At 39.5% G+C, this 51301-nt stretch carries 48 protein-coding genes, 1 tRNA gene and 1 riboswitch (1 of these 50 only partly in view); of the genes, 45 read left to right on the forward strand and 4 right to left on the reverse strand.

The window, feature by feature from the left end; genetic code table 11:
* The 6 genes from nosZ to V7121_RS15505 form a co-directional block, all read left to right on the forward strand.
* A protein-coding gene (nosZ, locus tag V7121_RS15480) for a Sec-dependent nitrous-oxide reductase (protein WP_335499021.1) crosses the window boundary here: on the forward strand, window positions 1-1646 show its 3' portion. The gene continues 220 nt to the left of window position 1, outside the view; 1646 of the gene's 1866 nt are visible here — the last part of the coding sequence; the start codon falls outside the window, past its left edge; the stop codon is at window positions 1644-1646.
* Between the two features lie 56 nt (window positions 1647-1702).
* Window positions 1703-2266 (forward strand): hypothetical protein, encoded by a 564-nt coding sequence (locus tag V7121_RS15485; protein ID WP_335499023.1) that lies wholly within the window; start codon window positions 1703-1705, stop codon window positions 2264-2266.
* Window positions 2263-3591, forward strand: coding sequence for a nitrous oxide reductase family maturation protein NosD (gene nosD / locus V7121_RS15490; protein ID WP_335547132.1), 1329 nt, complete (start codon window positions 2263-2265; stop codon window positions 3589-3591). The genes V7121_RS15485 and nosD overlap by 4 nt, the downstream gene beginning before the upstream one ends.
* On the forward strand, window positions 3588-4385 hold the full coding sequence (locus V7121_RS15495) for an ABC transporter permease subunit (RefSeq protein WP_335499026.1): 798 nt from the start codon (window positions 3588-3590) through the stop codon (window positions 4383-4385). Before nosD ends, V7121_RS15495 begins: the two co-directional genes overlap by 4 nt.
* Window positions 4382-5050: an ABC transporter ATP-binding protein gene (locus tag V7121_RS15500; RefSeq protein ID WP_335499028.1), complete on the forward strand. Its 669-nt coding sequence runs from the start codon at window positions 4382-4384 to the stop codon at window positions 5048-5050. Before V7121_RS15495 ends, V7121_RS15500 begins: the two co-directional genes overlap by 4 nt.
* Window positions 5051-5156: 106 nt before the next feature.
* A complete protein-coding gene (locus V7121_RS15505; RefSeq protein ID WP_335499030.1) occupies window positions 5157-5717 on the forward strand; it encodes a YhcN/YlaJ family sporulation lipoprotein in 561 nt (186 codons plus the stop codon).
* A gap of 63 nt (window positions 5718-5780) precedes the next feature.
* Here the strand turns inward: V7121_RS15505 and rnhC are convergent, their stop codons facing one another.
* Window positions 5781-6725, reverse strand: a complete 945-nt coding sequence (gene rnhC, locus V7121_RS15510) for a ribonuclease HIII (RefSeq protein ID WP_335499032.1) — start codon at window positions 6723-6725, stop codon at window positions 5781-5783.
* Window positions 6726-6832: 107 nt separating this feature from the next.
* On the opposite strand from rnhC, the gene zapA reads away from it, so the two are divergent.
* From zapA to V7121_RS15575, 13 genes are all read left to right on the forward strand, one after another.
* On the forward strand, window positions 6833-7093 hold the full coding sequence (gene zapA, locus V7121_RS15515) for a cell division protein ZapA (protein ID WP_335499034.1): 261 nt from the start codon (window positions 6833-6835) through the stop codon (window positions 7091-7093).
* 5 nt (window positions 7094-7098) lie between these two features.
* Entirely contained in the window at window positions 7099-7653 is a 555-nt protein-coding gene (locus V7121_RS15520; RefSeq protein WP_335499036.1) for a CvpA family protein, read from the forward strand.
* A 74-nt stretch (window positions 7654-7727) separates the two neighbouring features.
* Entirely contained in the window at window positions 7728-9446 is a 1719-nt protein-coding gene (gene polX, locus V7121_RS15525) for a DNA polymerase/3'-5' exonuclease PolX (RefSeq protein ID WP_335499037.1), read from the forward strand.
* 12 nt (window positions 9447-9458) lie between these two features.
* Complete coding sequence (locus tag V7121_RS15530) at window positions 9459-11816, forward strand: endonuclease MutS2 (protein WP_335547134.1); 2358 nt, start codon at window positions 9459-9461, stop codon at window positions 11814-11816.
* 19 nt (window positions 11817-11835) lie between these two features.
* Window positions 11836-12243, forward strand: a complete 408-nt coding sequence (locus tag V7121_RS15535; protein ID WP_335499044.1) for a DUF350 domain-containing protein — start codon at window positions 11836-11838, stop codon at window positions 12241-12243.
* 232 nt (window positions 12244-12475) lie between these two features.
* Complete coding sequence (locus tag V7121_RS15540; protein ID WP_335499045.1) at window positions 12476-14182, forward strand: AMP-binding protein; 1707 nt, start codon at window positions 12476-12478, stop codon at window positions 14180-14182.
* 206 nt (window positions 14183-14388) lie between these two features.
* Window positions 14389-14973 carry a TetR/AcrR family transcriptional regulator gene (locus V7121_RS15545; protein WP_335499047.1) on the forward strand — a complete coding sequence of 195 codons (585 nt, stop codon included), beginning with the start codon at window positions 14389-14391 and terminating at the stop codon, window positions 14971-14973.
* A 24-nt stretch (window positions 14974-14997) separates the two neighbouring features.
* Window positions 14998-15771, forward strand: coding sequence for an enoyl-CoA hydratase (locus tag V7121_RS15550; RefSeq protein ID WP_335499049.1), 774 nt, complete (start codon window positions 14998-15000; stop codon window positions 15769-15771).
* A gap of 104 nt (window positions 15772-15875) precedes the next feature.
* The gene (locus V7121_RS15555) at window positions 15876-16649 is read left to right on the forward strand and encodes an electron transfer flavoprotein subunit beta/FixA family protein (protein ID WP_335499051.1); all 774 of its coding nucleotides are present in this window, start codon (window positions 15876-15878) and stop codon (window positions 16647-16649) included.
* A 39-nt stretch (window positions 16650-16688) separates the two neighbouring features.
* Window positions 16689-17666, forward strand: coding sequence for an electron transfer flavoprotein subunit alpha/FixB family protein (locus V7121_RS15560; RefSeq protein ID WP_335547136.1), 978 nt, complete (start codon window positions 16689-16691; stop codon window positions 17664-17666).
* A gap of 198 nt (window positions 17667-17864) precedes the next feature.
* On the forward strand, window positions 17865-18179 hold the full coding sequence (trxA, locus tag V7121_RS15565) for a thioredoxin (protein ID WP_335499055.1): 315 nt from the start codon (window positions 17865-17867) through the stop codon (window positions 18177-18179).
* A gap of 137 nt (window positions 18180-18316) precedes the next feature.
* Complete coding sequence (gene uvrC / locus V7121_RS15570; protein WP_335499056.1) at window positions 18317-20089, forward strand: excinuclease ABC subunit UvrC; 1773 nt, start codon at window positions 18317-18319, stop codon at window positions 20087-20089.
* A gap of 70 nt (window positions 20090-20159) precedes the next feature.
* Window positions 20160-20337, forward strand: a riboswitch (Lysine riboswitch).
* A 114-nt stretch (window positions 20338-20451) separates the two neighbouring features.
* Window positions 20452-21669, forward strand: coding sequence for an aspartate kinase (locus V7121_RS15575; RefSeq protein WP_335547138.1), 1218 nt, complete (start codon window positions 20452-20454; stop codon window positions 21667-21669).
* A gap of 45 nt (window positions 21670-21714) precedes the next feature.
* Here V7121_RS15575 and V7121_RS15580 read toward each other — a convergent pair whose 3' ends face one another.
* Complete coding sequence (locus V7121_RS15580) at window positions 21715-22158, reverse strand: YslB family protein (RefSeq protein ID WP_420490722.1); 444 nt, start codon at window positions 22156-22158, stop codon at window positions 21715-21717.
* Window positions 22159-22599: 441 nt separating this feature from the next.
* On the opposite strand from V7121_RS15580, the gene V7121_RS15585 reads away from it, so the two are divergent.
* The 7 genes from V7121_RS15585 to V7121_RS15615 all read left to right on the forward strand — a co-directional run bounded on the left by V7121_RS15585 (window position 22600) and on the right by V7121_RS15615 (window position 29065).
* Window positions 22600-23208 carry a succinate dehydrogenase cytochrome b558 subunit gene (locus tag V7121_RS15585; protein ID WP_335499060.1) on the forward strand — a complete coding sequence of 203 codons (609 nt, stop codon included), beginning with the start codon at window positions 22600-22602 and terminating at the stop codon, window positions 23206-23208.
* 59 nt (window positions 23209-23267) lie between these two features.
* Window positions 23268-25016: a succinate dehydrogenase flavoprotein subunit gene (gene sdhA / locus V7121_RS15590; RefSeq protein WP_335499062.1), complete on the forward strand. Its 1749-nt coding sequence runs from the start codon at window positions 23268-23270 to the stop codon at window positions 25014-25016.
* 14 nt (window positions 25017-25030) lie between these two features.
* A complete protein-coding gene (gene sdhB, locus V7121_RS15595) occupies window positions 25031-25792 on the forward strand; it encodes a succinate dehydrogenase iron-sulfur subunit (RefSeq protein WP_335499064.1) in 762 nt (253 codons plus the stop codon).
* A gap of 142 nt (window positions 25793-25934) precedes the next feature.
* The gene (locus V7121_RS15600) at window positions 25935-26516 is read left to right on the forward strand and encodes a class D sortase (protein WP_335499066.1); all 582 of its coding nucleotides are present in this window, start codon (window positions 25935-25937) and stop codon (window positions 26514-26516) included.
* Between the two features lie 142 nt (window positions 26517-26658).
* Window positions 26659-26883 carry a spore germination transcription factor GerE gene (gene gerE, locus V7121_RS15605; RefSeq protein WP_026563391.1) on the forward strand — a complete coding sequence of 75 codons (225 nt, stop codon included), beginning with the start codon at window positions 26659-26661 and terminating at the stop codon, window positions 26881-26883.
* A gap of 259 nt (window positions 26884-27142) precedes the next feature.
* Window positions 27143-27874 (forward strand): Na-translocating system protein MpsC family protein, encoded by a 732-nt coding sequence (locus V7121_RS15610; RefSeq protein WP_335547139.1) that lies wholly within the window; start codon window positions 27143-27145, stop codon window positions 27872-27874.
* A 105-nt stretch (window positions 27875-27979) separates the two neighbouring features.
* Window positions 27980-29065, forward strand: coding sequence for an ATP-binding protein (locus tag V7121_RS15615; protein ID WP_335499069.1), 1086 nt, complete (start codon window positions 27980-27982; stop codon window positions 29063-29065).
* A 116-nt stretch (window positions 29066-29181) separates the two neighbouring features.
* On the opposite strand, the gene V7121_RS15620 is transcribed toward V7121_RS15615, so the two are convergent.
* On the reverse strand, window positions 29182-29484 hold the full coding sequence (locus V7121_RS15620; RefSeq protein ID WP_335547141.1) for a HesB/YadR/YfhF family protein: 303 nt from the start codon (window positions 29482-29484) through the stop codon (window positions 29182-29184).
* 212 nt (window positions 29485-29696) lie between these two features.
* Here V7121_RS15620 and V7121_RS15625 point away from each other — a divergent pair, with 212 nt between their 5' ends.
* The 13 genes from V7121_RS15625 (at window position 29697) to yihA (ending at window position 43631) form a co-directional block, all read left to right on the forward strand.
* Window positions 29697-30146, forward strand: coding sequence for a MarR family winged helix-turn-helix transcriptional regulator (locus V7121_RS15625; protein ID WP_335499073.1), 450 nt, complete (start codon window positions 29697-29699; stop codon window positions 30144-30146).
* A 15-nt stretch (window positions 30147-30161) separates the two neighbouring features.
* The gene (gene racE, locus V7121_RS15630; RefSeq protein ID WP_335499075.1) at window positions 30162-30956 is read left to right on the forward strand and encodes a glutamate racemase; all 795 of its coding nucleotides are present in this window, start codon (window positions 30162-30164) and stop codon (window positions 30954-30956) included.
* A gap of 198 nt (window positions 30957-31154) precedes the next feature.
* Complete coding sequence (locus tag V7121_RS15635) at window positions 31155-32213, forward strand: GerMN domain-containing protein (protein ID WP_335499077.1); 1059 nt, start codon at window positions 31155-31157, stop codon at window positions 32211-32213.
* Window positions 32214-32348: 135 nt separating this feature from the next.
* Complete coding sequence (rph, locus tag V7121_RS15640; protein ID WP_335499079.1) at window positions 32349-33104, forward strand: ribonuclease PH; 756 nt, start codon at window positions 32349-32351, stop codon at window positions 33102-33104.
* Window positions 33105-33116: 12 nt separating this feature from the next.
* Complete coding sequence (locus tag V7121_RS15645) at window positions 33117-33725, forward strand: XTP/dITP diphosphatase (protein ID WP_335547143.1); 609 nt, start codon at window positions 33117-33119, stop codon at window positions 33723-33725.
* Window positions 33725-34240 (forward strand): metallophosphoesterase family protein, encoded by a 516-nt coding sequence (locus tag V7121_RS15650; protein WP_335547145.1) that lies wholly within the window; start codon window positions 33725-33727, stop codon window positions 34238-34240. The genes V7121_RS15645 and V7121_RS15650 overlap by 1 nt, the downstream gene beginning before the upstream one ends.
* 112 nt (window positions 34241-34352) lie before the next feature.
* A tRNA-Arg gene (locus tag V7121_RS15655) sits at window positions 34353-34426 on the forward strand.
* Window positions 34427-34581: 155 nt separating this feature from the next.
* Window positions 34582-35607, forward strand: a complete 1026-nt coding sequence (locus tag V7121_RS15660; protein WP_335547147.1) for a tetratricopeptide repeat protein — start codon at window positions 34582-34584, stop codon at window positions 35605-35607.
* A gap of 169 nt (window positions 35608-35776) precedes the next feature.
* Window positions 35777-37054, forward strand: a complete 1278-nt coding sequence (tig, locus tag V7121_RS15665) for a trigger factor (protein ID WP_335547149.1) — start codon at window positions 35777-35779, stop codon at window positions 37052-37054.
* A 386-nt stretch (window positions 37055-37440) separates the two neighbouring features.
* Window positions 37441-38697, forward strand: a complete 1257-nt coding sequence (clpX, locus tag V7121_RS15670) for an ATP-dependent protease ATP-binding subunit ClpX (protein ID WP_335499089.1) — start codon at window positions 37441-37443, stop codon at window positions 38695-38697.
* 121 nt (window positions 38698-38818) lie between these two features.
* Window positions 38819-40486: an ATP-dependent protease LonB gene (gene lonB, locus V7121_RS15675; RefSeq protein ID WP_335499091.1), complete on the forward strand. Its 1668-nt coding sequence runs from the start codon at window positions 38819-38821 to the stop codon at window positions 40484-40486.
* Between the two features lie 239 nt (window positions 40487-40725).
* Window positions 40726-43053, forward strand: a complete 2328-nt coding sequence (gene lon / locus V7121_RS15680) for an endopeptidase La (protein ID WP_335547151.1) — start codon at window positions 40726-40728, stop codon at window positions 43051-43053.
* Window positions 43050-43631, forward strand: coding sequence for a ribosome biogenesis GTP-binding protein YihA/YsxC (yihA, locus tag V7121_RS15685; protein ID WP_335499096.1), 582 nt, complete (start codon window positions 43050-43052; stop codon window positions 43629-43631). The genes lon and yihA overlap by 4 nt, the downstream gene beginning before the upstream one ends.
* 28 nt (window positions 43632-43659) lie before the next feature.
* Here the strand turns inward: yihA and V7121_RS15690 are convergent, their stop codons facing one another.
* Window positions 43660-44148, reverse strand: coding sequence for a LiaI-LiaF-like domain-containing protein (locus V7121_RS15690; protein ID WP_335547153.1), 489 nt, complete (start codon window positions 44146-44148; stop codon window positions 43660-43662).
* Window positions 44149-44426: 278 nt separating this feature from the next.
* Between V7121_RS15690 and hemA the strand changes: the two genes are divergently transcribed.
* The 6 genes from hemA to hemL are packed head-to-tail and all read left to right on the forward strand — an operon-like array spanning window position 44427 to window position 50645.
* Window positions 44427-45770, forward strand: a complete 1344-nt coding sequence (gene hemA / locus V7121_RS15695; protein ID WP_335499101.1) for a glutamyl-tRNA reductase — start codon at window positions 44427-44429, stop codon at window positions 45768-45770.
* Window positions 45771-45782: 12 nt separating this feature from the next.
* Window positions 45783-46616 carry a cytochrome C assembly family protein gene (locus V7121_RS15700; RefSeq protein ID WP_335499103.1) on the forward strand — a complete coding sequence of 278 codons (834 nt, stop codon included), beginning with the start codon at window positions 45783-45785 and terminating at the stop codon, window positions 46614-46616.
* 24 nt (window positions 46617-46640) lie between these two features.
* Window positions 46641-47576 (forward strand): hydroxymethylbilane synthase, encoded by a 936-nt coding sequence (gene hemC / locus V7121_RS15705; protein WP_335499104.1) that lies wholly within the window; start codon window positions 46641-46643, stop codon window positions 47574-47576.
* Window positions 47573-48355, forward strand: coding sequence for a uroporphyrinogen-III synthase (locus tag V7121_RS15710; RefSeq protein WP_335499107.1), 783 nt, complete (start codon window positions 47573-47575; stop codon window positions 48353-48355). The genes hemC and V7121_RS15710 overlap by 4 nt, the downstream gene beginning before the upstream one ends.
* Window positions 48356-48358: 3 nt before the next feature.
* On the forward strand, window positions 48359-49339 hold the full coding sequence (hemB, locus tag V7121_RS15715; protein WP_335547155.1) for a porphobilinogen synthase: 981 nt from the start codon (window positions 48359-48361) through the stop codon (window positions 49337-49339).
* A gap of 19 nt (window positions 49340-49358) precedes the next feature.
* Complete coding sequence (gene hemL / locus V7121_RS15720; RefSeq protein WP_335547157.1) at window positions 49359-50645, forward strand: glutamate-1-semialdehyde 2,1-aminomutase; 1287 nt, start codon at window positions 49359-49361, stop codon at window positions 50643-50645.
* The last annotated feature ends 656 nt before the right edge of the window (window positions 50646-51301 follow it).

Here is a 51301-nt window from a genome sequence, read left to right on the forward strand (position 1 = left end):
GCCATATTCGTACGATACCGGTATTTTCACGTGATTCAGCAACGGGATATGGTTGGGATAAGCATTCAAAGAAAATGATGGGAGAATACAATTGGGGCGACCTCCATCATCCAGCCTTATCAGAAACGGGAGGAGATTATGACGGCAAGTATTTATTTGCTACTGACGTAGGGAATAATCGAGCGGCAGTTATGGATTTAAAGACGTTTACTGTGAAGGATATTTTGGAGGTGCCCAATACTGGAGGCCCCCATTGTGCAGCTTTTGTGACAGAGAATACAGAATATATGTTTTTGCCGACTAGGTTTGCAGTTCCATTTGGACATGGCTATGCCGCCTTGGATGAGTTTCAAACAAAGTATAAAGGAGTTATGTCTGCCGTTACTTTTGATGAGAGTAAACAAAAGTTAAAGGTTGCATATCAGGTGGCACTACCGCCATGGTCATTTGATTTATCCGATGCAGGGAAAAAAATCTCAAAAGACTGGGCAGTCATGACAACCTATAATACAGAAATGGCTACAACAGAAATGGAAATTAATGCATCACAAAAAGATCGTGATTATATTGTCCTCTTTAATTGGAAAGAACTTGAGAAGATGGTTGCAGCTGGGCAGTATGATACTGTCAACGGGATGAAAATGATTGATCCGGCCAAGCATAAGGGAGCTATCTATCTTGTGCCAACTGCGAAGTCTCCTCATGGTGTCGATGTCACTCCGGATGGCACTCGTTTCATTGCCTCTGGAAAACTGGCACCTGCGATGACAGTCTTTTCTTTTGATAAAGCATTTCAAGCCATTAAAGATAAAAAATTTGCAGGTGAGCAACGAGGTATTCCTGTTTTAGATTACGAGTCCGTCATGGAAAGAGAAGTAAACCCGGAAAATGCACTCGGGCCGCTGCATACACAATTCGATAATAAAGGGTTTGCATATACAACAATGTTTATTTCGTCAGAGATTGTCAAGTGGAATATCAAGACCGGTGAAACGGTTGACCGCGTCCCTGTTCAATATTCCCCTGGGCATGCTGCAGCTGCCGAAGGTGATACGGTCAGTCCAGACGGTAAATATATCATTGCTCTTAATAAAATTGCTAAAGATACTTACCTTTCTGTAGGACCATCCCATCCGGAATCCATGCAGCTCATTGATTTAAGTGGAAAAAAGATGGAGATTATTCAATCAGCTCCTGTCGATCCTGAACCCCACTATGCCCAAATTGTTAAGGCGGATAAAATTAAGCCAATCGTTGTCTACGATAAGGATGAAAAGCGCCCTGACAGTGTTTGGACTCAAAAGGATACGAGCATAGTTAGAAAAGGGAATGTAGTAGAAGTCCATGGGGTGGCGTTAAGGTCAAAGTTTATTTTTGACGGGAAGGCGAAAAGAAAAGATGTAATTTCAGTCAAAGAAGGGGATAAAGTTGTGATTCATTTGACAAATATCGATCTTGACCAAGATATTACCCATGGATTCGGAATAAACTCCTACGATTTGAATATGGAAATTCAGCCTGGTCAAACTCAAACGATTGAATTTACAGCAGATAAAGCAGGCACCTATCCCTTATACTGCACAAATTTCTGCTCTGCCTTGCATCAGGAAATGAGTGGATACCTGTTGGTTGAACCAAAAGGATGAAAGAAAAAAGGGCTTTCACTGCCCTTTTTTCTTGTTAGTTGAAAGGAGTCAAGCACATGTCTAATTCTCTTTCCATTTCTTCTGTTATTTCCTTATGTTTAGCATCTATTTTACTTATAGCGTCCATTTTTTTCCCTTGGTGGGGGATGAGATTCTTTGCTCCTCAATATCCTGAAGGATTGGATATCATCGTGTATCCATATAAAATGACAGGTGATATTGATATCGTGAACGGCCTGAATCACTATATTGGGATGAAGGGTTTTGGTGAAGATAACTTTCCCGAGCTTAAATATTTGCCATATTTGATAGGTGGACTGGCACTCTTAACGCTTGTGACAGCGCTATTACGGCAGAAAAGTGTGCTTTACGGTTTGATTGGTCTTTTTGTAATAGGTGGTGCACTGGGGATTTATGATATTTATCGCTGGCTGCGTAATTATGGGACGAAGCTTGACCCAAGGGCACCAATTAAAGTCGACCCCTTTATACCGCCAATTTTAGGAGAGAATAAGCTTGCAAATTTTGTGACAGAAAGCTATTTCACCTATGGATCATTTATCCTTGGCGCAGCTTTCTTATGTACGCTTTTTCCACTGTGGAGGGATCGGAAGAAATGAGGAGAAAATGGTATTGGATGGCAGGTTTTACGTTATACTTTTTACTCCAAAACCCTATTTGTCTAATGGCAGAAGACCCTTCCTTGCAAGACCTAGTAGATCAAACCCCTAAAAATGGAATTCTTCATCTCCAAAATAAAACTTATAACGGCAATGTAGTAATTACCAAACCGATTACCGTCAAAGGCAGAAGCAGGACCTCTATTAAAGGGGATGGGACAGGGAATGTCATCTTATTAAAAAAAACTGCTGATGGTACACGATTGGAAAGTTTACGAATCTCTCATAGCAGTCAAAACAGAAATTCGGAAGAAGAGTATTCTGCGATTAAGGTTCTATCTGACCGAAATGTGCTTAAAAACTTAAAAATTAGTGACTCCTTTCACGGTATTTACTTGAGCTCTTCAGATGATAATGAACTATCTCAAGTACAAATTACAGGAATAGGCGGGGGCGAAATTGCCGGCCAAGGGAACGGGGTCCAACTGATCCGATCTCACCGTAATCAATTGAAGGATACGGTCATACGAGATTCACGCGATGGAATCTATTTTTCATATTCAAATGATAATGTGGTGAAAGATGTAGATATTAGCCATACACGCTATGGATTACACTATATGTATTCTGATAATAATCATTTTTTCCATAACCGATTTCACCAAAATATAGGTGGAGCTGCAATTATGAATTCTAAGAGGATTGAGTTAATCGGAAATGAATTTTCTTACCAACAAGGCAGCCGATCGTTTGGTTTAATGCTCCAAGCTAGTGACGAAAATAACGTGAAGGACAATCATTTTTATCACAATCAGCGCGGGCTTTATATTGATTTATCACAGAAAAACAGAATCATCAGCAATGATTTTCATCAAAATAGGGTTGGAGTAGAGCTTTGGGCAAGTTCAAGCAACCAAGTATTTTCCTTGAATCGGTTTTTTCGCAATATACTTCCTGTTATTACCATCGGAGGGCGAGCAAAAAATAAATGGAGTGAAGGTCATAAAGGGAATGAATGGGGTGACACATTTGCCTTAGTTGATTTAAATGAAGACAAGATAGGCGATATACCTGTTCAATATCAGTCTTCCCTAGCGAAACTAATGGAGGATCAAGAGCTTGTTTATCTGTTTTTGCCAAGTCCGTCTATTAAAATATTCGAAAAGATAAATCAATTTTTACATAGACAAGAAACTGTTTTTAAAGATCCTTATCCGTTACTTAGTGAACAACAAGGCGGCTTTCAAGCAGGTTGGTTTCTTCTAATCCTGTTTTTTATTATGTTAGGAATGATTTATGTCCAAAGGAGGAGAAAAGTTCGTTGACGTATATCTGGAAAGAATGGAAGGAATTATCACGCGGCAAAGGCCTGTGGCTGGCCCTAAGTACGGCGATGATTATTTCTGTTTTTATCTTGTGGCAGTCGAAATCATTACCTTCAAATCAAGGATTTGAAGTCTATTTGGTTTCCCTATATGAAATGAATGTGTTTCTAATTCCGCTCTTAAGCCTATTTATCTCATCGTTTGCTGTCATACAGGAAAAGGAGCAAAAAACATTAATGATCATACTGACAAAAAAAGAATCCTATCGCAGTTTTTTTCTGAAAAAGACGATTGGGGTGCAATTAATTACCGTTTTAATGTTTTTATGTTGGTATTTTGCCCTCGCCCTGCCGATGAAATTCGTATTTTTCTTCCATGTTTCTTCGTTTTGGGTCTTTTTGCTTACCTTTCTCACGTTGTTAATCATTTTTAATCAAATCGGATTATTTTTGGGAAGTATTTGCGATAATCGAATGCAACTAATTGGGGCCAATATTTTGACGTGGTTCTTCTTTATTTTCATCTTGGATTTACTGTTTCTTTATTTCTTGCCACGGGTGAATGAGGAGAATATTACCGCTTTTTCTGTTGTTTATTTTCTAGACCCTCTTCATACGCTCCATTTTTATTTGGAGACGGCTTTGGGTCTTTATCCGCTCGATCATATGTCAAGACTTATGAAGAAAATGGTATGGCTTCCGCCAAAGTATTTATTGCCGATTACTTTACTAGTGTGGTTGACCTTATCTTTTGAATTGTCGATTAGGCTGAGGAGAAGAGGAGGGATTTCATGATCGAGATTAAAGAACTAACCCAATCTTATCAGAACAAGGTGGTCTTAAAGGAGATAGACTTAATCATTGAGCAAAATGAAATTTGTGCCCTTGTCGGAAGTAATGGAGCGGGAAAGTCTACTTTAATTCACTCAATGCTAAATTTGATTCCTGTTAAAAAAGGGTTGATAAAGCTTTCAGGGATACCACATACCAAAGAGGAGTGGAAAAAAAACGTCGCCTACCTGCCAGAAAAATTCCTCCTTTATCCTCATATGACGGGAGAGGAGAATATGAAATTTTTTGCTTCACTAGGAACAGGACCCACTAATGAAAAAAAAGTGGAGGAAATACTGCTAAAGGTGAACCTATGGGACAAGCGGGGCGAGTTAATCAAAGGTTATTCAAAAGGGATGCTGCAACGGTTGGGGTTAGGAATTATGCTGTATTATGATTCCCCCATTCTCGTCCTGGATGAACCAACTAGCGGGTTGGATCCGAAGGGCAGAATTGAGATTCTGACGATATTGAAATCGTTGGAGAATAAAACTATTTTATTTTCTTCGCATCATATGGATGAAATTCGCCAGGTTTGTTCACATGTTGCTTTTTTAGAAGATGGGAAGATCAGTAAATTTACTCTAAATGATTTTTACGAAAAGTACATAGTAGGTGGTCTTTTATGAACCATACTAAGAGTAGACTATTACATCGAGATCAAGTAAGGATTCACACTCAAACATGCATACCTTTTTTTCGGAAGAGCAAAATAGGAAAAAAGGAGTGTGTTTGATGAGGACAAAACTAATGATCTGTAGTTTACTCGCACTAACAGGTCTTGCTGGGTGTAATAATAATCAAAATGAAGGAGCTCAGCCTCGAATCGGGGTAAATACAGGACAAGTCAATAATACCGGTAATAGAATAACCACAACCCAGGTTGGAAAACAATATGATCATCCGTATAACCATAATTACAGCGGGGATTATTCTGGAACCAAGCACACCTCAACTAGAAATGAGATACGCTCCGCGCAGCAAGTGGCATCAAGGGCCTCTGAAGCAGCTGAAAAAGTTCCGGGTGTTCACAATGCCACTTCAATTGTTCAAGGAATGGATATCGTAGTAGGTTTTGATACGGACAATCAAAGTAATTCGAAAGCCTTAGAAAATAAAGTGAAAATGGCAATATCTAAAAATGAACAAGGCTATAATGTCTATGTAACAGCAGATGAAAATATTTATAGTCGGATCCGTACTCTTTTCACAAATATGAATAATGTTAAGACAAGCAATGTCACCACAGGCATCGGCCAAATTATTTATGATATTGGAAAAGCAAACGGCAAATGAGAACATGGAATAAAGAACACCTTATCCAGGAGGTGTTCTTTATTTTTCTATTCCTAATTAAAATTAGTACCGCTTTTTATTAACTAGGGCGTTTGCTTTGTCGGTGTTGGCAAAGTGGAGTTTAACAAAAGACGGGAGGATGTCTCGGCCTTTGCTCATAATCAGCTTGGCTGCCGCGACATCGACCTGCGCACCGGCACCTTTCGGGATTCTAAAGCCAGCGGCATCACTTAATTTATCAATATATTGGATAAACGCATATCGAGCGAGAATACTAGCGGCAGCGACCGCGAGATGAATGCCTTCTGCTTTGGTACTAAAATAAACATTCTCTTTGGCCACCGCTTTTTGACCTTTTAAATGCTGATAATAAGTACTTCCTTGAACAAATTGATCGATAAGTATTGCTTCAGGCTTTTCTGGTGAAATCTTATCTAACACATTTAAGATAGCTTGATTATGTAAGATCGCCTTCATTTTTCCTTGCGACATTCCTGATTGCTGGACTTGATTATATTTTTCATTTTTTAATGTCATTAAACTAAACGGGATGATATCTTTTATTACCTTCGCAATTGCAATAATTTTTTCATCATTAAGGTCCTTCGAATCACGGACACCTAATTCTTTCAGTAAAGGAATCTGCTCCTTTTTGACATAAGCGGAAACGACGGTTATTGGGCCGAAGAAGTCTCCCGTTCCAACTTCATCTGAACCAATAACCGACATTTGACTGATACCAACCGGCAAGTCGCCTTTAGCAGCGGATTTCGTTATACCAGCTGACGTCTTTGAAGAGGGAGAGGCAGTCCCCCATCGGCTGGCTTCTTTTTCACTATCGTTTCCCTGAAATAAAACTTTGCCAGACTTATAGGCAGTGACCATGCAGCCTCCCGTTTTCGCGGCAAACACACTACCAGGAATGTTTTTATCTAATAAATTCTTTCCGTAATAGTTCCTCATTTCGATAATCTTATTCATGTCAAGGTTCAATACAACATTACCCAACTTACAAACACCACATTTCTACTAAATATAAAATACTGTTTGACTTTTCCATAGATAACGAATCATGTTATGATATAGTGTAGGATTCTCTGAATGGAGGCAGGACGTTGTCGAATAATCAAAAAAATAGAACAACCGTAGATATTTACGGGCAAGCATACATTATTATGGGATCGGAAAGTCCGAGTCACATCCGGCATGTGGCGTCATTAGTGGACAAGAAAATGCGCGAAATAAGTTCTAAGAATCCAAATTTAGACGCAAATAAACTCGCCGTTTTAACAGCTGTAAATGCAGTCAATGATTATCTTATCATGAAAGACCAATTAGATCGCCTTCAAACAGAACTACTAAAAGAAAAGGACTAAAAATCATGTTGGATTTAGCAATTATCATTTTTTTAATTATTGGATTTTTTGTAGGCCTTAAAAGAGGCTTTATTCTGCAGCTTGTTCATTTAATAGGTTTTATTATTGCATATGTGGTTGCAAATTCATACTACGAACAGTTAGCACCAAAGTTAACTCTTTGGATTCCCTATCCAAATTTCGGGAACTTGGCCACCTTAAAACTCCTTACCGATAGCAATAATATGGAATCCGCTTTTTACCGTGCAATTGCATTTGTGATTATCTTTTTTGCGGTAAAAGTGTTATTACAAATTATTGGTTCTATGCTTGATTTTGTTGCCCATCTCCCTATTTTAAGGCAGCTTAATGTTTGGGCAGGAGGAATACTTGGATTCATTGAAGTATATTTGGTTATCTTTATTTTATTATATATTTCTGCCCTAGTACCAATTGAATTTGTGCAAAATGCATTGGATCACTCGATCATGTCAAATGCGATTGTGAATCACACGCCGATTTTTTCACAGCAAATAAAAAGCCTGTGGATTGAATATACAGCTGCTTTAACTTCTCTGTAGCAGAGAAGTTTTTCTATTCATGCGATAAAGTAGGATAAAATGAAAATGCTAAACAGTAGGCAGGTGACTATTATATGGAAGTAACTAAAAAAGAGATCTTACGCTTATTAGAAATGATTGCTATTTATATGGAGTTAAAGGGTGAAAATCCTTTTAAAGTATCAGCTTTTCGAAAAGCTGCTAATGCGTTGGAAAACGACGAACGTGACCTTACTGAAATTGAAGACTTTACAGCGTTATCAGGAATCGGTAAAGGCACGGCGGCTGTAATTCATGAATACATAGAAGAAGGTTCTTCCTCGGTGTTAAAAGAGTTGAAAGAGGAAGTTCCAAAAGGACTAATCCCATTACTACAGCTCCCAGGTCTTGGTGGAAAGAAAATAGCTAAACTGTATAAAGAGTTAGGGGTCATTGATGTTACCAGTTTAAAAGAAGCGTGTGAAGCAGGAAAAGTTCAAGCACTTGCTGGCTTTGGTAAGAAAACAGAGGAAAAAATCCTTAGTGCCATTGCTAATGTAGGAACTAGACCAGAGCGACTCCCGTTAGCGTATATGCTACCAATTGCAGAGCAGATTGAAGCAACACTTGGAAATTTCTCTGATATTGAGCAGTATTCACGAGCGGGTAGCTTACGCCGTATGAGAGAGACAATCAAGGACCTTGATTTTATCATCGCCACCAATCAGCCGGAGCAAGTGCGCGAGCAGTTATTACAATTACCAAACATAAAAGAAGTCATTGGTGCTGGTGAGACGAAGGTTTCCTTAGTTTTTACCTATGATTATGATATTTCCGTCGACTTCCGCCTCGTCAGACCAGAAGAATTTATAACAACCTTGCATCATTTTACTGGTTCAAAGGAACATAATGTTCGAATGAGGCAGCTTGCCAAAGAACGCGGTGAGAAAATCAGTGAGTATGGTGTGGAAAACTTAGAGACAGGTGAAATTCGCACCTTCGCATCGGAAGAAGAGTTCTTCAAGCATTTCGATCTTCCGTTCATTCCACCGGAAATCAGAGAGGACGGGAAGGAAGTAGAGACATTCTCGGCTGCTGAGGAATTGATTGAGTTAAACGATATTAAAGGCGATCTTCATATGCATTCCACTTGGAGTGACGGTGCCCATTCAATTGAACAAATGGCAGAAGTCTGCCGGTCTAGAGGATACCAATATATGGCGATCACTGACCATTCCCAGTATTTAAAAGTGGCCAATGGTCTAACGCGCGAAAGGCTTTTAAAACAAAGAGAAGAAATTAACAAGCTAAATGAAAGATATGATGACTTTCTCATTTTAGCAGGGGTGGAGATGGATATCCTCCCTGATGGCAGTCTCGACTATGATGATGAGCTTCTCGCAGACATGGATTTCGTAATTGCCTCCATCCATTCTGCCTTTTCCCAACCACGGGAAAAAATTATGGAGCGTTTAAAAAACGCGCTAACGAATGCCCATGTTGATTTAATTGCCCATCCGACCGGCAGAAAAATTGGCCGACGCGAAGGTTACGATGTGGACATTGATATACTAATTCAACTTGCCAAAGAAACCAATACGGCATTAGAACTAAATGCAAATCCAAACAGGCTTGATCTAGCTGCAGAATATTTAAGAAAAGCACAGGATGCGGATGTGAAAATTCTCATCAATACGGATGCACATAAAATCGATACATTAAAGCATATGGAAATCGGTGTTTCCGCAGCCAAAAAGGGCTGGATTAGAAAATCTTCTGTGTTAAATGCTCTTAATAAAAATGACCTGCTAGAATATTTACATAATCGAGAATAGGAGGTTATCTCCATGCAAGAAAAAGTTTTAAAAGTATTAGAATTCATGAAAGTTAAAGAACAGCTATTAGAGCATGCGGCATCTTCGCTTGGAAGAAGAAAAATACAGGACTTAGTGCCATCTACTGATTTTGATGAAGTTGTTAGACTTCAAGCTGAAACCGATGAAGCAGCAACGGTGTTTCGGGTAAAAGGAAATGTTCCACTGTCTGGAGTTCATGATATCACTCCTCACATCAAACGTTCGGTTATAGGCGGGGTGTTGAGCCCGCATGAACTAATCCAAATTGCTAGTACCATCTATGCAAGTCGGCAAATGAAACGATTTATTGAGGAGTTTGCCGATGAAAGAACTGAAATTCCAATTTTGTCTGAACAAGCTGAGCGAATTATCCCGCTCACCAACCTTGAGCATTCAATTAAACATGCCATCGATGATAATGGTGAGGTATTAGACAGTGCCAGCGACCTGCTCCGGTCATTAAGGCACCAGCTTCGGTCCAATGAATCACGGGTTCGCGAAAAACTTGAAAGCATGATTCGTTCCTCGAATGCCAGCAAAATGCTTTCCGATGCGATTGTCACGATACGAAATGACCGGTTTGTTATTCCAGTGAAACAAGAATATCGCGGACACTACGGCGGGATTATTCATGACCAAAGCGCATCAGGTCAAACCCTGTTTATAGAACCGCAGGTTATTGTCCAATTAAACAATCAACTGCAGGATATTCGTGTTAAGGAACAACTCGAAATTGACAGGATTTTAACAGAGTTATCCGCCGCTGTAGCTGAGCATGACAGCGAACTCAAAGTTATTGTCGAGGTCCTCGCCAATTTAGATTTTATTTTTGCAAAAGCAAGATATGGAAAACGAATAAAAGCATCGATGCCTGTCATGAACAATGAAGGAAGAATTGCATTATATAAGGCAAGACACCCTCTTATTCCAATTGATGAGGTAGTCGCTAACGATATTCTGCTTGGAAAAGAGTTTACAACAATAGTTATCACGGGTCCGAATACAGGTGGTAAAACGGTCACCTTAAAAACCCTTGGATTGTGTACATTGATGGCCCAAGCGGGTTTGCAGATTCCGGCTTATGACGGCTCAGAGTTGGCCGTTTTTGATGCAGTTTATGCCGATATTGGCGATGAGCAGTCCATCGAACAAAGCTTAAGTACCTTTTCATCCCATATGGTTAATATTGTTGATATCTTAAATCGAGTCGATTTTAACAGCCTTGTCTTATTTGATGAACTTGGCGCGGGAACCGATCCACAGGAAGGTGCAGCCTTAGCTATTTCGATTTTGGATGAAGTACACAAACGAGGCGCACGAGTTATTGCGACAACACATTATCCTGAGTTAAAAGCATACGGTTATAACCGTGAGGGTGTGCTGAACGCTAGTGTCGAGTTTGATGTCGAGTCATTAAGCCCAACCTATAAATTGTTATTAGGAGTACCTGGCCGTAGTAATGCTTTTGAAATCTCCAAGCGTCTCGGCTTAAATGAACGGGTCATCGAGGCTGCACGTTCCCACGTAAGTGAAGACACGAATCAGATTGATAAAATGATTTCTTCCTTGGAAGATAGTAAACGTTTAGCGGAAAGAGAACAAGAGGAAGCACGTGATTATTTAAAATCAGCAGAGAAACTTCATCAGGACTTGCAAAAACAACTGATGGAATTTTACGAGAAAAAAGATTCTATGCTTGAACAGGCGGCAGAAAAAGCAGGAGAAATCGTTGACGAAGCGAAGAGTGAGGCCGAAAAGGTCATCCGTGATCTTCGCAAAATGCGGACGGAAAAACATGCTGATATTAAAGAGCATGAATTAATTGATGCCAAACGACGCCTTGAAGAGGCTGCCCCAGAAATACCAAAATCCGCTAAGCTTGCAAATAAAAAGGTAAAGAAGCATTCGTATATGCCTGGCGATGAGGTAAAGGTGCTTACCTTTGACCAAAAAGGCACGCTGGTAGAACAAGTTTCTTCAAATGAATGGCAGGTTCAAATCGGGATTCTCAAAATGAAAGTCAAAGAAAAAGATATGGAATATATGAGTACCCCGAAACAAGTGGAAACTAAGCCAATGGCGATTGTAAGAGGCCGGGATTCATATGTTAAATTAGAGTTGGACCTTCGCGGGGAGCGGTACGAAGATGCTCTCCTAAAGGTAGAAAAATACATTGATGATGCGCTTCTATCTAGTTATCCACGGGTCTCGATTATCCATGGAAAAGGGACGGGCGCATTACGGCAGGGAGTTCAGGAATACTTAAAAAACCATCGCTCTGTCAAAAAAATTCGCTTTGGAGAAGCTGGGGAAGGCGGATCAGGTGTAACCATCGTTGAGTTTAAATAATGTCCGGGGAGTTTTGGCAATGGACCAGTTTTGGGAGAATCAATATATTCAAATTGCTGCTTATTATAGTGTCGTCATTTTATGTTTGGTTGTTTTTTTAGCTATTTTTGAAATGGTGACTAAATATCGAAATTGGGAAGAAATAAAAAAGGGAAATATGGCTGTGGCGATGGCGACGGGAGGAAAAATTCTTGGCGTGGCCAATATCTTCCGCTATACGATTGAACAGAATAATTCATTGCTTTCAATGGTTGGATGGGGGATTTATGGCTTTCTATTATTACTAATAGGTTATTTTATCTTTGAATTTTTAACGCCAAAATTTAAAATTGATGAGGAAATACAAAATGATAATCGCGCCGTCGGTTTTATTTCGATGATTATCTCCATTGGCTTGTCTATCGTAATCGGTGCAGGAATTTCGTAAAGGGAGAATAAAAAAGTGGAGACCTTAGCTAAGATACTTCTCGGATTATGCGGCTTGTTTTTGCTAATCGGCTTGATCTATATGTTGTTTTTTTCTTAAAAGAAATCACCGCTGAGGACAAGTCAGTGGTGATTTTTTTGCTATATCGTCAATTGTTTAATGGTAATTACTGTACTATAATAGAAGAGTAGTTTGAATTTTTATAATTATCCACATAGAAAAGGGGGATATTATGTATGAAGCAAAACCCTGGCTGAACCTGTACCCGAAAGAGATACCTGCTACACTTGAATACTCTTCGGAGCCGGTCCAGCAATATTTAGTTAATTCCGCCGGAAAATACCCAGAAAAAGTGGCCATTCATTTTATGGGGAAAAACATCACCTACAAGCAACTTTATGAAGATGTTTTGAATTATGCTGGTTATTTACAGAATACAATCGGCATTTCAAAAGGTGACAGAGTCGCGATTATGCTTCCTAACACTCCGCAGGCAGTGATAAGTTATTTTGCAATATTAATGGCAGGCGGAATAGTCGTTCAAACGAACCCGTTATACACCGAACGTGAGCTTGAATATCAGATGAAAGATTCTGGTGCAAAGGCCATCATTACACTTGATATCCTCTACCCGCGCGTAACTAAAGTGATGCCGCAAACAGAATTACTGCATGTAATTGTAACCGCTATCAAGAACTACTTACCATTCCCTAAAAATCTAATTTACCCCTTCATCCAGAAAAAACAATATGGAATTGTTGTGAATGTAAAGCACGAAGGCAGGACACATTTGCTTTCAGAAATATTAAAAATGAAGCCGCAAAAAATAAACCATTACGATTTTAATCCTGTTGAAGATGTCGCACTTCTCCAATATACTGGAGGGACGACTGGATTTCCGAAAGGGGTCATGCTTACACATAAAAATTTAATTGCTAATACAAAGATGTGTGAGGCTTGGCTATACAAATTAAAGCCAGGCGAAGAATCTGTCCTAGGAATCATCCCATTTTTTCACGTTTATGGTATGACAACCGTCCTAATCTTATCGATCATGCAGGCCAATAAGATGATCTTATTACCAAAATTTGATGCCGAGACCACATTAAAAACAATCCAACAACAGCGTCCGACCGTGTTCCCAGGTGCACCAACTATTTATATTGGAATTTTAAATTATCCAGAGTTGAAAAAATATAATCTCTCCTCCATTCATTCTTGTATTAGCGGCTCAGCGGCACTTCCAGTCGAAGTACAAGAGAAATTTGAAGCCGTTTCCGGTGGAAAACTTGTAGAAGGCTATGGGTTGACTGAAGCTTCACCTGTAACACATGCCAACTTTTTATGGGATGTTCCTCGGGTAAAAGGAAGTATTGGGGTACCTTGGCCAGATACTGAGGTTAAAGTTGTATCGCCCGATACAGGTGAGCCGGTGCCAATTAAGGAAATAGGTGAAATTGTCATAAAAGGACCGCAAATAATGAAAGGCTATTGGAATCGTCCAGAGGATACCAAGGAAATCTTGCATGATGGCTGGTTATATACAGGTGATTTAGGCTATATGGATGAAGAGGGCTATTTTTATGTCGTTGACCGTAAAAAGGATATGATTATTGCTGGTGGTTATAATATTTATCCAAGAGAGATAGAAGAAGTATTATATGAACATCCAGATGTGGTCGAGGCGGTCGCCGCAGGTATTCCTGATCCGTACCGTGGGGAAACTGTAAAAGCATATATTGTTTTAAAAGAAGGTTCTTCTGTAACCACAGATGAATTAAACCAATTTTCTAGAAAATATCTTGCAGCTTACAAGGTTCCTCGGGCTTATGAATTCAGACAAGAATTGCCTAAGACGGCTGTCGGAAAAATATTAAGAAGGATGCTTGTCGAAGAAGAAAAACAAAAAATAGAAGAAGAAAGCAAAAAACACGCTTAATCTTAGCTGTTTATCTCCTCTTTTTTTTGAAAGATAAAGCCTGTCCTTATGTTGGAAATATGAAAAAGCCTAGGAGTACATCTTGACAGAAATAAAGATAATATCTATTATAAAAATATGAATGATTATTCATTCATATTTTTCTTTTTAAAAGTGTTAACCGTATTAACTGAAATGGATCATTTTCTTTCAAAGGAGGGATATAGTTGAAAAAAAGCAAACCGAAATATATGCAAATTATTGATGCAGCAGTGATAGTCATTGCTGAAAATGGCTACCACCAGGCCCAGGTTTCAAAAATTGCCAAACAGGCCGGAGTGGCTGATGGGACCATTTATCTTTATTTTAAGAACAAAGAAGACATCCTTATCTCTCTCTTTGAAGAAAAAATGGGAAGTTTCATTGAAAAAATAGATAATATGATAGCAGGAAAAGGGACCGCGGCAGAGAAGTTATTAATGATGATTGAAGCTCATTTTAGTATGCTATTTGATGACCATCACATGGCAATCGTTACCCAGCTTGAATTACGCCAGTCGAATAAAGAATTACGACTTCGTATTAATGATGTTCTAAAAGGATATCTACAGGTAATCGATAAGATTATTATTGAGGGTAAAGAAACAGGCGAGTTTTCAATCGATCTTGATGTTCGCTTGGCCCGGCAGATGATATTTGGCACCATTGATGAAACAGTGACATCATGGGTGATGAACGAAGAAAAGTATGATTTATTAGCGCTGGCACCTCCAGTCCATCGTCTTTTAATTAATGGATGCGGAAGCCGGTAGATTATTAAAACAGGGGGAGATCTAATGGAATACTTAAAATGGTCGTACCAAGACCGCATTGCCACGATCACGATTGATCGTCCTCCGGCAAATGCCCTTTCTTCAGGACTACTAAGGGAATTGTCGGCGGTGCTTGATGAAATTGAACCCAATCGCGAAATAAAAGTGATTGTGATTCACGGGGAAGGGCGCTTTTTCTCTGCAGGTGCCGATATTAAAGAATTTACTACGGTTACTTCTTCCGAGGGTTTTTCAAATCTTGGTAAGTTTGGTCAAGATTTATTTAACCGAATGGAAAAATTTCCAAAACCGATTATTGCGGCTATTCACGGAGCTGCTCTTGGTGGTGGGCTTGAATTAGCAATGGCCTGTCATATCCGCTATGTGAGTGAAAATGCAAAACTAGGTCTTCCTGAATTGCAGCTTGGCTTAATTCCTGGTTTTGCAGGTACCCAGCGACTCCCTAAATATGTGGGGGTTTCCAGAGCGGCAGAAATGCTGTTCACATCTGAACCTATCACCGGGGTAGAAGCAGTCCAATACGGTTTAGCTAATCGTGCCTTTTCTGAAACAGAAGTAGTGGAGCAAGCGCATAAATTAGCTGGAAAAATTGCTAAGAAAAGTCCGGGTGCCATTAAGGCAACAATTGAGTTGTTAAATTATGCAAAAACTGAAGAGTTCTATGAAGGATCCAAAAGAGAATCAGAGTTATTTGGTGAAGTTTTTGTTTCTAACGACGGTAGAGAAGGGATTCAAGCCTTTATTGAAAAAAGGGAACCGCACTTTAAGGGTGAATAAAGCTATCTTTGGAGGTATAATTGTAAAGAGAGCTTTTTTTTCAAGTGAATTTTCTTAATCTTTCAAACTGAGCGAATGCTCGAAATTTTATTAGGAGGTAAATCATGAATATTTTTGTATTAATGAAAAGAACCTTTGATACCGAGGAAAAAATTTCGATTTCTGGTGGAAAAATCAACGAGGATGGTGCTGAATTTATCATCAACCCGTATGACGAATACGCAATTGAAGAAGCAATCCAGGTTCGCGATGCGAATGGTGGAGTAGTAACCGTTATTTCTGTTGGGTCTGAAGAAGCTGAAAAGCAATTACGTACGGCGCTAGCGATGGGGGCAGATAAAGCCGTCCTTATTAATACCGAGGATGATGTGGAAGGCGGAGACCAATTTACAACAGCGAAGATTTTAGCTGAATACTTAAAAGATAAAGAGGCAGATTTGATTCTTGGCGGGAATGTTGCCATTGATGGTGGGACAGGTCAAGTGGGGCCACGTGTGGCTGAATTATTAAACATTCCATATGTGACCACAATTACTAAGTTAGAAATTGATGGAACAAATGTAACCGTTACCCGTGACGTTGAAGGGGATTCAGAGGTTATTGAAACAAGCCTTCCTCTATTAGTTACAGCCCAGCAAGGCCTGAATGAGCCACGCTATCCTTCTTTGCCAGGGATTATGAAGGCAAAGAAAAAGCCGCTTGAAGAATTAGAATTAGACGACCTTGATCTAGAAGAAGACGATGTGGAAGCAAAGACAAAAACAATCGAAATTTATTTGCCGCCTAAAAAAGAAGCAGGCAGAGTATTGGCTGGCGAATTGAACGATCAAGTGAAAGAGCTTGTTCAACTTCTTCATACTGAAGCAAAAGTAGTCTAAACGGATTTTTACAAATATTGATTTCAGGAGGTATAGGGAATGTCAAGAAAAGTAGTCGTATTAGGAGAAGTTCGTGACGGTTCATTACGTAATGTTTCTTTCGAGGCTATTGCAGCAGCTAAAACAGTTGCTGAAGGCGGAGAAGTTGTAGGTGTTTTAGTAGGGGATTCTGTAAGCGATCTATCGGCTGGGTTGATTCACCATGGCGCAGACCGCGTGGTTGTAGTTGAGGATGAAAAATTAAAACTTTATACTTCCGATGGGTACGCTCAAGCGCTATTAGCTGTGCTTGACCAAGAAAAGCCAGAAGGATTAGTTTTAGGACATACCTCACTTGGGAAAGACCTATCACCAAGAATTGCAGGGAAATTAGCATCCGGTTTAATTTCGGATGCGACTGCGGTTGAAGTAACGGGCGGCAATGTTGTTTTCACACGACCAATCTATTCAGGTAAAGCATTTGAAAAGAAAATTGTTACTGATGGATTAATTTTTGCTACGGTTCGACCAAATAATATTGCACCATTGGAAAAAGATGAAAGCAGAAGCGGTGAGGTTGCTGCTCTTTCGGTAGAAATCAAAGACCTTCGTGCGATTATTAAAGAGGTAGTAAGAAAAGCAAGTGAAGGTGTTGACTTAAGTGAAGCGAAAGTGGTTATTTCAGGTGGTCGTGGTGTGAAGAGTGCCGATGGCTTCCAACCACTTAAGGAACTTGCTGCAGTCCTCGGAGGAGCGGTTGGTGCATCTCGTGGGGCTTGTGATGCAGATTATTGCGATTACTCTTTGCAAATTGGTCAAACTGGGAAGGTTGTCACGCCAGACCTTTATATCGCCTGTGGTATTTCAGGTGCTATTCAACACTTAGCGGGAATGTCCAACTCAAAGGTGATCGTTGCAATTAACAAAGACCCTGAAGCTAATATCTTTAAAGTAGCTGATTATGGAATTGTAGGCGACTTGTTTGAAGTCGTTCCTTTACTGACTGAAGAGTTTAAAAAGTTGAAGGTTCACTCATAATAATAAAAGCACAAGTGCCTAGGTGCTGAAACCAGACAATAGAAGAGCGAGCGGAAGGAAGTGTTCCGCTCGCTTTTTATTGGATATTTAAGACTTAAACGGGGAAAATTATCAATGAAGCAATTTATTAGCTTGATATTCTAAACGGTGGTATACTTTCGGTAGTAATTCAGTAATCATTAGGAGGGCAATATAAATATGGCAATTTCACATGTAACAGATCAAAACTTTTCGGCCGAAACAGGTTCAGGCCTTGTTCTTGTAGATTTTTGGGCACCATGGTGCGGACCTTGTAAAATGATCGCTCCAGTTCTCGAAGAACTTGATTTAGAAATGGGCGATAAAGTAAAAATCACTAAACTTGACGTGGATGATAACCCGCAAACTGCAGCAAACTTCGGTGTCATGAGTATCCCAACTTTATTAGTGATGAAAGATGGCGAAGTCGTTGATAAAGTTGTCGGCTTCCAACCAAAAGATGCGTTAGCAAGTGTTTTAAACAAACACGTGTAATAGAACGAAAAAACCTTAGTTGGATTCTTCCCAGCTAAGGTTTTTTATGTTTTCCAAGAGACTCCCACTTTCAATTATCCGCAGTTTGCTTTAAAATTTTATAAGATATACAAATAGACGGGAGGGGAGTGGCCGGAATGAATGAAACTATTAAACAAAAACTAACGCTGCTGCCGGATCAGCCTGGCTGCTACTTAATGAAAGACCGTCAGGGAACGATTATTTATGTGGGAAAAGCCAAAGTACTAAAGAACCGTGTGCGTTCCTATTTTACGGGGTCACACGATGGGAAGACGTTAAGACTTGTCAATGAAATTGAGGACTTTGAATATATCGTAACCTCATCTAATATAGAAGCACTCTTACTTGAACTAAATCTTATTAAAAAGTACGATCCAAAATACAATATCATGCTGAAGGATGATAAAACCTATCCGTTTATTAAGTTGACTGCGGAAAAGCATCCAAAGCTGATCATTACTAGAAAAGTTAAAAAAGACAAGGGCAAATACTTTGGTCCGTATCCCAATGTGACCGCAGCTAATGAAACCAAAAAGCTGCTTGACCGAATTTATCCGCTCCGTAAATGCTCAACCCTGCCAGACAGGGTCTGCTTATATTATCATTTAGGACAGTGTTTGGCTCCATGTGTAAATGAGGTTCATGAAGAACAGTATAAACAAATGACAGATGAAATCACCCGCTTTTTAAATGGCGGATATAATGAAATAAAGAAAGAGCTTAAGGAAAAAATGTCGGCGGCGTCCGAAGAATTAGATTTTGAAAGAGCGAAAGAATATCGGGATAAAATTATTCATATTGAAACGATTATGGAAAAACAGAAAATTACCATGACTGATTTCACTGATCGTGATGTATTTGGCTATGCTGTCGATAAAGGTTGGATGTGCGTTCAAGTCTTTTTTGTACGTCAGGGAAAACTCATTGAGCGGGATGTTTCCATGTTCCCTGTTTATAATGAACCCGAGGAAGAAATCTTAACGTTCCTCGGCCAATTTTATTCAAAAGCCAATCACTTTAAGCCAAAGGAAATTCTTATTCAAGATGAAGTGGAGTTAACCTTAGCCGAGCAACTGTTAGAAGTAAAAGTTCTTCAGCCGCAACGGGGACAAAAAAAGGATCTCGTGCAATTGGCGATTAAAAATGCAAAAATAGCTTTGAATGAGAAATTTTCATTGATTGAAAAAGATGAAGATCGAACCATTAAGGCTGTCGAAAACTTGGGTGAGTTGCTGGGAATCTATACCCCGCACCGCATTGAAGCCTTTGATAATTCCAACATTCAAGGAACAGACCCCGTTTCAGCAATGGTCGTGTTCATTGATGGAAAGGCCAATCATCGTGAATATCGAAAATACAAGATCAAAACAGTCCAAGGACCGGATGATTATGAGTCGATGCGGGAAGTGACGAGAAGAAGATATTCACGCGCGCTCAAAGAGGAACTTCCTCTCCCTGATTTAATCATTATTGATGGTGGGAAGGGGCATGTCGAAGCCGTCCGCGACGTGTTGGAAAATGAGTTAGGTTTAGATATTCCCTTGTCAGGACTTGTAAAAGACGAAAAACACCGTACCTCACAATTGCTTTATGGTAATCCGTTAGGAATTGTTCCGCTTGGGCGAAACAGCCAGGAATTTTATTTACTGCAAAGAATTCAAGACGAAGTTCACCGCTTTGCGATTACTTTCCACCGTCAACTCCGCGGTAAAACAGCGTTTCAATCTTTGCTTGATGATATTCCTGGAATTGGGGAGAAACGGAAAAAGTTATTATTAAAACAGTTCGGCTCTGTGAAAAAAATGAAAGAGGCAAGCAAAGAGGAATTCATAGAAATTGGGATCCCAACGACTATTGCCGAGGAATTAATTAAAAAACTTCAATCGTAGTGATTGTCAGAAAAAAAAGAACATGCTATAATTAGTGAAAATTTAATTTACTATCACTTTTACGTATTAAAGTGAAGGTAGAGGTGCGAGCTTCAAGAGTAGTGGTTCTGAGAAGGATGAGCTTCTTAGACGAATCATGAAAGGGGATGTTCGCCGAAGTAAGGAAGGTCTCATAACTTTCTTTGCTGGTCCCGTATTGAATAAATGCTGGATTGTCAAGACGATTGTCTTGGAGAGCTATCTTACATTGTAGGTGCGAATATTTTTTCGTGTTTTAAGCAATGAGATGCCCTTCTCATTGCTTTTTTGCATTTTTATTGGGGAAAAATATGAATTACTTCTAGAGAAGGGGAAAACAAAACATGGGGATTATTGTACAAAAGTTCGGAGGTACCTCCGTTGCTAATGTGGAAAGAATATTAAATGTAGTATCATGTGTGAAAGAAGAGACCGACCGCGGCAACAATGTGGTTGTGGTTGTTTCTGCAATGGGGAAATCTACGGATACACTGGTCGGATTAGCAAAGGAAATTTCGGCGCAGCCTAATAAACGCGAAATGGACATGCTGTTATCGACAGGAGAGCAAGTAACGATTGCATTACTGTCGATGGCGCTTAACCAACAAGGGCTTGAAGCTGTATCTTTTACAGGCTGGCAGGCTGGTATTTTGACAGAGCCAGTCCATGGAAATGCCCGGATTTCTAATATTAAAACAGAAGCGATTGAATCACAGCTTGAATCAGGCAAGGTGGTTATTGTGGCGGGGTTCCAAGGAATCACCGAAGACGGTGAAATTACCACACTTGGCCGTGGTGGTTCCGATACGACAGCCGTTGCTCTGGCAGCTGCCCTTAAGGCAGATAAATGCGACATATATACAGATGTTACGGGAGTTTTCACGACCGATCCACGATACGTCAAGAGTGCGCGTAAATTATTATCGGTATCATATGATGAAATGCTGGAGTTAGCTAATTTAGGTGCAGGTGTACTCCATCCACGGGCAGTGGAATTTGCAAAAAATTATCATGTTCGGCTCGAGGTTCGTTCGAGTATGGAAAAAATAGAAGGTACAGTTATTGAGGAGGAAGCAGCAATGGAACAAAACTTAGTGGTCCGCGGTGTCGCATTTGAAGATGAAATTACAAAAGTAACTGTATTGGGCTTGGCAAATTCACTAACCAGCCTGTCGACAATCTTTACAACATTGGCTGCTAATCACCTGAATGTCGATATTATTATTCAAAGCACAACAGAAGGTGGTTCAGCGAATTTGTCATTCTCTATTCAAACCAATGATCTCTTAGAAACATTAAAGGTTCTAGAAGATAACAAATCAGTACTAGGTTATGAGCAGATTGATGCGGAAAACAAATTAGCAAAGGTTTCCATTGTTGGTTCAGGGATGGTTTCTAACCCTGGTGTGGCTGCGAAGATGTTTGCAGTACTTGCTGAAAATAATATTCAAATTAAAATGGTCAGCACTTCCGAAATTAAAGTATCTGCCGTGGTAGAAGAAAAAAATATGTTAAAAGCAGTCGAAGCTTTGCATGAAGCATTCGAACTTGCGGTTCAGTAAAAAAAATGGTGTCAGGCACTTAACGGTACCTGACACCAATTTCATTTAGTTGTTTTCCCATTTTACTGTGAAAACAACTTTATTTGATTTTTTTACAGGATGCTCGAAGGTTTCGGCATTGGCTTCTTTTTGCAGTTCAATCTGTTGGGCAAGGAATCCTGCTTCGAGTTGGAAAAAGTGTTCAGCCTTGGACTTAACACGTGAAACAATCAGCGGACTACTTAGTTCAAATTGTAACTCTGTTTTATTTTCCTTTTTTAGTTCCAGATGGCCCCATGAGGCTTTGGCGAAAAAATCAATAATCTGTCCTATATCGGTTAATGGATATTTTCGGGCGAGTCGTTTTCCGGCCCAATATAAAATTTCAGGTGTATCTTTCCCAAGAATCTCAGGTAAAAGAACTTCTCTAATTAATTCATATCCGAAAATGGAAATGGTTCTTGGTTCATCAGTATCGATTGTCTCATTCATAACTGTACTATTATTCACAAGCTTCCCCTCTTTCTATCATTCTATTATATACACTTTTGGTTTACTTTCAGTACAGTTTTTACAGTCATAATAAATTCAATTTAGCTCGATTTTGTTATTTTGCAATATCTTACCTTGTTTTCCATGATAATTATCATTCCCGTAGTGGAAAAAATAACAACCGTTATATCTTGGTAATTACCTTTGAAGATATAATGATTTTCAAAAAATATCCATACACGTCAGTGGAAATGACTAATCTATTATAATTTCAATATATTTAAAAAATTTTATTTTTTTGAAAGATAAGTGTATCCGTTTTCTTGACGCTCTTACATGATGGGAGTAAAATGTACTTGTCACATTATTGTCACAGTGATGCTAGGTTTCAAACACAGGGGTTTTAATTTGATAGAAACTAAACATCATTTTTTTTAAACATTATAGGGGGGTAAATTTATGGCGGGTAATCGAGAATTTGTTTATCGGAGATTGCATTCGCTGCTAGGGGTTATTCCAATCGGAATCTTCGTTATGCAGCATTTGGTGGTCAATCACTATGCAACAGAAGGAGTAGAATCCTTCAACAAAGCTGCGAACTTTATGGGAAATCTCCCTTTTCGCTACGTATTAGAAACTGTAATTATTTATTTACCAATTTTATTCCACGCAATTTACGGTCTGTATATCGCATTTACAGCAAAAAACAATGCAAGTCAATATGGGTTTTTTAGAAACTGGATGTTCTTGCTCCAACGTGTTTCTGGTGTCATTACATTAATTTTTATCACTTGGCATGTCTGGGAAACTCGTATAGCGGCAGCTTTTGGCAACGAAGTTAACTTCCAAATGATGCAGGATATTCTATCATCCCCATTCATGTTTGCGTTTTATGTGATTGGTATTATTTCAGCAATTTTCCACTTTGCAAATGGATTGTGGTCGTTCTTAGTTAGCTGGGGCATCACGGTATCACCTCGATCTCAAGTTATCTCTACATACGTGACAATCGTTATTTTCTTGGCTCTATCCTATGTTGGTGTAACGACATTACTAGCTTTTGTATAACAAATGAAATAATTGATGGGAAAAATAATGGAATTTTGGATTAAGGGAGTGAGTCACGAATGAGTAAAGGTAAGGTGATTATTGTCGGCGGCGGTTTAGCCGGCTTAATGGCAACGATTAAGGTTGCAGAAACAGGAACACCAGTAGAATTGTTTTCTTTAGTGCCTGTTAAACGCTCACACTCTGTTTGTGCACAGGGTGGTATTAATGGAGCAGTAAATACAAAAGGTGAAGGTGACTCCACGTGGATTCACTTTGATGATACCGTTTATGGCGGAGATTTCTTGGCTAACCAGCCGCCTGTAAAGGCGATGTGTGACGCTGCACCTGGAATTATTCACTTAATGGACCGTATGGGAGTTATGTTTAACCGTACTCCTGAAGGGCTATTGGACTTCCGCCGTTTTGGAGGTACACAGTATCACCGGACAGCATTTGCTGGTGCTACGACTGGACAACAGCTCCTCTATGCTTTAGATGAGCAAGTTCGTCGTGAAGAAGTAGCAGGCCTTGTAACTAAATATGAGGGCTGGGAATTCCTGGGTGCGGTCGTTGATGACGATGGTGTATGCCGTGGGATTGTAGCCCAAAACTTAAAAACTATGGAAATCAAATCTTTCTCTGGTGACGCAGTCATCATGGCTACTGGCGGTCCTGGTATTATTTTTGGAAAATCAACAAACTCTGTTATTAATACGGGTTCAGCTGCATCGATTGTGTATCAGCAAGGTGCTTATTATGCTAACGGTGAAATGATTCAAATCCATCCAACAGCGATTCCTGGGGATGATAAACTTCGACTAATGAGTGAATCTGCCCGTGGGGAAGGCGGCAGGATTTGGACATATAAAGATGGTAAGCCTTGGTATTTCCTAGAGGAAAAATATCCTGCCTACGGAAACCTTGTACCTCGTGATATTGCAACACGGGAAATTTTCGACGTTTGTGTGAATCAAAAACTCGGAATCAATGGCGAAAACATGGTATACCTTGATCTTTCACATAAGGATCCGCATGAATTGGATATTAAACTTGGTGGTATTATTGAGATTTACGAAAAATTCATGGGTGATGACCCTCGTAAAGTGCCAATGAAAATCTTCCCTGCTGTTCACTATTCGATGGGTGGACTTTGGGTGGACTATGACCAAATGACAAGCATTCCAGGTTTGTTTGCAGCAGGTGAATGTGATTATTCACAACATGGTGCGAACCGGCTAGGTGCCAACTCTTTACTGTCAGCCATTTATGGTGGGATGGTTGTTGGACCAAATGTTGTGAAATATATCAAAGGCTTAGAAAAGAGTTCGGATGCTGTATCTTCTACTGTATTTGATCGTCATGTGAAAGAACAAGAGGATAAGTGGAATTCAATTATGTCTCTAAATGGAAATGAAAATGCTTATATTCTTCATAAAGAGCTTGGGGAATGGATGACCGATAATGTAACTGTTGTTCGCCACAATGACAGACTGTTAAAAACGGATGAGAAAATACAAGAACTTTTAGAACGTTATCAAAATATCAACATTAATGATACTTCTAAATGGAGCAATCAAGGGGCAGCTTTTACTAGACAATTGCAAAACATGCTGCAATTGGCTCGTGTTATTACAATTGGTGCATACAACCGAAATGAGAGCCGTGGTGCACATTATAAACCTGACTTCCCTACACGTAATGATGAGGAATTCTTAAAAACGACAATGGCGAAATTTGTTGATAGCTCATCAGCACCAGCTTTCCATTACGAAGATGTTGATGTCTCATTGATCAAGCCACGTGAACGAAATTACGCTAAAAGTTAAGGGGAGTAGGTAAAATGGCTGAAACTAAAATGGTGAAATTTATTATTTCACGTCAAGATAACGAAAATACTGCTCCTTACGAGGAGGAATTTGAGGTTCCCTATCGTCCGAATATGAATGTCATCTCGGCGTTAATGGAAATCCGTAAAAACCCTGTCAATACAAAGGGACAAGCATCAACTCCAGTAACCTGGGATATGAACTGTTTGGAAGAAGTTTGCGGTGCTTGTTCAATGGTTATCAATGGCAAGCCGCGTCAATCTTGTTCAGCACTTATCGATCAATTGGAGCAGCCGATTCGTCTAGCACCGATGAAGACCTTCCCGGTCGTTCGTGACTTGCAGGTTGACCGCAGCCGAATGTTTGATGCTTTAAAGAAAGTAAAAGCTTGGATTCCTATCGATGGTACCTATGATTTGGGTCCTGGACCACGTATGCCTGAGACAAAGCGTCAATGGGCCTATGAACTTTCTAAGTGTATGACATGCGGGGTTTGTCTTGAGGCATGCCCGAACGTAAACAGTAAATCAAATTTCATTGGAGCACAGCCGCTTTCTCAAGTTCGTCTTTTCAATGCCCATCCAACTGGTGCCATGAATAAAGCAGAACGACTTGAAGCAATTATGGGTGACGGCGGTCTTGCTAACTGTGGTAATTCACAAAACTGTGTTCAATCTTGTCCAAAAGGTATTCCGTTGACTACCTCAATTGCCGCATTGAACCGTGATACAACCATTCAAGCTTTTAGAAGCTTCTTTGGAAGTGACCACGCTTAATAGCGCGTAGGCAAAAACCTTCTTTTCTATTTGGAAAAGAAGGTTTTTGTCGTTTGTCGGCGAAAAATTGCATTGGTTCTTCGAGAAATCGTTTGTTATACTTTTATTAATGTCGAGCTGTTGGAAAAGGAAGGTACATAGAGTGAAATTTAAATTTCCGCTGTTCATTATTTTAGCAGGGCTCATATTAGTAGGGATCGGACTGTGGCAATATATTGATGTAAATACACAAACCCAGACAACACTTCAGCAAGCAAAGGAATTAATTTCAGACCAGCCCGCGGTTGCCCCTAAAAAAAGGGCTGACAACAGTCAACCTCCAGATATGGGCGAAACAGTCGGTCTTTTAGCTATTCCAAAGATTAACGCTGAGTTAGCCATTATCGAAGGAACCGACCCAGATGACCTAAAAAAAGGGGTCGGACATTATAAAGGAGCTTATTTTCCAGGAGAGCAAGGACAAATTGTTTTATCTGGACATCGAGATACCGTTTTTCGTAAATTAGGCGAGTTAAAGATTGGTGATTCACTGAAAATGGAAATGCCGTATGGATCCTATACGTATGAAATCATTGATACGAAGATTGTCAAATCCGATGATACGAGCATTATTACGCTACAGCATGAAAAAGAGGAATTAATATTAACCACTTGTTATCCGTTTCGATACGTTGGCAATGCACCAAAACGCTATATTATTTATGCAAAACCGAAAAGTCCCTAAATATAAGGGACTTTTTTTAAAAAAATCAGTCTCCTCACTGGAAATCTAGTCACTACATTTATGTTGTTCACATAAGATATGTTGACTAAATATATACCCACCCCGTGTTCATAACTGGCGAAGGCAAGGAGGGTTACAGTACTTGAAGGAGAATGTATATAATCATAAGCCGTTACTCACCAAACGTGAAAGAGAAGTATTCGAATTATTAGTCCAAGACAAAACAACGAAAGAAATCGCTGGTGAATTATTTATAAGCGAAAAAACGGTTCGAAATCACATTTCCAATGCCATGCAAAAGCTTGGTGTAAAGGGGCGTTCTCAAGCAGTTGTAGAGCTCCTTCGAATGGGAGAGCTAGAACTTTAACAATGACCGGCTTCCTGTTAGGGGACGCCGGTTTAATTTTGAATAGATACGTCCCTATGAAAATTCGCCGAGGAGTGAGCCCCTATCAGCGCTGACAAAGACGTGGTTGCACTTTTAGCCCAAGGGGAGTTAGATTTCCCTTGGGCTAAAAGTGGTAAGTAAACTTACGAAATTGTACATAAAAAAACGAACAAATCCGCATAATTAAATTGATAATCTAGTTATAGACATATAAAATAAACTTAGGATAAGAGAAATAATGCTTTTATCTGATAAAGGGATGTTTATTTTGGATAATAAACAAGTACAAACCGAATTAGCGGGTTTTATTGGAAGGACACTCCGTGAAAATTTCGGAAAAGGTCCCGAATCAGTCTTTGTTTCGTTTAACCATACTATCATGACCGTATATTTACGGAACTTTATATCGCCCTCTGAAAGTGTATTGCTCGGCCAGCAGCACGAAACGATGGTGCAAACCACACGTGATTTGTTGATGCAGACTTTAATCCCAGAGTTTAAAGCGTATATAAAAATTCTGACCCATATGGAAGTAAATGAATTTTACTATGACTGGGGATTACACAATAAAAGTGGATTATTTGTTTGTATAGGAATTACACCGACTGAGAGCGAAGCTCCAATCGATAAAAAATATAGTTATCCTGGTCAAGAAAATCTTCATCGAGAAATAAATAAAATTAGCCTTCTAGCAGAAAAAACTCCAGAAGAGGTCCATTCTTATCTATTAAATGAGCGGACGCTGGTTGTTATTAGAGAAGGAATACTTGTTCCGATTGAAAAGGAATTAATTCGTTTAGGAAATTTTGAAGCCTTAAGGCTTGCTAAAAGAAATCTGGAGAAACGATTATTACATAGTAGCGGTAATTTTGAATCGATTCTAAATACAAAAGTGAGCGATATTTTTGTGGATTGGGACTTTTATCGTGATCGAAGTATAATCGTACTAATATTATCACCAACATCATAAGGGCGGAAATGGACTAGACAATATTATTGAGCTAGGCGTAAGCCAAGATGGGACCCGCTCCTATCTTGGCTTTTATTTTTATCGGGAAGGAATAGATAGAGAGAGATGAAAAAATCTACGATAATTGATGAGGTTTTTCAAAAAAGTATAGAGGAAGAAATCGTAAAAAGAGAGGAAGCTTATCGGGACTTAGTTGAGAATTCACCTGATGCCGTGCTTATTGCCAGTGGAGATGATATCTTATTTATTAATGAAACAGGGGCAAAATTATTTGGAGCAGCTACTAAAGAAAAAATTGAAAATACAAAAATAGCTGATAGAATCCACCCTGATTATTATGACTATATTAACGAACGTCAGGAAATTATTGATGGGGGAGAAGCAACTGACTTTCTAGAATACAAATTAATTCGCTTGGATGGAACCATTTTTGAAGCAGAAGTAAAAGGGATTCCGACTATTTTTCAAAATAAACCAGCTCGACATATCATTATCAGGGATATCACCGCGAGAAAAAAGACGCTTGAACTATTGCTTAATGCTGAGAAATTAAATGTTGCTGGACAACTAGCAGCCGGGATTGCTCATGAAGTACGAAACCCGCTTACAGCGATAAAAGGGTTTTTGAAACTAATGGAATCACAATTAATTGACCAAAAATCCTACTTTGATATCATCCAATCAGAAATCAATCGAATTGAGCTCATCCTAAGTGAGTTATTGGTTCTTTCGAAACCCCAAGTATTAAAATTTGAACCCGTACACCTTCATACATTGGTTGAAGAAGTGAAGACGCTGATTGATACACAGGCCATTATGAAGAATATTCATATCCAATTCATAAACGATTTTGGAAACTTAATTATCAATGGTGATAAAAACCAACTAAAACAAGTCGTGATTAACTTTCTGAAAAACTCGATTGAAGCGATGCCAGATGGCGGCATTATTACGATTGAAATCAAAAAGCATGGAAGTAATCATGTGAAGATGTTATTTAAGGACACAGGTTGTGGTATGCCGAGACATGTCTTAAAGCGTATTGGGGAACCATTTTTTACAACAAAAGAAAGCGGTTCTGGGCTAGGAATCATGAATTCTAAACAAATTGTCCAAAATCATCATGGGACGGTTCATTTCTGGAGCGATGAAAAAGGAACAATCATAGAAGTGATATTACCGATTAATTAAATGAAGGATCAATGGGGGAGTTTATCTGAAAATGAGGCATAACTTTGATATGCGTGTACAGATGGAATAAAAGGAAGGCTGAAAGAACAGCCTTCCTCTTCACTGTAGAAAATGATTTACTTCGTTGCCTTGGTATAGCTGTATTCAACTTCTTCTGTTTTTTCATTGTAATCGACATGTAAATTATGTCCATTAAAAAACCATAAATCTCTTTCCTCAATATAAAATAATAAGCCCTCTGCTTCGACTTTCACAATAATATCGATCGGATAATTATCTACAGTAAATCCGAGTGAAAAACCTTCTTGGACAGGGCTGTTTCCATACACCTTGGGGAAAAACTTTACCATATCCCCTTTCTTTAATTCGACCTCATCTTGAAACCATTTTAGTGCTGACGTACTGATTACAATTTCCATTCTTTTTTCTCACCTTTGGTTTTTATTGAAATCCCCTTTTATTATAATCCAAACTGTGCCAAACTAATATTTTTCTAATAGTTTCAACTTGAATTTTTAAAGGAAAAAGTAGAAAATAAGGACAAGCATAAAGACCTTCACCGATGAACACAACTTTTTAAATAGATAGTAGTCTTTAGGAGCAGAGAAGCAGTTTATAGGAGTGTATGGAAATGAAACTCGAAAATTCACAAAAGGCCAATGGAGAAATTGTTGCCAATATAGAGAAAGACTTACGCTACATCTCTGGAATCATTAAGCAAAAAGGCAGAGAAATGTTAAGTAACTATACAATTACACCACCGCAATTCATTGCCCTGCAATGGCTCTTTGAAGATGGTGATATGACCATCGGCGACCTTTCTACTAAAATGTACTTGGCGTGTAGCACGACGACCGACCTCGTTGACCGGATGGAAAAGAACCTTCTTGTCGAGCGGGTGAAAAATCCAAACGACCGCCGTGTAGTTAGAATACATTTACTTGAAGAGGGTAAAAGAATTATTGATGAAGTCATTAAAAAACGTCAGGTTTATTTGGAAGAAGTGTTGGTTGATTTCTCTAGCGAAGAAATTCAACTACTTGAAAGAAGCTTAAAGAAATTGCATGAGGAAATGCGTTAAAAGAGGCGATATGTTTTGAAACAAGCAATTGGTGTCATCGATTCCGGTGTTGGCGGACTAACGGTTGCCAAAGAGGTCATGCGTCAGCTTCCAAATGAGAAAATCATTTACTTGGGGGATACGGCACGCTGCCCATATGGCCCGAGGACAACAAAGGAAGTCAAGAGGTTCACTTGGGAGATGACTTCTTTTTTATTGGAGAAAAAAATTAAAATGCTGGTTATAGCCTGCAACACGGCAACAGCAGCTGCTTTAGATGAGATTCGTAAAGAATTAGCTATCCCAGTCCTGGGGGTAATTAATCCAGGAGCACGAGCAGCAATTAAGAAAACTAAAAACTATCGGATTGGAATTATCGGGACAGTGGGCACTGTGAAAAGTGGAGCTTATGAAAAGGCTCTGAAATCGCTTAATAGTCGGCTTTATGTGACAGCACATGCCTGTCCGAAGTTTGTCCCGCTTGTAGAGAGTAATGAATTTGCTGGTCCAATTGCAGAAAGAGTTGTTGATGAGGCATTGCAGCCAATGCTCAACCAGAAATTGGATACGCTTATTCTAGGTTGCACCCATTATCCTTTGTTAGAGCCTGTCATTAAAAATGTCATGGGTGAGTCTGTGAGCGTGATTAGTTCTGGTGATGAGACCGCTCGGGAAATAAGTGCCATCCTTCAGTATAATGGGTTGCTAGAAACGTGCGAGGACGAGCCTGAACATGAATTCTATACCACGGGCTCACGAAGAATATTTTCAAAAATCGCCTCACAATGGCTAGGATTCCCCATAAACGAAGTGAAAAAAATAAAACTTTAAAAACGATGGTGTAAAAACGATGGTTAAAACGATGGTGTCAGGTACCACTCGTGGACATTTGTCCTCCGGTGGTGCACAGGCGCCATTTTCTTTTATTTTGTTTTGATAATTTTGTTCTATTTTTTTGCTTAAGTCGGTCTAATTTATCAGAAGGCTCGTATACATGATAGTACAAACTGTCTTAGGGGGGAAATAGTTATGTCTAAAAATAAAGGAAAGATCCTTGTGTCGACTGTGTTAACTTCATCAGTTCTACTGTCAGGTTGTGGATTATTTGGGACAGAGACACAGAAGAAAATCGATCCGCCAAAGAGTGTAACGATCAAGGATGATAAAACAAGTCAGCAAACAACGGGGAAAGAAGCGGGTAAGGAGGCACAGGCAAACACCGTCAAAACCGAGTTATACTTAGTGGATAAGGACGGGTATGTCGTTCCACAAACCATGGATCTGCCAAAAACCAATTCTGTTGCAAAACAGGCGCTGGAATATTTAGTGATGAATGGACCGGTGACAGATCAACTTCCGAATGATTTCCGGGCAGTCCTCCCTGAAGACACAGAACTCTCTGTGAATATTGATAAAGAGGGAGTAGCTACGGTAGACTTTTCAAAAGAATTTAAGAATTACCAGGCTGAAGATGAGATGAAGATTCTCCAATCGGTAACATGGACGCTAACTCAGTTTGATAATGTTAAAACAGTAAAATTAAAAATGAATGGTCATGATTTGACTGAAATGCCCGTTAATGGAACGCCAATCAGCGATCATCTCTCAAGGGCAACTGGTATTAACTATGATACAGCAGATGTCACCGATATAACTAATACTAAACCTGTGACTGTCTACTATATTGGCGGTGAAGAAGGTTCCTATTATTATGTGCCCGTCACACGCCGCGTAAGTAATAATGAAAAAGATAACTATGTAGCTGTCGTTAATGAATTAATTAAAGGACCAAGTGAGAAATCTCCACTTGTTTCTGAATTTATGTCCGATGTGAAGCTTCTTGAAGCACCTAAGTATGAGGATGGAAAAGTAACATTGAACTTTAATGAGAATATCTTCGGCAGCTTTAAAGAAAAGGAAATTTCACAGCATTTATTAGATGCTCTCGTCCTCTCCCTAACTGAGCAAGAGGGCGTGGACAAAGTCGCCGTCCAAGTAAATGGTAAAGCGGACATCAAAAATGATAATGGGAAAAAATTAACTGAACCTGTATCTCGGCCAGAAAAAGTCAACACAGGTAGTTTTTAAAAATGATTATTTGTTATACTATATAGTGACATTGAAAGAGGTTGGCTTGGATGCCGCCTCTTCTTTATTTGGTATTTAAACCATAAAGATGTATTGCAATTTAGAAGGCATGAAAAATTTAAGGAGGTAGTAATTGTGCGTGTAGATGGAAGAGAGCCGTTACAACTAAGACCCATACATATTGAAACTAATTATTTAATGCACCCGGAAGGTTCTGTCCTAATCTCTGTAGGAAATACGAAAGTGATTTGTGCTGCGAGTATCGAAGACAGAGTACCTCACTTTATGAGAGGGGAAGGCAAAGGATGGATTACGGCTGAATATTCGATGCTGCCACGAGCAACAGAAACAAGGAACATTCGCGAATCTTCCAAAGGGAAAGTATCCGGTCGAACAATGGAAATTCAGCGGCTAATCGGCCGCGCCCTTAGAGCTATTGTTGATTTAAGTGCTCTGGGTGAGAAAACAGTGTGGATTGATTGTGATGTAATCCAGGCAGATGGCGGAACCCGAACGGCTTCGATTACAGGGGCCTTCGTCGCGATGGCTCTCGCTTTAAATAACTATACCGCGAAAAAATCCTTTGCAAAGTTTCCGATTACGGATTATTTAGCAGCAACAAGTGTGGGGATTTTACAAGATAATCAAATTGTTCTAGATTTAAATTACGCCGAGGATTCAAAAGCACAGGTCGATATGAATGTGGTCATGACTGGGTCCGGTGAATTTGTTGAACTGCAGGGAACGGGTGAGGAATCAACTTTTTCATATGAACAATTACAAGGTTTGCTAAGTGCTGCTCAAGAAGGATTGATGGAACTTTTTGAACATCAAAAAGAAGTCCTGGGTGAAGAAATCACCAGAAAGATAGAATCACGAAAACAAAAATAAGAGGCGATTAAAATGAAAGAAGTTATTATTGCAACGAAAAATCCCGGCAAAGCAAAGGAATTTGAACATATCTTTGCTTCAAGAGGGATTACGGTTCAAACTTTGCTAGATTTTCCAGAAATTCCTGAAGTCGAGGAAACTGGTACGACCTTTGAGGAAAATGCCACCTTGAAGGCGGAGACTATCTCCAAAGCATTAGGAAAAATGGTTATTGGGGATGATTCGGGATTGATTGTGGATGCCCTTGAAGGAAGACCTGGAATTTATTCAGCGCGTTATGCAGGGGAACCAAAGAATGACCAAAACAACACAGATAAAGTACTCTCTGAATTAGCAGGGATTCCTGAGGAAAAGCGGACCGCAAGATTTTATTGTGCTTTGGCAGTCGCTGTTCCTGGCCAAGAAACAATAACGGTGTCAGGTACTTGTGAAGGCCGTATCCTCGAGGACCAAAGAGGTACAAATGGATTTGGTTATGATCCCGTTTTTTATGTGCCAGAAAAGGGCGTAGCGATGGCCGAACTATCGTCGGATGAGAAGAATAAAATCAGCCATCGAGCGAATGCGTTGAAAAAGCTGGATGTGAACTTGGATTCTATTTTGGAAAGAGCAGAGCAGTAATGAGCAAGGTTTTAATTGTTAGTGATAGCCATGGACTGACGAAGGAACTAAGTGTGATAAGAGAAAGACATGTGAATGAGGTCGATTTAATGATTCACTGCGGTGATTCAGAATTGCCACCAGATCATCCAGTGATGTCTGGCTACCTAACCGTTTTGGGGAATTGCGATTTTGGGGGCGGGTATCCATTAGAAACGATTTCTGAAGTGGCGGGGAGGAAATTTTTCATTACTCACGGCCACCGTTATTCAGTTAAATCGTCCTTAATGAATTTAAAATACAAAGCAGAGGAACTACACGCTAGCATCGTCTGTTTTGGTCACTCACATATCCTGGGCTCAGAAGTAATTGATGGAGTGTTATTTTTAAATCCAGGCAGCATCCGTCTGCCGAGAGGGCGAATCGAAAAAACTTATCTTGTCCTTGATTTACTTGATGAAAAAATTAAAATGTCAGTTTTGGAAGTAAGCGGACGAGAAATTGCGGAGCTAGCCAGAGAGTTTGTCCTGCCATAAATAATAGGGAGATTTTCCTCTCCCTTTTTTTTCTTTTAAAAAAATAATCGAAAGTCTGTTGACTTTTTGATATTACGGTAATATAATAAATCTTGTCTTAAACAACTTATATGTCCCAGTAGCTCAGCTGGATAGAGCAACGCCCTTCTAAGGCGTGGGTCGGGAGTTCGAATCTCTCCTGGGACGCTATACTACATAGAAAAGAAACTCACTTTAATAAGTGGGTTTTTTTCTGTTTTGAAGAATAATCATACCCCAACTACAATTAATATATAAGAAATTTTTTTTTGCCTTATTTTTATGTTACACTATTTTCCAAGACATTTTGAAGGACGGATTTTATGAAAAAAAGGGAACCTGTGAAAAAAATAGATAATATCATCTTTTTTCCCGGACTTGAAAAAAGATTAACTGACAAAGGTCTCGAAAACTTAGAAAAGAAAAAATACACAGAAGCGATAAACTTATTGGAGCAAGCAAGAGAACATGACCCTGAAAATGATGAAATATTGATCGGGCTGGTTCTCGCTTATTTTGAAGCTTCATCTTTTAAAAAAGCAAAAGCACTCGCCAAGGAAATGCTTCATCAAGGGATTGGTGACTACCTGCAAATGGTCGACCTCTATTTGACCATCCTTATTCAACTTCATGAATACCAGGAAATCGTCACAACGGTAGAAGCGCTATTAGATGAAAAAGAGATCCCGCCTGAAAAGCATGATCATTTCCTTACCATTCTTCAATTTAGTCGAAGAATGGCAGAGAATCGGCATCTTGATCTCGATGAACCGGAACCTGAGGAAGCACCAGTCAAAAAGCTAAACCTGCTCGCAGTTGATAACCCAAATGAACAAATGCTCCTCGTTTCTAATCTAGCCGATAAAAATATCCGTCCCTATCTCCCTGAAATTGCTGATTATTTAGAAGCGGAAGCAGGACATCCATTTTTAAAAACCATTCTTTTAACTCTATTAAAAGAGCAGGAAATTGATAGAGAATTATCGATCAAGAAGTTTGGATTGGAGAGAAAAGTTATCCCAACACAACTTCAGGAAATTAGAGAAGAACCTCGAATGAATGAGGTAAAGAATCTATTAGAGACTCGACTTGAAAGTGAAAATCCCGTACTTTTTGAAAATACTCGTGAAATGGTTGAGCGCAATTTTTTTATGAGTTATCCTTTTGAATTAGAGCCTCATAATACTCTTGCATGGGCTGCAGCCTTTCACCATTTAGCACAAGACTATATGGGGATGAATTCAAGGATTGACCGGCTCTCACAAGAATATGCAGTTACAGAGAGGGAAATAGTGGAAGCAATAACCCATATTGAGCTAATTGAGAAAATTTCTTATCCTAATATATAGGCTTCGCTGTTGAAAGAAAACAATCCTATGTTATAATGTAGTGGTTGCATTGTGTAAAAAACTATATTTTACATTTAAAAGAAGGAAATAGACTTGATGGACAAGTAATTTCCAAACTACTCAAATTCGTTTCGAATGATATGAGAATAGATTGTTGGAGGGAAAAGGTATGTCAGTAAAATGGGAAAAATTAGAAGGTAACCGTGGCGTTCTTACTGTTGAAGTAAGTGCGGAAAAGGTCAACGAAGGACTAACTGCGGCATTTAACAAAGTTGTTAAACAGGTAAATGTTCCAGGCTTCCGTAAAGGAAAAATGCCTCGTCCAATGTTTGAAAAACGTTTTGGTGTGGAATCACTATACCAAGATGCATTAGATATTCTACTTCCAGAAGCATATGGAAATGCAATTGACGAAACAGGAATCGAGCCAATCGATCGCCCTGATATCGACATTGAGCAAATGGAAAAAGGCAAAGAACTTATCTTCAAAGCTACTGTTCAGGTTAAACCAGAAGTAACTTTAGGCGAATACAAAGGCCTAGAAGTAGAAGAGTTTGATACAACTGTTACTGACGAAGATGTTGCTAGTGAATTAAAAACTCTTCAAGAGCGTCAAGCTGAGCTTGTTATCAAAGAAGAAGGTACAGTAGAAAATGGCGATACAGTTGTTCTAGATTTCGAAGGCTTCGTTGATGGCGTTGCGTTTGAAGGCGGAAAAGCTGAAAACCATTCACTTGAAATCGGATCTGGATCATTCATCCCAGGCTTTGAAGAGCAATTAGTAGGATTAGCTGCTGGTGAATCTAAAGACGTGGAAGTAACATTCCCTGAAGAATACCATGCTGCTGAACTTGCTGGTAAGCCTGCAGTATTCAAAGTAACTGTTCATGAAATTAAAGGAAAAGAACTTCCTGAACTTGATGACGAGTTTGCAAAAGACGTGGATGATGAAGTTGAAACATTAGACGCTCTTAAAGAGAAAATCAAAACTCGTTTAGAAAACAGCAAACAACACGAAGCTGAGCATCATTTACGTGATACAGTTGTTGAAAAAGCTGCAGAAAATGCAGTAGTAGAAGTTCCAGAGGTTATGGTTAACAGCGAAGTAAACCGTATGCTTCAAGAATTCGAACAACGCTTACAAATGCAAGGTATGAACCTTGAACTTTACTTCCAATTCTCAGGTCAAGATGAAAATGCTTTACGTGAGCAAATGAAGGAAGAAGCTGTCATTCGCGTTCGTACTAACTTAACTTTAGAAGCGATTGCTAAAGCTGAAAACCTTGAAGTAACTGACGGAGATGTTAATGCTGAGCTTGAAAACATGGCTGGTATGTACAACATGACCGTTGATAGCATTAAACAAGCTCTAGGCGGACTTGAAGGCATCAAAGCAGACCTTAAACTTAAAAAAGCAGTAGACTTTCTTGTTGAAAACAAGAAGTAATAACTAGAATATTGCAAGGCACGATATAGATCGTGCCTTGTTTTATACATTTTTACAAATACATATTATAATAAGAAGTAGGAACAATTTTTACAATGGGCAGGAAATGCTTTCTGAAAAAGCGAATTAAATATAAATAATTTCCAGACAGCTTTGAGATTTATTTTTATCAGAATGGTTAAGATTAAAGAATACATAAGTTTTTCTAATGAACTACACAAACAAAATGAAAACCATATTTACCTAAGCTTTTTATTTCCAGTCCATTGGCTTTATGTGATACAATGCAAAATACATACTATTCAATAAATAGAGAAAAACTTGATTTTGTTTGTGTAATTCACTGCTTCTCATAGGTACTAACACGTTTTAAGGGGTGAAAGGATTTGTTTAAATTTAATGATGAAAAAGGACAATTAAAGTGTTCCTTCTGTGGGAAAACGCAAGATCAAGTTCGTAAATTGGTTGCTGGGCCAGGAGTTTACATATGTGACGAATGTATTGAACTTTGTACAGAAATCGTTGAGGAAGAGCTTGGCACAGAAGAAGAAGTAGAATTTAAAGATGTACCAAAGCCGAAAGAAATTTGTGAGATTCTTGATGAATATGTAATTGGTCAAGATCAAGCGAAGAAATCACTTTCTGTCGCCGTTTATAACCACTATAAGCGCATCAATTCCAATAGCAAAATAGATGATGTTGAGCTTGCGAAAAGTAACATCTGTATGATTGGACCAACAGGAAGCGGTAAAACGTTATTAGCGCAAACTCTAGCTCGTATTTTGAATGTACCATTTGCAATTGCTGATGCTACTTCACTTACCGAAGCTGGCTATGTTGGGGAAGATGTTGAAAACATCTTATTAAAGTTAATTCAATCTGCTGATTATGATGTAGAAAAAGCAGAAAAAGGGATTATTTATATTGATGAAATTGATAAAATTGCCCGTAAATCTGAAAATCCTTCAATTACAAGGGATGTTTCTGGTGAAGGCGTTCAACAAGCATTATTAAAAATTCTTGAGGGTACAGTTGCAAGTGTTCCTCCACAAGGTGGAAGAAAGCACCCGCATCAAGAATTTATCCAAATCGATACAACAAATATTCTATTTATCTGCGGTGGAGCATTTGATGGGATTGAACCGATTATTAAGCGTCGTTTAGGCCAAAAAGTAATTGGTTTTGGATCAGATATTAAACAGCAGGAAGTTTCACAGAAAGAACTGCTTTCTAAAGTACTGCCAGAAGACTTACTTCGCTTTGGATTAATTCCAGAATTTATCGGTCGTCTTCCTGTAATTGCGAGTCTAGAGCAGTTAGACGAAGCAGCATTAATTGAAATTTTAACGAAGCCGAAGAATGCGCTTGTTAAACAATATCAAAAAATGCTTGAAATCGATGACGTAGAACTTCAATTTGAAGAGGGTGCACTAACTGAAATTGCCAAAAAGGCAATTGAACGCAAAACAGGTGCCCGTGGTCTACGCTCAATTATTGAAGGAATTATGCTTGATGTCATGTTTGACCTCCCTTCACGCGATGACATTTCTAAATGTGTCATTACCAAAGAAACGGTCATTAACAATGGCGTTCCAAAGCTTTTATTAGAAGATGGAACCGTTGTTGAAGAAAAATCCGCATAAACAATTGAAGACCTGGCATATGCCGGGTCTTTTTCTGTTCTTTTTGGTTTATTCCACCTCACTGCAGGAAATACTTATTAATATATATTTAGTAATAAGTTGAAATGCAGGAGGGAAATGTATGAGTTGGACGGGGATTGCCTTATTTATACAGCTATTTTTCGGAATTATTATCGGGCTGTATTTTTGGAATTTGCTGAGGAATCAGCGTACACAAAAAGTATCAATCGATCGGGAATCCCGGAAGGAAATGGAACAACTGAGGAAAATGAGATCCATTTCACTATCAGAACCACTAGCAGAAAAAGTGAGGCCATCAAGCTTTCAAGACATTGTTGGGCAAGAAGATGGAATTAAATCATTAAAAGCAGCACTATGTGGACCGAATCCTCAGCATGTCATCATTTATGGACCACCTGGAATTGGAAAAACAGCCGCTGCACGACTTGTGTTGGAAGAAGCGAAAAAAAATCGTAAATCGCCATTCAAACCTGAATCCGTCTTTATCGAATTAGATGCAACAACAGCACGATTTGATGAAAGAGGAATTGCAGATCCGTTAATTGGTTCCGTTCATGACCCGATTTATCAAGGTGCAGGTGCGATGGGACAAGCGGGAATTCCGCAGCCAAAGCAAGGAGCCGTTACCAATGCACATGGCGGCGTTCTTTTTATCGATGAAATAGGTGAATTGCATCCTATTCAAATGAATAAACTTTTAAAAGTACTAGAGGATCGGAAAGTGTTCCTCGAAAGTGCCTATTATCATGAGGAAAACAACCAGATACCTACCCACATCCATGATATATTTAAAAACGGACTGCCGGCTGACTTCCGGTTAATTGGGGCCACTACCAGAACACCGAGTGAAATACCGCCTGCGATTCGTTCACGCTGCATGGAGGTTTTCTTCCGAGATTTAAATCAGGAAGAAATCGTCGAAATTGCCAATAAAGCAGCCAAAAAAGTCAATCTTCAAATCAATGAAACAGGCGTTAATATCCTTTCAAATTATGCAAGAAATGGGCGTGAAACAGTTAATTTAATTCAGATCGCAGCCGGTCTCGCGATAACGGAGGATCGTAATTATATTAAGGATGAAGATATTGAGTGGGTCATTCATGCCAGCCAGATGTCACCGCGAATGGAACGGAAAATTAATGACTTTTCTCATGTTGGCCTAGTGAATGGATTGGCTGTGTATGGCCCGAATTCAGGTGCACTCCTTGAAATTGAAGTAACCGTCATTCCTGCAAAAGATAAAGGGACGATTAATATTACAGGTATTGTCGATGAGGAAAGTATCGGTGGACAAGGGAAATCGATTCGTCGCAAAAGTATGGCGCGTGGTTCGATTGAAAATGTTATTACTGTTTTACGGTCAATGGGTGTACCAGCCAATGATTTTGATATCCATGTCAATTTCCCTGGGGGCGTTCCAATTGACGGCCCATCGGCGGGGATCGCAATGGCAACTGGAATTTACTCGGCAATCTATAAAATCCCAATTGACAATACCGTCGCGATGACGGGTGAAATAAGTATCCATGGGAATGTGAAGCCGATTGGCGGTGTTTATCCAAAGGTTAAAGCGGCCAAAAAAGCTGGGGCGAAAACAGTGATTATTCCTGAGGAAAATATGCAAACCATCTTAAATGAGATCGAGGGAATCAAAATTATTCCGGTTTCCCATCTACACGAAGTATTTGAGATTGCCCTTATTAATGACTATCAAAAAATTGAGGCAATCCCTGCATCAATAGAGTTATCCAAAAAAGAGAGTATCTAATGAGAAGCTTCGGTTTGTGGTTACTTAGCAAACCGAAGCTTTTTTGCCTAATTAAGCAAAAGAATTCCACCATCAACCTAGAAAGAATTCGGAATGATTGGGGAAGATAAACGTATGCTGAAGAGAGGATTCATCTACATTCTCTAAAAATAGACACTGAAAAATAAATAGGATAGAATTGTACAAAGACCATTCTGATTTTGCTATGAAAAATTGTTTGCATGTGGAGGTGCAGTAATTTGACGAAAAAGAACGAATTGATCGTCCCCCTCCTGCCGCTTCGAGGATTGCTCGTCTATCCGACAATGGTCCTTCATTTAGATGTAGGACGTGAGAGATCAGTACAAGCACTTGAAAAAGCAATGGTAGATGACCATTTAATTTTCTTAACTACTCAAAAGGAGGTTTCAATTGATGACCCTTCTGAAGAGGATTTATACACGATAGGTACATTAACGAGAGTTAAACAAATGCTTAAACTGCCCAATGGGACAATAAGAGTATTAGTCGAAGGATTAAATCGCGGGGAAATCGTTTCATTCCATGATGAAGAAGATTACTATGCGGTAACGATTATTACGCATGATGACCCAGAAACCAAAGATGTCGAGGATCAAGCCTTAATGAGAACGATGCTTGACTATTTTGAGCAATACATAAAATTATCGAAGAAAATTTCTGCAGAAACGTATGCTTCTGTTGCAGATATCGAAGAGCCTGGCAGAATGGCCGATATCATTTCTTCCCATTTACCAATTAAACTGAAAGAAAAGCAGGAAATCCTTGAGACGACAGATATTAAGGATAGAGTAAATAAAGTAATTGACATTATTCATAATGAAAAAGAAGTCCTAAATTTAGAAAAAAAGATTGGTCAGCGTGTCAAACGTTCAATGGAACGGACGCAAAAAGAGTATTACTTGCGCGAGCAAATGAAGGCGATCCAAAAGGAATTAGGCGATAAAGAAGGAAAAACGGGTGAAATCTCTGACCTCACCAAAAAAATAGAGGAAGCTGGTATGCCCGAACATGTTCTAAAAGCTGCCCAAAAGGAATTGGAACGCTATGAAAAGGTACCAGCAAGCTCAGCAGAAAGTGCAGTCATTCGTAACTACATCGATTGGCTCATTTCCATCCCATGGTCGAAGAAAACCAATGATGATATTGACATCCTTCGTGCCGAAAAGGTCCTAAATCAGGACCATTATGGTCTTGAAAAAGTGAAGGAACGTGTCCTCGAATATTTAGCTGTTCAAAAGCTGACTAATTCATTAAAAGGTCCGATCCTTTGTTTAGCAGGACCTCCAGGTGTAGGTAAAACAAGCCTTGCTCGTTCGATTGCTACATCGCTCAATCGCAATTTTGTCCGTGTTTCTCTTGGCGGGGTTCGTGATGAATCCGAAATTCGCGGTCATCGAAGAACGTATGTAGGTGCAATGCCGGGCCGAATCATCCAAGGAATGAAAAAAGCAGGAACGATTAATCCAGTATTCTTACTTGATGAAATTGATAAAATGTCTAGTGATTTCCGTGGGGACCCATCAAGCGCCATGCTTGAAGTTCTTGACCCGGAACAAAACAGTAATTTTAGCGATCATTATATAGAAGAAACCTATGACCTATCAAAGGTTATGTTTATTGCCACCGCCAACAATTTATCTACCATTCCAGGACCGCTATTAGACAGAATGGAAATTATCACGATTGCTGGCTATACCGAACTTGAAAAGGTTCATATTTGTAGAGATCATTTACTTCCAAAACAAATCAGAGAAAATGGCCTATCCAAAGGAATTCTTCAAGTTCGCGATGATGCGATTCTAAAAGTGGTTCGTTATTATACCCGTGAAGCTGGCGTTCGAAGCTTAGAACGTCAAATGGCCACTATTTGCCGAAAAACAGCAAAAATTATTGTTTCAGGTGAGAAAAAGCGTGTAATTATTACGGAAAAGAATGTTGAAGAGTTTTTAGGAAAAACAAGGTTCCACTATGGTATGGCAGAGTCCAAAGACCAAGTTGGGGTGGCAACGGGGTTAGCTTACACAACAGTAGGGGGTGACACTCTTCAAATTGAAGTGTCGTTAGCTCCAGGTAAAGGGAAGCTTGTTTTAACAGGGAAGCTTGGCGATGTCATGAAGGAATCGGCGCAAGCTGCGTTTAGTTATATCCGTTCTAAAGCGGACGAACTAGGCATTGATGAAAACTTCCATGAAAAATATGATATCCATATTCATGTTCCAGAAGGTGCCGTTCCAAAGGATGGACCATCTGCAGGAATTACCATGGCAACGGCGCTAGTATCCGCATTATCGGGCAGACCGATTCGCCGCGAAGTGGGAATGACGGGAGAGATTACGTTAAGAGGAAGAGTTCTTCCGATTGGCGGTTTAAAAGAAAAAACGCTTAGCGCTCATCGAGCCGGCTTAACCAAAATTATTCTACCAAAAGATAATGAAAAAGATATTGATGATATCCCTGAAAGCGTAAGGAATGAACTGGATTTTGTCCTTGTTTCCCATGTGGATGAAGTCTTACGGCATGCCCTTTTAGAAGGTGAAGTTCAATGAAGGTAATCAGTTCAGAGATTGTCATCAGTGCAGTAAAGCCAGAACAATATCCAGAAACGGATTTACCAGAATTTGCGCTCGCAGGTCGTTCTAATGTCGGCAAATCATCCTTTATCAATAAGATGCTTAACCGAAAAGGACTGGCGAGAATTTCCTCTAAACCGGGAAAAACGCAGACGTTAAATTTCTACTTGATTAATGAAATGCTTCACTTTGTCGATGTTCCTGGGTATGGGTACGCAAAGGTTTCTAAATCGGAGCGGGCCGCATGGGGAAGAATGATTGAAACTTATTTTACCTCGCGCGAGCAACTAAAAGCGGCCGTGCAAATCGTTGACCTAAGACATCCGCCCTCAAAGGATGATGTGATGATGTATGAGTTCTTAAAGCATTACGAAATTCCATGTATCATCATTGCAACAAAGGCCGATAAAATCCCAAAAGGGAAATGGCAAAAGCATTTAAAAATCGTCAGAGACACCTTAGATGTGGATAAAAATGACCAAATGATTCTTTTCTCCTCGGAAACAGGACTTGGAAAAGATGAAGCATGGTCGGCATTACAAAGTTTTATGTAAAAAAAACGCCTGGCATTTGCGCCAGGCGTCATTTTTTTTTCTTAAGCAGAAAATAAATACCAACAACAATGAGGAGCGCGGGCCAAAACTTCCACACAAAACTCATCCCGTTTTGCAGTAGATCAAAATAAGCAGTAATTTTATCATAAAATAACAGAAGAACAGCTAAAATAAGAAAGAGAAAGGCTTGGAACAACCCGGAACCCGTCTTTTGAAACCGTAGAAAAAAGCCAACAGAAATAATTAATATTAACATCCCAATCGTGTTAGTTGGCCAAAAGGGCAACTTGCCGACAAGATGAAAATGAAGTCCAAAACCTGCCATGATGACTCCAGGAAGAATGGCCTCAAACTCGTTTGCAGAATATCCCTGACCTAAAAAAGCAATTCCGACAATAATCAGCAGCGTCGGCCATGTAAAAAATTGTTGAAAAATAGTTATACCGGTTTGCTGCAAAAGAAAGTAAGCACCAAAACCGATGAGAATAATCCCAGGGAAAATTCGTTGATTCTTCATAAAAAACACCACACTTCCAGTAAGGTTCACTTGAATCTCGTCCATTTTTTTGATACTGTACATAAGGAAGTATTATAAGAAAATATCTTTAGCAATTAAGAAAGTCTAAAGGAAACCATGCTAATGTATCCTTATCAGTATAACTTTTCCTCAACTTTTCTTTAATATATTAACATATAGTTTCGTTTTCTGTTCACATTTTTCGAGTAAAAGTCGAAATTGCTCGTGATATAATCATACTAGTTAAGTTGTAATATCTATTGGGGGTGTCCTTACAAATGCATACATTAGTGATTGGTATAAACTATAAAACTGCCCCTGTTGAAATTCGTGAGCGGTTATCATTTAATGAAGCCGATCTTGCGGATGCCATAAAAAAGTTGAATACTAAAAAAAGCATCCTAGAAAACATCATCCTGTCTACATGTAATCGGACGGAAATTTATGCGGTGGTCGATCAATTACATACAGGCCGCTATTATATTAAAGAATTTCTTTCTGAGTGGTTCGGAATTGAACAAAAAGAATTTTCGCCTTTTTTATTTGTTTATGAAGATGATGGGGCGGTAGATCATTTATTTAATGTAACATGCGGACTTAATTCCATGGTATTAGGGGAAACACAAATCCTTGGGCAGGTTCGTACTAGCTTTATGTTGGCGCAGGAAGAAGGAACTACGGGTACGGTGTTTAACCACTTGTTTAAACAAGCGATTACTCTCGCTAAACGCGGACATTCAGAAACGGATATCGGTGCAAATGCGGTTTCTGTCAGCTATGCAGCAGTAGAGTTAGCCAAGAAAATATTTGGCTCGCTTGCTAATAAACATGTATTAATTTTTGGTGCAGGAAAAATGGGAGAATTAGCTGCCCAAAACCTTCATGGCAATGGCGTGAAAAAAGTAACCGTTATTAATCGTACCTTTGAAAAAGCGGTGGACTTAGCGAACCGCTTCAGCGGTCAAGCGAGAACAATCGCAGAATTAGAGAAAGCATTAGTTGAGGCTGATATCTTAATTAGTTCAACTGGTGCCAAGGACTTTGTCATTTCAAAAGAAATGATGGTAAAGGTAGAGAAAAAGCGGAAGGGTAAGCCATTATTTATGGTCGACATTGCCGTACCTCGCGACCTTGACCCAAGAATCGGTGAGCTCGAGAACATCTTCTTATATGATATTGACGATTTAGAGGGAATTGTTGAGGCGAACCTGCAAGAGCGCAAGAAAGCAGCTGAACGAATCATGCTTATGATCGAAAAGGAAATAGTCGACTTCAAGCAATGGCTTGGCATGCTGGGTGTGGTTCCAGTAATTTCTGCTCTTAGAGAAAAAGCCCATGAAATTCAATCTGAAACTATGGTAAGTTTGGAAAGAAAACTGCCAAATTTATCGGAACGAGATTTAAAAGTATTAAATAAGCACACAAAAAGTATTATCAACCAGCTCTTAAAGGATCCTATTTTACAAGCAAAAGAATTGGCTGCTCGTCCTGATGCAACTCAGGCAATGGATCTATTCATGAAAATCTTTAATATTGAAGAGCTTGTTCAGGAACAACAATCGAAAGCAGCCGAAACCAATCTAATACCGGTTACAACACCGCGGGCTTCCTTTCAGTCATAAGGGGTAAATTCTATGTTTAATGTCTTTATGACAAGGCTTCACGAATTAACCGTTGTTCTATATGCCTTCAGTGTGTTGTTATATTTTTTCGATTTTCTACACCATAACCGGAAGGCAAACCGCATTGCTTTCTGGTTACTTGCATTGGTATGGATTTTACAAACGGTATTCCTCGGAATCTATATGTTTAAAACAGGCAGGTTCCCAGTATTAACGATTTTTGAGGGACTTTATTTTTATGCTTGGATACTTGTAACATTGTCCATTGCGATCAATCATTTGTTACGTGTTGATTTTATTGTCTTCTTCACAAATATTCTTGGCTTTACGGTAATGGCAATTCATACCTTTGCTCCGATCCAATATAGTTCGCAAATCATGGCGAAGCAGTTGGTATCAGAGCTGCTATTGATTCATATAACGATGGCGATCCTTTCATACGGTGCATTTTCACTTTCTTTTGTTTTTTCGTCATTATATCTGCTTCAATATGATTTATTAAAAAGGAAAAAATGGGGAACCAGGCTTATTCGGCTGGCCGATTTAGATAAACTGGAGAAATCCTCTTACATATTGGCCGTTATTGGTGTTCCGATGCTTCTGCTTAGTCTGATTTTAGGGCTGCAGTGGGCCTTCCTAAAGGTTCCGGGGATGCCATGGTACGATATGAAAATCATTGGTTCATTTTTGTTATTAATAGCTTATAGTATCCTTTTATACTTGCATATTACGAGAAATTTATCTGGAAGAAATTTAGCTATTTGGAATTCTGCTGCATTTTTAATTGTCTTAATTAACTTTTTCTTATTCGGCCGATTATCATCTTTTCATTTATGGTATGCATAGCGCAAACCACAGGAGGAAACAATCATGAGAAAAATCATTGTAGGTTCTAGACGGAGCAAACTAGCTTTAACACAAACAAATTGGGTGATGGACCAACTAAAGAAGTTGGACCCGAGTTTCGAATTTGAAGTAAAAGAAATCGTCACCAAAGGGGACCAAATCCTTGACGTTACACTTTCAAAGGTTGGCGGCAAAGGATTATTTGTCAAAGAAATAGAGCAGGCTATGCTTGATAAAGAGATTGATATGGCTGTTCATAGTATGAAAGATATGCCAGCTGTTTTACCGGAAGGACTGACAATTGGCTGCATTCCTTTCCGTGAAGATCACCGTGATGCGCTCATCTCAAGAGGGCATGTAAAGTTAAAAGACTTAAAGCCAGGTGCAATTGTCGGAACGAGCAGTCTGCGCCGCAGTGCTCAATTGTTAGTAGCTCGCCCAGATTTAGAGATCAAATGGATTCGTGGCAATGTTGATACACGATTAGCCAAATTAGAAACAGAAGAGTACGATGCGATTATTTTAGCAGCTGCAGGACTTTACCGTCTTGGCTGGGCTTCAGACGTCGTTACAGAATTCTTAGATGCAGACCTTTGTATCCCTGCAGTGGGTCAAGGAGCATTATCAATCGAATGCCGTGAAGATGATAAAGAACTACTAGAACTTTTTGAAAAATTCACCTGCAAAAAAACCGAAAGAGCCGTTCGTGCGGAGCGTGCCTTCCTTCAAAAAATGGAGGGTGGCTGTCAGGTGCCAATTGCTGGTTTCGCTTATGTAGCTGAAAATGATGAAATTGTCCTTAATGTTTTGGTTGCTTCACCAGAAGGACATGAGATCATTAAAGAAGAAGTTAGAGGACAAAATCCAGAAGAGCTTGGTGTTCAAGCCGCTGACCTACTAATTCAAAAGGGTGGTAAAGACCTAATTGACAAGGTGAAACGGGAGCTCGAAGGTCAATGATCCAATCGTTACCTTTGCTTGATAAAAAAGTTCTTGTTCCAAGAGGAGAAAATCAAGCAAAATCCTTTTCAGAGCTTGTTGAAAGGTATGGAGGGATTCCAATCGAAATCCCTCTAATTGCCTTTCGTCCGATTGAAAAAAATCAGCGCCTGCACGAATGTTTGCAGGCACTTGATACATATGACTGGATAATTCTTACTAGCAATGTCACAGTAGAAACCTTCTTTTCTTTTTTTAAAGAAGAAAAAGTCGACAGTGTTTTACCTAGGATTGCTGTCATTGGCAAAAAGACAGCAGAGGTTTTGAATACAATGGGATTTTCACCAGAATTCGTTCCTTCCGCTTATGTTGCGGAAACGTTTGTGGAGGAATTTGGCCCGCTTCTTAGTAGGGGGTCACGGGTGCTGCTTCCAAAAGGTAACCTTGCCCGCGAATACATCTCTAGTTCTTTAACTAAACTTGGTGCTCAGGTGGATGAGGTTGTCATCTATGAGACCTATATGCCTGAGGAAAGTCGAGACAGGTTAGCAGCGATGTTAGCGGAAAATAAGCTCGATATTCTGACGTTTACAAGTCCATCGACGGTTGACCATCTCATGGAGATCGTCAATGAGCATGGACTACATGAGCAGCTAAAGAAGTGTCTGATTGGTTGTATTGGGCCTGTTACTGAGAAAAAATTACGTGCTTGGGGTTTAACTGTCCATGCCTCACCGAAAGAATTTACCGTTAAAGAAATGATTAAAAGTACGATTGCTTATTTAGAGATGGAGGAATAATAAATGGAACTTCAATTTAAACGTCACCGCCGCTTACGTTCAAGTGCAAGTATGCGTTCGCTTGTTCGAGAAAATCACTTGAAAGCGGAGGATTTTATTTATCCGTTATTTATTTATGAGGGTGAAAACATCCGTAATGAAGTCTCATCCATGCCTGGGGTATTCCAAGTATCGATGGACCATCTCGAAGCCGAAATGGAAGATATCGTTGCTCATGGAATTAAGTCAGTGTTATTATTTGGAATTCCGAAAACGAAGGACGCATGCGGCGAGCAAGCTTATCATGATCATGGAATCGTCCAGGTAGCGACTCGCTTTATTAAAGAAAAGTTCCCTGAAATTATTGTTGTTGCCGATACTTGTCTTTGTGAATATACCAGTCACGGACACTGCGGTGTGGTTGAGGGTGAAAAGATTCTAAACGATCAATCCCTTGAATTGCTTGTAAAAACGGCAATCGCTCAGGCCGAAGCAGGGGCAGACATTATTGCACCATCTAATATGATGGACGGCTTTGTAGCGGCCATTCGTGCGGGCTTGGATGAAGCTGGGTTTACTGAAATTCCAATCATGTCGTATGCTGTCAAATATGCCTCAGCATTTTACGGTCCATTCCGTGAAGCCGCTGCAGGCGCGCCACAATTTGGCGATCGTAAAACCTATCAAATGGATCCTGCCAACCGGTTAGAAGCATTTAGAGAAGCAGAATCAGATGTAGCTGAAGGCGCTGACTTTTTAATCGTAAAACCAGGGATGCCATACCTTGATATTGTTCGTGATATGAAAAATACTTTTAATTTACCGATTGTTATTTATAACGTAAGCGGTGAATATGCAATGGTTAAAGCAGCTGCACAAAACGGCTGGATTGATGAGAAAAATACCGTGCTTGAAATGTTACTCGGCATGAAACGTGCTGGTGCAGATTTGATCATCACCTACGCTGCAAAAGATGCCGTTCGCTGGTTACGCGAAGATCAATAATTTGAAAAGAGGGAACAAAATGCGTTCGTATACAAAGTCGATTGAAGCATTTAAAGAAGCCCAAACACTCATGCCTGGCGGAGTGAATAGTCCGGTACGTGCATTTAAATCAGTGAATATGGACCCGATTTTTATGGAACGGGGCAAGGGTTCTAAAATTTATGATATAGATGGCAATGAATACATTGACTACGTCCTTTCATGGGGACCACTCATTCTTGGTCATACTAATGATCGTGTGGTGGAAGGCTTAAAAAAGGTAGCTGAACTTGGAACAAGCTTCGGTGCTCCAACATTAATGGAAAATAAATTAGCTAATCTTGTGATTGAACGTGTACCATCCATCGAAGTGATTCGCATGGTATCTTCAGGAACGGAAGCAACAATGAGTGCGCTTCGCCTAGCAAGAGGATATACAGGACGTAACAAGATTTTAAAATTTGAAGGTTGTTATCATGGTCACGGAGATTCCCTTTTGATTAAGGCGGGTTCTGGGGTCGCTACACTCGGTTTGCCTGACAGCCCAGGTGTACCTGAAGGTATCGCTAAAAACACCATTACAGTGCCATACAATGACTTAGAAAGTGTCAAGTTTGCGTTTGAACAATATGGTGATGATATTGCTTGTATTATCGTTGAACCTGTTGCTGGAAACATGGGGCTGGTTCCGCCGCTTCCAGGGTTCTTAGAAGGACTTCGTGAAATTACCACGGCTAACGGCGCATTGCTTATTTTTGATGAAGTCATGACCGGCTTCCGTGTTGGTTATAACTGTGCCCAAGGCTATTTCAATGTAACACCTGATATCACTTGTCTTGGTAAAGTAATCGGTGGGGGACTACCTGTTGGAGCTTACGGTGGTAAAGCGGAAATCATGAAGCAGATTGCACCAAGCGGTCCAATTTATCAGGCAGGTACACTGTCTGGTAACCCACTTGCGATGACAGCTGGCTATGAAACACTAAGTCAATTAACTCCGGAGCATTATAAGGAATTTATCCGCAAGGGTGATTTGCTGGAAAAAGGCTTCAAAGCAGCTGCAGAAAAATATGATATTCCGATTACATTTAACCGTGCCGGTTCGATGATTGGCTTCTTCTTTACTAATGAGGATGTTATTAACTATGAAGTCGCTAAAACATCTAATTTGGAATTCTTTGCTGCTTATTATCGTGAGATGGCTCTTCAAGGGATCTTCTTACCGCCATCCCAATTTGAAGGCTTGTTCTTATCCACAGAGCACTCAGATGAGGACATCGAAAAAACCATCCAAGCAGCTGAAATTGCATTTTCAAAGCTTAAATAATTGTTCGTATGGGGCACCCACTGTTATAGTGGGTGTTTTTTTGTATTGTTAGAAACCTAATTAGTTGAGCCAGTCTAGGGACAGGCTTTTTGAAGTGGGGAATGCGGAGTGAATTGAGATTGGCGGAATTCAATGGAGTTTTGGCGGGATTACTGTTGAAGTTGGTGGAATAAAGTCCGAGTATGGCGGAATAAATTAGATCTTCGGTGGGATTCCTGCTCAGTTTGGCGGCATCGCCTCTCATCAAAAGAAGAGAGCAACCTTGCATATAAAGAGAAATCAAGGCCAGAGCAGTCTTAAAAAAGGTAACAAAAAAGCCGCTTGGCGGAATCGAACTTAGTTTTGGCGGATCACCATTGAAGTTGGCGGAATAAAGTCTGAGTTTGGCGGAATAAATTAGATATTCAGCGGAATCCCCCCACAGTTTGGCGGAATCGCCTCAAATCAAAAGAAAAGCCGCAACCTTGCAAATAAAGAGAGATCAAGGCCTGAGTAGACATAAAAAAGGTAACAAAAAAGCTACTTGGCGGAATCAAACTAAGTTTTGGCGGGATTACTATTGAAGTTGGCGGAATAAAGTCTGAGTTTGGCGGAATAAATTAGATATTCGGCGGAATCCCTGCTCAGTTTGGCGGAATCGCCTCTCATCAAAAGAA

The organism is Neobacillus drentensis (genome assembly GCF_036962125.1).
Taxonomy (GTDB): Bacteria; Bacillota; Bacilli; order Bacillales; family Cytobacillaceae; genus Neobacillus; species Neobacillus drentensis_B.

Coding starts and splice junctions, on each gene's coding strand:
- yihA (WP_335499096.1), top strand. CDS start 43,050: ATGAAGGTAATCAGTTCAGAGATTGTCATCAGTGCAGTAAAGCCAGAA.
- V7121_RS15560 (WP_335547136.1), top strand. CDS start 16,689: ATGTCAAGAAAAGTAGTCGTATTAGGAGAAGTTCGTGACGGTTCATTA.
- V7121_RS15555 (WP_335499051.1), top strand. CDS start 15,876: ATGAATATTTTTGTATTAATGAAAAGAACCTTTGATACCGAGGAAAAA.
- V7121_RS15535 (WP_335499044.1), top strand. CDS start 11,836: ATGGACCAGTTTTGGGAGAATCAATATATTCAAATTGCTGCTTATTAT.
- V7121_RS15620 (WP_335547141.1), bottom strand. CDS start 29,484: ATGGAAATTGTAATCAGTACGTCAGCACTAAAATGGTTTCAAGATGAG.
- V7121_RS15615 (WP_335499069.1), top strand. CDS start 27,980: ATGAAAAAATCTACGATAATTGATGAGGTTTTTCAAAAAAGTATAGAG.
- V7121_RS15505 (WP_335499030.1), top strand. CDS start 5,157: ATGAGGACAAAACTAATGATCTGTAGTTTACTCGCACTAACAGGTCTT.
- hemC (WP_335499104.1), top strand. CDS start 46,641: ATGAGAAAAATCATTGTAGGTTCTAGACGGAGCAAACTAGCTTTAACA.
- trxA (WP_335499055.1), top strand. CDS start 17,865: ATGGCAATTTCACATGTAACAGATCAAAACTTTTCGGCCGAAACAGGT.
- V7121_RS15650 (WP_335547145.1), top strand. CDS start 33,725: ATGAGCAAGGTTTTAATTGTTAGTGATAGCCATGGACTGACGAAGGAA.
- V7121_RS15520 (WP_335499036.1), top strand. CDS start 7,099: ATGTTGGATTTAGCAATTATCATTTTTTTAATTATTGGATTTTTTGTA.
- V7121_RS15710 (WP_335499107.1), top strand. CDS start 47,573: ATGATCCAATCGTTACCTTTGCTTGATAAAAAAGTTCTTGTTCCAAGA.
- nosD (WP_335547132.1), top strand. CDS start 2,263: ATGAGGAGAAAATGGTATTGGATGGCAGGTTTTACGTTATACTTTTTA.
- V7121_RS15585 (WP_335499060.1), top strand. CDS start 22,600: ATGGCGGGTAATCGAGAATTTGTTTATCGGAGATTGCATTCGCTGCTA.
- hemB (WP_335547155.1), top strand. CDS start 48,359: ATGGAACTTCAATTTAAACGTCACCGCCGCTTACGTTCAAGTGCAAGT.
- V7121_RS15610 (WP_335547139.1), top strand. CDS start 27,143: ATGCTTTTATCTGATAAAGGGATGTTTATTTTGGATAATAAACAAGTA.
- polX (WP_335499037.1), top strand. CDS start 7,728: ATGGAAGTAACTAAAAAAGAGATCTTACGCTTATTAGAAATGATTGCT.
- V7121_RS15645 (WP_335547143.1), top strand. CDS start 33,117: ATGAAAGAAGTTATTATTGCAACGAAAAATCCCGGCAAAGCAAAGGAA.
- V7121_RS15690 (WP_335547153.1), bottom strand. CDS start 44,148: ATGAAGAATCAACGAATTTTCCCTGGGATTATTCTCATCGGTTTTGGT.
- lonB (WP_335499091.1), top strand. CDS start 38,819: ATGAGTTGGACGGGGATTGCCTTATTTATACAGCTATTTTTCGGAATT.
- sdhA (WP_335499062.1), top strand. CDS start 23,268: ATGAGTAAAGGTAAGGTGATTATTGTCGGCGGCGGTTTAGCCGGCTTA.
- V7121_RS15700 (WP_335499103.1), top strand. CDS start 45,783: ATGTTTAATGTCTTTATGACAAGGCTTCACGAATTAACCGTTGTTCTA.
- V7121_RS15635 (WP_335499077.1), top strand. CDS start 31,155: ATGTCTAAAAATAAAGGAAAGATCCTTGTGTCGACTGTGTTAACTTCA.
- hemA (WP_335499101.1), top strand. CDS start 44,427: ATGCATACATTAGTGATTGGTATAAACTATAAAACTGCCCCTGTTGAA.
- V7121_RS15660 (WP_335547147.1), top strand. CDS start 34,582: ATGAAAAAAAGGGAACCTGTGAAAAAAATAGATAATATCATCTTTTTT.
- V7121_RS15530 (WP_335547134.1), top strand. CDS start 9,459: ATGCAAGAAAAAGTTTTAAAAGTATTAGAATTCATGAAAGTTAAAGAA.
- uvrC (WP_335499056.1), top strand. CDS start 18,317: ATGAATGAAACTATTAAACAAAAACTAACGCTGCTGCCGGATCAGCCT.
- sdhB (WP_335499064.1), top strand. CDS start 25,031: ATGGCTGAAACTAAAATGGTGAAATTTATTATTTCACGTCAAGATAAC.
- V7121_RS15540 (WP_335499045.1), top strand. CDS start 12,476: ATGTATGAAGCAAAACCCTGGCTGAACCTGTACCCGAAAGAGATACCT.
- V7121_RS15575 (WP_335547138.1), top strand. CDS start 20,452: ATGGGGATTATTGTACAAAAGTTCGGAGGTACCTCCGTTGCTAATGTG.
- V7121_RS15625 (WP_335499073.1), top strand. CDS start 29,697: ATGAAACTCGAAAATTCACAAAAGGCCAATGGAGAAATTGTTGCCAAT.
- V7121_RS15550 (WP_335499049.1), top strand. CDS start 14,998: ATGGAATACTTAAAATGGTCGTACCAAGACCGCATTGCCACGATCACG.
- V7121_RS15485 (WP_335499023.1), top strand. CDS start 1,703: ATGTCTAATTCTCTTTCCATTTCTTCTGTTATTTCCTTATGTTTAGCA.
- V7121_RS15500 (WP_335499028.1), top strand. CDS start 4,382: ATGATCGAGATTAAAGAACTAACCCAATCTTATCAGAACAAGGTGGTC.
- tig (WP_335547149.1), top strand. CDS start 35,777: ATGTCAGTAAAATGGGAAAAATTAGAAGGTAACCGTGGCGTTCTTACT.
- hemL (WP_335547157.1), top strand. CDS start 49,359: ATGCGTTCGTATACAAAGTCGATTGAAGCATTTAAAGAAGCCCAAACA.